The 56,798-nt window shown below is 57.1% G+C and carries 55 protein-coding genes, 1 tRNA gene and 1 pseudogene; 28 read left to right on the forward strand and 29 right to left on the reverse strand.

From position 1 onward, the window contains the following. Positions 1-159: 159 nt before the first annotated feature. A pseudogene (locus tag MUU53_RS15185) lies at positions 160-318 on the forward strand (IS3 family transposase); the annotation flags it as partial. Positions 319-472: 154 nt separating this feature from the next. On the opposite strand, the gene MUU53_RS15190 reads toward MUU53_RS15185, so the two are convergent. Further along, positions 473-1,057: a hypothetical protein gene (locus MUU53_RS15190; protein ID WP_247261651.1), complete on the reverse strand. Its 585-nt coding sequence runs from the start codon at positions 1,055-1,057 to the stop codon at positions 473-475. An 11-nt stretch (positions 1,058-1,068) separates the two neighbouring features. Further along, positions 1,069-1,290 (reverse strand): hypothetical protein, encoded by a 222-nt coding sequence (locus MUU53_RS15195; protein ID WP_247261652.1) that lies wholly within the window; start codon positions 1,288-1,290, stop codon positions 1,069-1,071. 360 nt (positions 1,291-1,650) lie between these two features. On the opposite strand from MUU53_RS15195, the gene MUU53_RS15200 reads away from it, so the two are divergent. Further along, positions 1,651-2,469 (forward strand): DUF4214 domain-containing protein, encoded by an 819-nt coding sequence (locus tag MUU53_RS15200; protein WP_247261653.1) that lies wholly within the window; start codon positions 1,651-1,653, stop codon positions 2,467-2,469. Between the two features lie 35 nt (positions 2,470-2,504). Here the strand turns inward: MUU53_RS15200 and MUU53_RS15205 are convergent, their stop codons facing one another. Continuing rightward, the gene (locus MUU53_RS15205; RefSeq protein WP_137135000.1) at positions 2,505-2,759 is read right to left on the reverse strand and encodes a hypothetical protein; all 255 of its coding nucleotides are present in this window, start codon (positions 2,757-2,759) and stop codon (positions 2,505-2,507) included. Positions 2,760-2,868: 109 nt separating this feature from the next. On the opposite strand from MUU53_RS15205, the gene MUU53_RS15210 reads away from it, so the two are divergent. The 6 genes from MUU53_RS15210 (at position 2,869) to MUU53_RS15235 (ending at position 8,041) form a co-directional block, all read left to right on the forward strand. Next, positions 2,869-3,426, forward strand: coding sequence for a DNA-3-methyladenine glycosylase (locus tag MUU53_RS15210; RefSeq protein ID WP_247261654.1), 558 nt, complete (start codon positions 2,869-2,871; stop codon positions 3,424-3,426). Between the two features lie 120 nt (positions 3,427-3,546). Further along, positions 3,547-4,746, forward strand: coding sequence for a kynureninase (gene kynU, locus MUU53_RS15215; protein ID WP_247261655.1), 1,200 nt, complete (start codon positions 3,547-3,549; stop codon positions 4,744-4,746). Beyond that, positions 4,743-5,582: a tryptophan 2,3-dioxygenase gene (gene kynA, locus MUU53_RS15220; RefSeq protein ID WP_247261656.1), complete on the forward strand. Its 840-nt coding sequence runs from the start codon at positions 4,743-4,745 to the stop codon at positions 5,580-5,582. The genes kynU and kynA overlap by 4 nt, the downstream gene beginning before the upstream one ends. 18 nt (positions 5,583-5,600) lie before the next feature. Next, a complete protein-coding gene (locus MUU53_RS15225; RefSeq protein ID WP_247261657.1) occupies positions 5,601-6,428 on the forward strand; it encodes an alpha/beta hydrolase in 828 nt (275 codons plus the stop codon). A 126-nt stretch (positions 6,429-6,554) separates the two neighbouring features. Next, positions 6,555-7,262, forward strand: coding sequence for a YoaK family protein (locus tag MUU53_RS15230; RefSeq protein ID WP_247261658.1), 708 nt, complete (start codon positions 6,555-6,557; stop codon positions 7,260-7,262). Positions 7,263-7,267: 5 nt separating this feature from the next. Further along, positions 7,268-8,041, forward strand: a complete 774-nt coding sequence (locus MUU53_RS15235; RefSeq protein ID WP_247261659.1) for a YdcF family protein — start codon at positions 7,268-7,270, stop codon at positions 8,039-8,041. Here the strand turns inward: MUU53_RS15235 and MUU53_RS15240 are convergent, their stop codons facing one another. Further along, on the reverse strand, positions 8,042-8,497 hold the full coding sequence (locus tag MUU53_RS15240) for a hypothetical protein (RefSeq protein WP_247261660.1): 456 nt from the start codon (positions 8,495-8,497) through the stop codon (positions 8,042-8,044). It abuts the gene before it with no gap. Positions 8,498-8,656: 159 nt separating this feature from the next. On the opposite strand from MUU53_RS15240, the gene MUU53_RS15245 reads away from it, so the two are divergent. Continuing rightward, a complete protein-coding gene (locus MUU53_RS15245) occupies positions 8,657-9,313 on the forward strand; it encodes a trimeric intracellular cation channel family protein (RefSeq protein WP_247261661.1) in 657 nt (218 codons plus the stop codon). Here the strand turns inward: MUU53_RS15245 and irrA are convergent, their stop codons facing one another. Next, entirely contained in the window at positions 9,314-9,730 is a 417-nt protein-coding gene (gene irrA / locus MUU53_RS15250) for an iron response transcriptional regulator IrrA (RefSeq protein ID WP_165133584.1), read from the reverse strand. It abuts the gene before it with no gap. 289 nt (positions 9,731-10,019) lie between these two features. On the opposite strand from irrA, the gene fabA reads away from it, so the two are divergent. From fabA to fabI, 3 genes are all read left to right on the forward strand, one after another. After that, positions 10,020-10,535 (forward strand): 3-hydroxyacyl-[acyl-carrier-protein] dehydratase FabA, encoded by a 516-nt coding sequence (gene fabA, locus MUU53_RS15255; protein WP_247261662.1) that lies wholly within the window; start codon positions 10,020-10,022, stop codon positions 10,533-10,535. A gap of 71 nt (positions 10,536-10,606) precedes the next feature. Next, positions 10,607-11,830, forward strand: coding sequence for a beta-ketoacyl-ACP synthase I (fabB, locus tag MUU53_RS15260; RefSeq protein ID WP_247261663.1), 1,224 nt, complete (start codon positions 10,607-10,609; stop codon positions 11,828-11,830). Positions 11,831-11,834: 4 nt separating this feature from the next. Continuing rightward, the gene (gene fabI, locus MUU53_RS15265; RefSeq protein ID WP_062554964.1) at positions 11,835-12,641 is read left to right on the forward strand and encodes an enoyl-ACP reductase FabI; all 807 of its coding nucleotides are present in this window, start codon (positions 11,835-11,837) and stop codon (positions 12,639-12,641) included. A 76-nt stretch (positions 12,642-12,717) separates the two neighbouring features. On the opposite strand, the gene MUU53_RS15270 is transcribed toward fabI, so the two are convergent. The 5 genes from MUU53_RS15270 to rbfA all read right to left on the reverse strand — a co-directional run bounded on the left by MUU53_RS15270 (position 12,718) and on the right by rbfA (position 18,138). Next, the gene (locus MUU53_RS15270; RefSeq protein ID WP_247261664.1) at positions 12,718-13,734 is read right to left on the reverse strand and encodes a class I SAM-dependent methyltransferase; all 1,017 of its coding nucleotides are present in this window, start codon (positions 13,732-13,734) and stop codon (positions 12,718-12,720) included. Positions 13,735-13,913: 179 nt separating this feature from the next. After that, entirely contained in the window at positions 13,914-16,049 is a 2,136-nt protein-coding gene (gene pnp, locus MUU53_RS15275; protein ID WP_247261665.1) for a polyribonucleotide nucleotidyltransferase, read from the reverse strand. A gap of 305 nt (positions 16,050-16,354) precedes the next feature. Next, positions 16,355-16,624, reverse strand: a complete 270-nt coding sequence (rpsO, locus tag MUU53_RS15280; protein ID WP_062554961.1) for a 30S ribosomal protein S15 — start codon at positions 16,622-16,624, stop codon at positions 16,355-16,357. A 160-nt stretch (positions 16,625-16,784) separates the two neighbouring features. Next, positions 16,785-17,714, reverse strand: coding sequence for a tRNA pseudouridine(55) synthase TruB (gene truB / locus MUU53_RS15285; protein WP_247261666.1), 930 nt, complete (start codon positions 17,712-17,714; stop codon positions 16,785-16,787). Between the two features lie 7 nt (positions 17,715-17,721). Then, entirely contained in the window at positions 17,722-18,138 is a 417-nt protein-coding gene (gene rbfA, locus MUU53_RS15290; RefSeq protein WP_165133596.1) for a 30S ribosome-binding factor RbfA, read from the reverse strand. 467 nt (positions 18,139-18,605) lie between these two features. On the opposite strand from rbfA, the gene MUU53_RS15295 reads away from it, so the two are divergent. After that, on the forward strand, positions 18,606-19,676 hold the full coding sequence (locus tag MUU53_RS15295; RefSeq protein WP_247261667.1) for a DUF475 domain-containing protein: 1,071 nt from the start codon (positions 18,606-18,608) through the stop codon (positions 19,674-19,676). Positions 19,677-20,074: 398 nt separating this feature from the next. After that, the gene (locus MUU53_RS15300) at positions 20,075-20,572 is read left to right on the forward strand and encodes a siderophore-interacting protein (RefSeq protein WP_247261668.1); all 498 of its coding nucleotides are present in this window, start codon (positions 20,075-20,077) and stop codon (positions 20,570-20,572) included. A gap of 8 nt (positions 20,573-20,580) precedes the next feature. Here the strand turns inward: MUU53_RS15300 and MUU53_RS15305 are convergent, their stop codons facing one another. Continuing rightward, positions 20,581-22,311: a chemotaxis protein gene (locus tag MUU53_RS15305; RefSeq protein ID WP_247261669.1), complete on the reverse strand. Its 1,731-nt coding sequence runs from the start codon at positions 22,309-22,311 to the stop codon at positions 20,581-20,583. Positions 22,312-22,604: 293 nt separating this feature from the next. On the opposite strand from MUU53_RS15305, the gene MUU53_RS15310 reads away from it, so the two are divergent. The 9 genes from MUU53_RS15310 to MUU53_RS15350 all read left to right on the forward strand — a co-directional run bounded on the left by MUU53_RS15310 (position 22,605) and on the right by MUU53_RS15350 (position 30,831). Further along, positions 22,605-22,928, forward strand: a complete 324-nt coding sequence (locus MUU53_RS15310; protein ID WP_247261670.1) for a hypothetical protein — start codon at positions 22,605-22,607, stop codon at positions 22,926-22,928. Next, the gene (locus MUU53_RS15315) at positions 22,928-23,296 is read left to right on the forward strand and encodes a response regulator (protein WP_247261671.1); all 369 of its coding nucleotides are present in this window, start codon (positions 22,928-22,930) and stop codon (positions 23,294-23,296) included. Before MUU53_RS15310 ends, MUU53_RS15315 begins: the two co-directional genes overlap by 1 nt. After that, positions 23,293-25,314 (forward strand): chemotaxis protein CheA, encoded by a 2,022-nt coding sequence (locus MUU53_RS15320; RefSeq protein WP_247261672.1) that lies wholly within the window; start codon positions 23,293-23,295, stop codon positions 25,312-25,314. Before MUU53_RS15315 ends, MUU53_RS15320 begins: the two co-directional genes overlap by 4 nt. After that, positions 25,311-25,820: a chemotaxis protein CheW gene (locus tag MUU53_RS15325; RefSeq protein ID WP_247261673.1), complete on the forward strand. Its 510-nt coding sequence runs from the start codon at positions 25,311-25,313 to the stop codon at positions 25,818-25,820. The genes MUU53_RS15320 and MUU53_RS15325 overlap by 4 nt, the downstream gene beginning before the upstream one ends. 26 nt (positions 25,821-25,846) lie before the next feature. Further along, on the forward strand, positions 25,847-27,529 hold the full coding sequence (locus MUU53_RS15330) for a methyl-accepting chemotaxis protein (RefSeq protein ID WP_247261674.1): 1,683 nt from the start codon (positions 25,847-25,849) through the stop codon (positions 27,527-27,529). 1 nt (position 27,530) lies between these two features. Further along, positions 27,531-28,019 carry a chemotaxis protein CheW gene (locus tag MUU53_RS15335; RefSeq protein ID WP_247261675.1) on the forward strand — a complete coding sequence of 163 codons (489 nt, stop codon included), beginning with the start codon at positions 27,531-27,533 and terminating at the stop codon, positions 28,017-28,019. A gap of 12 nt (positions 28,020-28,031) precedes the next feature. After that, entirely contained in the window at positions 28,032-28,892 is an 861-nt protein-coding gene (locus tag MUU53_RS15340) for a CheR family methyltransferase (protein ID WP_247261676.1), read from the forward strand. A 3-nt stretch (positions 28,893-28,895) separates the two neighbouring features. After that, entirely contained in the window at positions 28,896-29,978 is a 1,083-nt protein-coding gene (locus MUU53_RS15345; RefSeq protein ID WP_247261677.1) for a protein-glutamate methylesterase/protein-glutamine glutaminase, read from the forward strand. 157 nt (positions 29,979-30,135) lie between these two features. After that, positions 30,136-30,831, forward strand: coding sequence for a ParA family protein (locus MUU53_RS15350; RefSeq protein ID WP_247261678.1), 696 nt, complete (start codon positions 30,136-30,138; stop codon positions 30,829-30,831). Positions 30,832-30,843: 12 nt separating this feature from the next. Here MUU53_RS15350 and ccoS read toward each other — a convergent pair whose 3' ends face one another. The 11 genes from ccoS to MUU53_RS15405 form a co-directional block, all read right to left on the reverse strand. Continuing rightward, positions 30,844-30,996 (reverse strand): cbb3-type cytochrome oxidase assembly protein CcoS, encoded by a 153-nt coding sequence (gene ccoS / locus MUU53_RS15355; protein WP_247261679.1) that lies wholly within the window; start codon positions 30,994-30,996, stop codon positions 30,844-30,846. Beyond that, a complete protein-coding gene (locus tag MUU53_RS15360; protein ID WP_247261680.1) occupies positions 30,993-33,299 on the reverse strand; it encodes a cation-translocating P-type ATPase in 2,307 nt (768 codons plus the stop codon). Before MUU53_RS15360 ends, ccoS begins: the two co-directional genes overlap by 4 nt. Next, on the reverse strand, positions 33,296-33,790 hold the full coding sequence (locus MUU53_RS15365; RefSeq protein WP_247261681.1) for a FixH family protein: 495 nt from the start codon (positions 33,788-33,790) through the stop codon (positions 33,296-33,298). The genes MUU53_RS15360 and MUU53_RS15365 overlap by 4 nt, the downstream gene beginning before the upstream one ends. Next, positions 33,787-35,367: a cytochrome c oxidase accessory protein CcoG gene (ccoG, locus tag MUU53_RS15370; RefSeq protein ID WP_247261682.1), complete on the reverse strand. Its 1,581-nt coding sequence runs from the start codon at positions 35,365-35,367 to the stop codon at positions 33,787-33,789. The genes MUU53_RS15365 and ccoG overlap by 4 nt, the downstream gene beginning before the upstream one ends. Before the next feature lie 210 nt (positions 35,368-35,577). After that, positions 35,578-36,441, reverse strand: a complete 864-nt coding sequence (gene ccoP, locus MUU53_RS15375; protein WP_247261683.1) for a cytochrome-c oxidase, cbb3-type subunit III — start codon at positions 36,439-36,441, stop codon at positions 35,578-35,580. A gap of 2 nt (positions 36,442-36,443) precedes the next feature. Next, positions 36,444-36,596: a cbb3-type cytochrome c oxidase subunit 3 gene (locus MUU53_RS15380; RefSeq protein WP_247261684.1), complete on the reverse strand. Its 153-nt coding sequence runs from the start codon at positions 36,594-36,596 to the stop codon at positions 36,444-36,446. A gap of 12 nt (positions 36,597-36,608) precedes the next feature. Then, on the reverse strand, positions 36,609-37,340 hold the full coding sequence (gene ccoO / locus MUU53_RS15385; RefSeq protein ID WP_247261685.1) for a cytochrome-c oxidase, cbb3-type subunit II: 732 nt from the start codon (positions 37,338-37,340) through the stop codon (positions 36,609-36,611). Positions 37,341-37,352: 12 nt separating this feature from the next. Then, complete coding sequence (ccoN, locus tag MUU53_RS15390) at positions 37,353-38,978, reverse strand: cytochrome-c oxidase, cbb3-type subunit I (protein ID WP_247261686.1); 1,626 nt, start codon at positions 38,976-38,978, stop codon at positions 37,353-37,355. Positions 38,979-39,232: 254 nt separating this feature from the next. Further along, positions 39,233-40,504, reverse strand: a complete 1,272-nt coding sequence (locus tag MUU53_RS15395) for an APC family permease (RefSeq protein WP_247261687.1) — start codon at positions 40,502-40,504, stop codon at positions 39,233-39,235. A 110-nt stretch (positions 40,505-40,614) separates the two neighbouring features. Further along, positions 40,615-41,310: a class I SAM-dependent methyltransferase gene (locus tag MUU53_RS15400; RefSeq protein ID WP_247261688.1), complete on the reverse strand. Its 696-nt coding sequence runs from the start codon at positions 41,308-41,310 to the stop codon at positions 40,615-40,617. A gap of 27 nt (positions 41,311-41,337) precedes the next feature. Further along, positions 41,338-42,015 carry a YqcI/YcgG family protein gene (locus MUU53_RS15405; protein ID WP_247261689.1) on the reverse strand — a complete coding sequence of 226 codons (678 nt, stop codon included), beginning with the start codon at positions 42,013-42,015 and terminating at the stop codon, positions 41,338-41,340. A gap of 239 nt (positions 42,016-42,254) precedes the next feature. On the opposite strand from MUU53_RS15405, the gene MUU53_RS15410 reads away from it, so the two are divergent. Continuing rightward, positions 42,255-43,217, forward strand: coding sequence for a helix-turn-helix domain-containing protein (locus tag MUU53_RS15410; protein WP_247261690.1), 963 nt, complete (start codon positions 42,255-42,257; stop codon positions 43,215-43,217). 81 nt (positions 43,218-43,298) lie between these two features. On the opposite strand, the gene MUU53_RS15415 is transcribed toward MUU53_RS15410, so the two are convergent. Further along, positions 43,299-43,375: transfer RNA gene (locus MUU53_RS15415), tRNA-Pro, on the reverse strand. A 155-nt stretch (positions 43,376-43,530) separates the two neighbouring features. Here MUU53_RS15415 and MUU53_RS15420 point away from each other — a divergent pair. Both MUU53_RS15420 and MUU53_RS15425 read left to right on the forward strand, forming a co-directional pair. Further along, complete coding sequence (locus tag MUU53_RS15420) at positions 43,531-44,667, forward strand: PAS domain-containing protein (protein WP_247261691.1); 1,137 nt, start codon at positions 43,531-43,533, stop codon at positions 44,665-44,667. After that, the gene (locus MUU53_RS15425; protein WP_247261692.1) at positions 44,664-45,116 is read left to right on the forward strand and encodes a response regulator; all 453 of its coding nucleotides are present in this window, start codon (positions 44,664-44,666) and stop codon (positions 45,114-45,116) included. The genes MUU53_RS15420 and MUU53_RS15425 overlap by 4 nt, the downstream gene beginning before the upstream one ends. A gap of 10 nt (positions 45,117-45,126) precedes the next feature. Here the strand turns inward: MUU53_RS15425 and MUU53_RS15430 are convergent, their stop codons facing one another. The 3 genes from MUU53_RS15430 to MUU53_RS15440 form a co-directional block, all read right to left on the reverse strand. After that, positions 45,127-46,428: a UDP-glucose dehydrogenase family protein gene (locus MUU53_RS15430; protein WP_247261693.1), complete on the reverse strand. Its 1,302-nt coding sequence runs from the start codon at positions 46,426-46,428 to the stop codon at positions 45,127-45,129. Positions 46,429-46,519: 91 nt separating this feature from the next. Then, complete coding sequence (locus MUU53_RS15435) at positions 46,520-47,881, reverse strand: sigma-54-dependent transcriptional regulator (RefSeq protein WP_247261694.1); 1,362 nt, start codon at positions 47,879-47,881, stop codon at positions 46,520-46,522. Next, positions 47,878-49,734 (reverse strand): sensor histidine kinase, encoded by a 1,857-nt coding sequence (locus tag MUU53_RS15440; RefSeq protein ID WP_247261695.1) that lies wholly within the window; start codon positions 49,732-49,734, stop codon positions 47,878-47,880. Before MUU53_RS15440 ends, MUU53_RS15435 begins: the two co-directional genes overlap by 4 nt. Positions 49,735-49,949: 215 nt before the next feature. Here MUU53_RS15440 and MUU53_RS15445 point away from each other — a divergent pair, with 215 nt between their 5' ends. Beyond that, positions 49,950-51,278: a dicarboxylate/amino acid:cation symporter gene (locus MUU53_RS15445; protein ID WP_247261696.1), complete on the forward strand. Its 1,329-nt coding sequence runs from the start codon at positions 49,950-49,952 to the stop codon at positions 51,276-51,278. Between the two features lie 89 nt (positions 51,279-51,367). Here the strand turns inward: MUU53_RS15445 and MUU53_RS15450 are convergent, their stop codons facing one another. Continuing rightward, positions 51,368-51,973: a DUF922 domain-containing Zn-dependent protease gene (locus MUU53_RS15450; RefSeq protein ID WP_247261697.1), complete on the reverse strand. Its 606-nt coding sequence runs from the start codon at positions 51,971-51,973 to the stop codon at positions 51,368-51,370. Positions 51,974-52,043: 70 nt separating this feature from the next. Beyond that, positions 52,044-55,748: a trifunctional transcriptional regulator/proline dehydrogenase/L-glutamate gamma-semialdehyde dehydrogenase gene (gene putA, locus MUU53_RS15455; protein WP_247261698.1), complete on the reverse strand. Its 3,705-nt coding sequence runs from the start codon at positions 55,746-55,748 to the stop codon at positions 52,044-52,046. A gap of 130 nt (positions 55,749-55,878) precedes the next feature. On the opposite strand from putA, the gene MUU53_RS15460 reads away from it, so the two are divergent. After that, positions 55,879-56,340 (forward strand): Lrp/AsnC family transcriptional regulator, encoded by a 462-nt coding sequence (locus tag MUU53_RS15460; RefSeq protein ID WP_062555442.1) that lies wholly within the window; start codon positions 55,879-55,881, stop codon positions 56,338-56,340. A 228-nt stretch (positions 56,341-56,568) separates the two neighbouring features. Here the strand turns inward: MUU53_RS15460 and MUU53_RS15465 are convergent, their stop codons facing one another. Beyond that, entirely contained in the window at positions 56,569-56,742 is a 174-nt protein-coding gene (locus MUU53_RS15465; protein WP_082547198.1) for a DUF1328 domain-containing protein, read from the reverse strand. Between the last annotated feature and the right edge of the window lie 56 nt (positions 56,743-56,798).

Raw genomic sequence — 56,798 nt, forward strand, 5'->3', positions numbered from 1 at the left:
CCAACTTCATGGGATTCGTCAAACTCGCAGCCATCGCCATCTGGCTCAAATAGCTAAATCGTCACTACCGCCTAGGATTTTCATCTGATCTGCTGTACCCGCAAACTTGAGTTCTTTGTGGACGGCAGCGAGTTTCAGCAATTGGCGGTTAGGGGCAACCACACCGGCGTCGGCTCGCTGACACCAGCCGAGTTCGCTCAGACCATCAACCCGCGACGTGATGCGGTGCACAGCCGGAATGGCTCCGCACCGCAACTCGCCGCTAGCGCCCACAATACCGTAACCCAAAACCACCGGAGCGAATTCAAAACTGGATAAAACTTGGGGGCAAGGTCACCCTCGGTGCGGTTGTTTTCTGACAGCATAAGCCGCTATCAAACGGTAAGAAGCAGGATTGCGGTTATCTGCCGTTGAGAAACGGGATTGTTGGGGCGACTCTTAAAATACTCACCGCCTCTACTTGTATCTGGGATCATTCGGGCAAATGGAAAATTAGATGCCCGCCGAGGTAGATCGCTGCTCTGTTTATAGCTCTGAAGTTTGGATACTGCGGACGACATCCGCGCTTCTGGAAATATGTCTTTGTGCGGCAGTCTTCGTCCAACTCGCGCATGTTGATTTTTACGTCATAACAGCGTGAACGCACCGCATCCAATGCAGGAACGCCAGTCAGTTTGTAGGGGCGCTTTTTGCGACGATAACCGTAATAGCGCGCTACTGCACAGATGTTATCCCATTCGACGCCTGGAAAGGCCGCGCAGATTTCGGCGCGGGTCCCGGTGGGATAGAGTTTCTTCAGACGTACCTTGTCCAATGCTCCCCAGTGATGCCGCTTACGACATAAGCCAATCGCATGACAATGTGATTTGATCACTGTGAACGATCTATTGTAGAGGATTTGTCTAAGGGAGAAGTAGTCTGGATAAAAAAGACGACAAATGAAATTTTCGCCGTCAGTCCACACCCGTTGCCCGAAAAGCGTGTAACCCGACCTTAGAATATGGGCGCGCATACGGGCTGCAGATGCCGCGCCACTGGAATGGTCCCTAAGCCGCATGTGCCTCTCCGCTAGGAAGGCTTCTTGACTTTCATCGTGCGGTACGAGTTGAACGTGCCTGCCTTGTCCGTGAACGCTTCAACCAAAGACGGAGGCAATCCATTCAACTCACGAAGCTGAAGCGCCAACTCGGCAAATCGACGCTTCAGATCAACAATTTCAGTCTCTCGAACCTTCTCGATTGCGGCTTCGATTTCAGCTTTTTGTTTAAGAAGTTCGGCCAATTTTGACATTACGCCCTCCATAAATCCGATATATTGTTTGATTTTTATCAAACGTGAGTCAAGGCCCGAACCGACACCCTACGCGATGTCCGCGACAAAGCCATCCGGATAGTTGCCTTTGCCTCCAGAGGGAGCATCCAACCCATCAGTTCACAACCGATGGCTTGTCCCTCGCCACGATCCTGGAATTCTCATTCTGTATGAGAGCAATTCAGGGGTTGAACCCGTATGAACCGGATGTGCGCCATGTGTGTATGCACCACTATAGTGAGCATTGAAGCACCTAACTCGTCCTAAAGGCGAAAATGATCTTGATCATCAATACATCCGAGACTATCACTTGGTTGCATTAATGTGAAAGGTAGTCACGTGGGCATTCGTAATCCTCTCAGCATTCTGATCAACGGGCTCAAAACCGCTTGTGTGGAGGCGGAGGAGACTGCTCCGATTGAGACCGCGGCGGCGCCTGCGGAGGTCCACCAGGTAAAGCCTTCTGCCGACACTGTGGAAGGCCCTAAACTAAATCTAGGTTCGGGCCACGACAACAAGGTCGGCTGGATCAACGTGGATATGCACGAACGTCACTCACCCGATATCGTGGCGGATGTGACCAAGCTGGTCACGATCGGGGACAATTATGCTGCCTATGCACTGGCTCAAGATGTCCTTGAACATGTAAGCAGAGACACCGTCTTGACTGCCCTGCACGAATGGAACCGCGTTCTTCGCCATGATGGCCTGCTTGAAGTCCGCACAACGGACGTCATCGCCATCACCGATCTCATGCGCCAACCCGAACGGGACAACCCCGAGGAACACAATAGGCTCCTGCAGTGCATATTCGGTACCCAAGGCTATGTCGGTGACTTCCACTTGAGTGGCTTTACCGAAACCTGGATGCGGGATGCGCTTGAGAAGGCAGGCTTCGAGGTTGTTTATTTTGGTCGTCATGATCAATGGTTGCTGGATGTGGTCGCAAGGAAAGTTAGTCATTCCCCGCCAGATCGCCTCATCACCGAGGGGACGAATGAGGAATTCATCGAGGCCGCCTATAGCACAATCCTGAAGCGAGAACCAGACGATGACGGGCGCGCCTATTGGCTCTCACAGCTGGCTGACGGGATTACCAGAGAATACATTGTGCGGCATTTTCGGGACACGAACGAGCGGGCTTCGGGCAACGATTAACAGGGCTGTTGTGTCTGATGCGTATTGTCTCAGACCTAGCGCCTTGGCTCTCCGCCCGGCGCGTAAACGCTTTTGCTTTCAAAGCGAAACTTGTGGCTGCACTGGCAGCGCAGCATGTATTTGCGCGGATCGCGTGACGCGAATTCGGTCGAGAAGCCCTTCGGCATTTCGTCGATCTGGAAGCCGGGGTCTTTACGGCGCGGGTCATCATCCTCGGAAACCTCGGCAAAGCCAGAGTGTCCGCATTGAGGGCATTCAAGTTTCCGGGAGTATCGATCGCGCGCAGCCATGCCGCTTACCTAAGATGGTAGCTTGACGATGGCAAGCCTGCTGATCTTTGACTTGCCGAATGTTTTCGCCGCGTCCAGATAGTGACATGGCAATGGGAGAAAGAGGCGTTTGCAGGAATCCAAAAAGTTCTTCAACAGGAGCGCCGTCGAGGTTGCCCGCGATCTCATCGGTGCGAACCTTTGCGTTGATGGGATTGGCGGGGTCATCGTCGAGACTGAAGCCTATATGCCCGACGATCCGGCTTCGCATAGTTTTCGCGGCCAGACGAACCGCAACCGCTCCATGTTCGGGCCGCCAGCGCACGCCTATGTCTACCGTTCCTATGGCATTCACTGGTGCCTGAACTTCGTGTGCCTTCCCGCAAGCGCGGTGCTGATCCGCGCCCTCCAGCCGGTCCACGGCCTGGCAGAGATGGAAGAGCGGCGCCGGGTTTCCGATCCATTGCTGCTATGCGCTGGACCCGGAAGGGTTTCGCAGGCACTCGGCATCGACATCCGGCATGATGGCCTACCCTTGTCAGACGCGCCCTTCAAACTGAAACCATCCCGCGAGCCGGTGCTGGTCGTCACCGACCGGAGAATCGGCATCAGCAAGGCGGTTGATCATCTCTGGCGATTCGGCCTGCAGGATTCCGTCTACGTGAGCAAAAAATTCAGGTCGTCTTGATTGGTAAAATTGGCAGTCACCTCACTAGGACTATTTTAAACTTAAAATATCTGGATTATCGTCATCGTCTGTATTCTTCGGCTATGACGAGGCGGTGAGGTTTATGATGGGATTGTCGGCATGATGGATTTTGCTAGGACACGTACTTTGTTTCACATGCCGGATGGTGTCATTTATCTGGATGGGAATTCGCTCGGGCCCTTGCCGCATTCAGCCGTGGAGCGGGTTTCCTCGTTGATGACACATCAGTGGGGCGAGATGCTGATCCGCGGCTGGAACGACGCGCAGTGGATGACCATGCCACGCCGGATAGGCGACCGCGTTGGCAGACTGATCGGTGCACCTGCCGGAACCGTGGTCATGGGTGACACGCTTTCCATCAAGGTTTATCAGGCACTCGCCTCAGCCCTTGATCTCGTTGAAGACAAAAGCCGCCGGGTGATCCTGTCGGACAGCGGCAACTTTCCGTCCGATCTCTACATGGCGGAAGGGCTCTTTAAGTCTCTTGATCGCGGTTACGTGCTGAAAGTTGTCGCGCCGGACGACGTGGAGGCGGCGATCGACGAAACCGTGGCCGTAACGCTGTTGACGGAAGTGGATTATCGCACTGGCCGGCTGCATGACATGAAGGCGCTGACCGCCAAGGCCCATGCCGTGGGTGCACTTGCGATCTGGGATCTGGCGCATTCTGCAGGCGCCATCCCGGTTGACCTCGCGGGGGCTGAAGCCGATTTCGCCGTGGGCTGCACTTACAAATATCTGAACGGTGGGCCGGGTGCGCCCGCCTTCATCTATGTGGCGCCGCAATGGGCGGACAAGGCACGTCCTGCCCTCTCGGGATGGCTGGGCCACGAAAGACCGTTTGCTTTCGATCTCACCTATCGACCGGGCGACGGAATAGACCGCATGCGCGTCGGTACACCGCCGATCATTGCGCTGGCGGCGCTCGATGCGGCTCTCGATGCGTGGGACGGCATCGACATGGCCGATATCCGACAGAAGTCGATTGCACTGTGCGATCTGTTCATTCGTGAGGTTGAAGGCAAATGCCCGAGCCTGAAACTCGGTTCACCACGGGACGGCAGCAAGCGGGGCAGCCAGGTATCCTTCATTCATCCCCAAGGCTATGCGATCATGCAGGCCTTGATCAGCCGCGGCGTGATTGGCGACTTCCGGGCGCCGGATGCAATCCGCTTTGGTTTCACGCCGCTTTACATCGATGAGACCGACGTTCGCGCTGCTGTCGATATTCTGGCCGACATCATGACGAACAATCTCTGGGATCAGCCACAGTTCAAGCAGAAGGCGCTCGTGACGTGACCGACAAGCCCTATGATCCTTCCCGGGAGGGGGCGCAAATGTCCTTTCGCGAGCGCATGTCCTATACGGACTATCTGCAGCTCGACCCGATCCTTTCTGCTCAGAAACCACTTTCCAGCGCACATGACGAGTTGCTCTTCATCATCCAGCATCAGACGTCCGAGCTCTGGATGAAGCTCGCGATCCACGAGATCACCTCCGCCATGCAGGCCATTCGACGGGACGATCCGCAGCCCGCGTTCAAGATGCTGTCACGCGTGGCACGCATATTCGAGCAGTTGAACAGTGCCTGGGACGTGCTACGCACGATGACGCCAAGCGAATATACCGATTTCCGCAACGCGCTTGGTCAGTCTTCCGGCTTTCAGTCCTATCAGTATCGCGCCATTGAGTTTCTGGCGGGCAATCGCAATGCGGCCATGCTGGGGCCGCACCAGCACAGACCGGACCTGATGGCGCATCTGGAAGACATTCTTTCCCGCCCCAGTCTCTACGATGAAGCCATTCTGCTTCTCGGACGAAGCGGTTTCGACATCGGCGCTGACGGCGAACGCCAGGATTGGCGTGACAAACGTGCTGAGAGCGAGCAGGTGCTGGAAGCCTGGCGAGCCGTCTATGCGGCGCCCGGCAAACATTGGGTGCTTTACGAGTTGGCGGAAAAGCTGGTGGATTTCGAAGACTATTTCCGTCGCTGGCGTTTCAACCATGTCACCACCGTCGAGCGTGTCATCGGCTTCAAGCGTGGCACTGGTGGGACGTCTGGCACCCAGTATCTGAAGAAGATGCTGGAGGTGGAACTGTTTCCAGAATTGTGGCGCGTCAGAACCGTACTTTGACACCAGCGGGAGGGATTCATGCTGTTTTACCGTATCGATGATTGGAGTGACGCCTATACGAACGGCGGCAACATCCCGCGCGGCGAAGCCTGGCCTGAAGTCTGGGTGGAACCGGCAAGGCTCTATCGCGAACGCATGATCGAAGCAGGTCGTGCCCGGCTCGATCTTTCCTATGGAGCAAACCCGCGCAATCGCTTTGATCTCTTCCTGCCACAAGGAACTCCGAAGGGTCTGGTCGTCTACGTCCACGGCGGCTACTGGCAGGCGCTCGACAAAAGCTACTGGTCGCATCTGGCTAATGGCAGCATCGAGCATGGCTTTGCGGTGGCCATGCCTTCCTACACGCTTTGTCCGGATGCGCGCGTAGGGGACATCGTTCAGGAAGTCGCCGCTGCGATTTCGGATGCGGCAGGCGAGATCGACGGACCAATCCACCTGACAGGCCACTCCGCCGGCGGACATCTCGTCACGCGTATGGTAGCCGAAACCTCACCCCTGCCGAACGATGTTCGTTCACGGGTGCGGACGGTGGTTTCGATTTCCGGCGTTCATGATCTGCGGCCGCTGGTGAACACCAACCTCAATGCGAAGCTGCGGCTTGATGATGAGGAGGCCGCTCAGGAAAGTCCCGTCTTGATGAGGCCCGGTCGCGACACGCGCCTTTTCTGCTGGGTAGGTGCGAACGAGCGCTCTGAATTCGTTCGCCAGAATACGTTGATGGCCAGCGTGTGGCTCGGTCTCGGCGCGGAAACCGGAGCCTATGCGGAACCTGACAAGCACCATTTCACGATTGTCGATGGGCTTGCCGATCCTCATCATCCTCTGGTGAAGACCCTCCTCTCCTGACTTTTCACGCTTCGTCGTGTTCGTCTGTAAAATGTGAGCGACCGACCTCAACATATCCCCTCCCCTTCGGTCTGAAGGGGATCTACGCTTGGGTGGGACGGAATGCGAATCACCGGGTGACGACCAATGACCATGGCGAGACGAAAGCGATTGATTCGGGCGCAACATGCCTGGACAGGGATTGCGCTCGTTGCCGCGATTTCCTTCCTGGCCGGAATGACTGATGCCATCGGTCTGCGGCTTTCCGGCGACTTTGTTTCGTTCATGACGGGCAATACCACCCGCGCCGCGATTTTCTTCGTGGATGGCAACTGGGGGCATGGACTGGTGCTGCTCGGCGCCATTGCCCTTTTTGTCATGGGCAACGCGCTAGGCATTGTCATCGCCAGTATCGTTCGACGCAGGATCTTCGGGGTTCTGGCGACGGTGGCCCTGCTCCTCAGCTTCGCTTCGATATTGGACCAGCCGCAGCTTGGCGTCTTGCGCTTTTACCTCGTCGTTCTCGCCATGGGCGTCGTGAACGCCGCCGTCGAACAGATCGAAGGCCTGCCGATCGGTCTCACCTATGTAACGGGGGCATTATCGCGCCTGGGGCGCGGCATTGGCCGCTTCATCATGGGAGACCGGCGGCTGGACTGGTCCATCCAGATCGTACCCTGGTCCGGCATGGTGACGGGTGCCCTGTGCGGCGCCCTGATCGGCGGTGCATTTGCGCGCGAATCATTGTTACTTGCGGCGGTTTTTGCCATGGGCATCGCCATTTCGTCGCTTTTTATCCGCAAGACGCTGCACCACCACTATAACCAGCGCCCTGCCAGCACCTCACGTAGATAGTGTTCATGTTTTATCTCTCGAAGATCGTCTGGCTGGTCGCACAGCCGCTTTCGCTTGTGTTCCTGGCGATCCTGCTGGCGCTGCTTCTCAACCTCGCAGGATGGCGGAAATCCGGTTTCCTGTTTTCGAGCCTTGCTGCGCTTATGCTGTTCGTGACGCTTTACACGACAACCGGCAACGTTGTTCTGCAAAGGCTCGAGAACCAGGCGGTCCGCCCTCAACCGGACCCTGCCTCCGTTTCCTGCATCATCATGCTGGGCGGCGCGATCGAAAATGACGTGATGGACACACGCGGTGGCATAGAGTTCAACGCAGCGGCGGACCGCTATACGCAGACGGTGAGACTGGCTCTGAAATACCCGCAAGCCAGGTTGATCATTTCCGGTGGCGATGGCTCGTTCAGCGGGCGTTATGAAGGTGAAGCAGAGGCGACAGAACGGTTTTTTACCGATTTCGGGATCAACGCCGACCGTCTGATCAAGGAAAACACGTCGCGCAACACGTTTGAGAACTCAGCCAACACCAGGGAGCTCTTAGAGCGGCACGGCCTGACAGATTGCCTGCTGGTGACCTCCGCCTTTCACATGCCACGCGCCACGGCGCTCTTTGCCAAAATGGGGATCGGCGTCGTTCCCTACCCGGTCGACTATCGAACGACTGGCAAGACGGAGATCGACTTCGATTTCACCCAACCTTCGCTCAATGCCCAGAACATGGCAACGGCAGTCCGGGAATGGCTGGCGATCATCGCCTATCGGCTATCCGGGCGAACCGGCTGACTACTTCTTCGAGATCGTGACCATCTGTGCGCCACGAATGCGGACCGTCATTTCGCAATCGGGCTTTTCGGTGCGGTTGCAATACTTAGGGTGCATCTTGAATACGAACACCATGTTGCCGAACCGTTTGACGAAATCATAGCCATAGATCTGGGCGGTGGCGATCATGAAGTAGCCACCTTCCTTGACCTGCAAATAAAAGTTGTTGGGGCAACCTTCCTCGTTGCAGCCAATGCCCTTCTGGCCGTTACATGTCATTTCACCATGATTGACAACGGCGTCGATCAATCCATCATTATTGACGTCAAAGCGCTTGATAAAGCCATCGCCGAACAAAACGCCGGGGCATTCCTTGCGGTAGTGATCCTTTTCGTAGATCTCGGGATCACTCAACAACTGCTGCTGCGCAGAGGCAACCGAGGGCGCGACTGCCATGAGTATGAGGAGCAATGACATTAAGACAAGAGTGCTGAAGGTTTTTATCACGATCGACTTCCCCGATGCTTTTTCACGGCATACAAACCTGCCGGGACGGCGGCATCAAAATCAGATGCCGCGCATATAATCGCGCCGTACTTGTGCGACGCTTGTGAACATTAAGGGGAGCGGCCTGCCATGGCTCTGCTGGGATTGCTGGATTACGCAGGTGTCGCCCTTTTTGCTGCAACGGGCGCGCTTGCAGCATCACGCAAGCAGTTGGATCTCATCGGCTTCTTGTTTTTCTCGGCGGCCACGGGCGTGGGCGGGGGTACCTTGCGCGATCTCGTACTCGGCAAGCCCGTATTCTGGGTCGCGGATCCGACCTATCTGCTCATCTGTGTCGCAGTTGGAATCATCGTGTTTCTGACAGCGCACATGATCGAATGGCGCTACCAGTTGCTGATCTGGCTGGATGCGATCGGTCTCTCGGCCTATAGCGTCATGGGCGCGGCCAAGGGCTTGGCAACCACCGGTTCGCCAACCATCGCCATCGTTACCGGCACGATGACTGCCACTTTCGGCGGCATTCTGCGCGATCTGATTGCCAACGAGCCGTCAATTCTGCTGCGTCCCGAAATCTATGTGACGGCTGCACTCGCTGGCGCCAGCGCCTTCACAGCCGCACAACTACTGGATCTGCCGCTGGCCGCCAGTTCCGCAGCGGGCATCTTCATCGCTTTTGCGCTTCGCGGAGGTGCACTGCATTTCGGATGGAGGCTGCCACGCTATCGCCCGCGTCCAGGCAGGCCCGCAGACGAGGCACTGAAGACGAAAACCAAAAAGCGGAATTGATCAGGATTTCTTTTCGCGCAGGCGGATGATCACATCCACATGGGCGATTTCCATTCCCTCGGGTGCTTCGGGAAGATTGCCGATTTCGATGTTGCTGACCGGAATATCCAGCACCTCGTTGCGTCCCTCGACGAAGAAGTGGTGGTGATCGGAGATATTCGTATCGAAATAGGTCTTGGCGCTCTCGACGGCCAGAACGCGAATCAGTCCGGCTTCCGTAAACTGGTGGAGCGTATTGTAGACGGTCGCCAGCGATACAGGCACGCCCGCCTGGGAGGCTTCTTCATGCAGTTCTTCAACCGTCAGATGACGATCACCTTTGGCGAACAGGAGATCGGCCAGCGCCACGCGCTGACGTGTCGGGCGCAAGCCGCACGCGCGAAGTCTTGTTTCCACTTGAACTGTGGCGTCCGCCATTCGTTGCCTTGCTCCATCAAGACCAATGTACTCAAGTTTTCGATATAACTTTTGCAGCCCTTACTTTCAATAGCGAGAAATGGCGCTTCTAAGGTTCCTGTTCGGTCGAAATGCGAAAAATGCGCTCAAAGCCTCTGGTTTGCCGGTGCCGCTTCCTATATGCCGACCACCAAGATGGCGCGAGCGGTTTCTGCTTATCCGCGAGAGACCGAAGCCTTGCGCTTCATTTTCCAGCGGTCTTGCTTTAAACACGCTGTGGACCGAAGACGAGGGGGAACGGAAAGACCTCATGAGCAGCAGACAATCCAGCTACACATATGAAGAACTGATCGAGTGCGCCCACGGCAGACTATTTGGGCCGGGCAATGCGCAATTGCCGCTGCCGCCCATGCTGATGGTTCACCGGATCACGGAAATTTCCGAAACAGGCGGCGCGTTCGACAAGGGCTTTCTGCGCGCCGAGTTCGATGTGCGTCCGGATGACTGGTATTTTCCGTGCCATTTTGAAGGAAATCCGATCATGCCAGGATGCCTCGGCCTTGACGGAATGTGGCAGCTAACGGGCTTCTTCCTCGGCTGGCTAGGTGAGGAAGGCCGTGGGATGGCGCTCTCAACTGGCGAAGTCAAGTTCAAGGGCATGGTTCGCCCGCACACCAAACTTGTGGAATACGGCATCGATTTCAAGCGTATCATGCGTGGACGTTTGGTCCTTGGCACCGCCGATGGCTGGCTAAAGGCTGACGGCGAGACGATATACCAGGCGACCGACCTGCGCGTCGGGCTTTCTAAAGACAAGGCGGCCTGATTAGAGGCCAGTGCCAGAAAGCCGACGATGTTGGCTTTCTCTCTTCAACAGTTTTAAAAAGGTTCATTGTCATGCGACGGGTAGTTGTCACGGGTTTGGGTGTCGTTTCTTCGATCGGCAATAATGCCGGTGAGGTAACTGCCTCGCTTCGCGATGCCACATCCGGCATCACATTCTCCAGCGATTTTGCCGAGCACGGCTTCAAGTGCCAGGTATGGGGAAAGCCAACCCTTGATCCGACCGAGTTGGTGGATCGGCGCGCGATGCGCTTTCTCTCCCAAGGCGGTGCCTGGAACCATGTCGCGATGAAGCAGGCGATTGCAGACGCAGGTCTGGAAGAAGCCGATTACGCGCAGAATGAGCGCGTCGGCATTATCATGGGCTCCGGCGGTCCTTCGACACGCCAAATCGTCGAAGCTGCCGATATCGTGCGCCAGAACAACAGCCCCAAGCGCATTGGGCCGTTTGCTGTGCCGAAGGCCATGTCCTCCACCGCTTCTGCAACGCTTGCAACATGGTTCAAGCTGCATGGCGTGAACTACTCGATCTCCTCGGCATGCTCCACATCGGCGCACTGCATCGGCAATGCGGTTGAAATGATCCAGTGGGGCAAGCAGGATATGGTGTTTGCCGGTGGCCACGAGGATCTGGACTGGACGATGTCCGACCTCTTCGATGCCATGGGCGCCATGTCGACGAAGTATAACGACCGCGCAGAGGTTGCTTCGCGCGCCTATGACGCCAACCGAGACGGCTTTGTCATCGCCGGTGGCGCAGGCGTCCTGGTTCTCGAAGAGCTGGAGCGCGCCAAGGCGCGTGGCGCGAAGATCTACGCCGAAGTGGTCGGCTATGGCGCGACATCCGACGGCTACGATATGGTTGCCCCCTCCGGCGAAGGCGCAATCCGTTGCATGCGGCAGGCGCTCTCTACAGTTAAGGGCGAGGTTGACTACATCAACACCCATGGCACATCCACGCCCGTGGGTGACGCCAAGGAAATGGGAGCGATCCGCAAAGTCTTTGGCTCCAAGATCCCGCACATCCAGTCCACCAAGTCGTTGACAGGCCATTCTCTCGGCGCGGCGGGCGTGCAGGAATCGATTTATTCGTTGCTGATGATGCAGGCTGGCTTTATTGGCGAAAGCGCACATATCGAAGAGATCGACCCCGATTTCGCCGATATGCCCGTCGTTCGTCAGCGCATCGACAATGCGAAATTCGACATTGCCCTTTCCAATTCCTTCGGGTTCGGCGGCACCAACGCCACGCTCGTCTTCCAGCGCTATAACGGATAAGACCATGAGCGGTATCATGCAGGGAAAACGCGGGCTCATCATGGGCGTCGCGAACAATCACTCCATTGCCTGGGGCATCTCCAAGGCTGTTTCGGCACAGGGCGCAGAGCTGGCCTTTACCTATCAGGGTGAAGCGCTGGGCCGTCGCGTCAAGCCGCTGGCAGCGGAGGTCAATTCCGATTTCGTCCTGCCATGCGATGTCGAGGATCTGGCATCTGTCGATGCCACGTTCGATGCCATCAAGGAGCGCTGGGGCAAGCTGGACTTCATCGTCCATGCGATCGGCTTCTCCGACAAGAACGAGCTGAAGGGCCTCTACGCAGATACGACCCGTGACAACTTCAGCCGGACGATGGTCATCTCCTGTTTCTCCTTCACGGAGATCGCAAAGCGCGCCGCAGAACTGATGACGGACGAAGGCGCGATGCTGACGCTGACCTATGGCGGCTCGGTGCGCGTTATCCCGAACTACAATGTCATGGGCGTCGCAAAGGCGGCTCTGGAAGCGTCCGTACGCTATCTGGCAGCAGACTATGGCCCGAAGGGTATTCGCGTCAACGCGATCTCGGCTGGCCCCGTCCGGACCCTGGCTGGCGCCGGCATTTCCGATGCACGCGCTATCTACTCTTGGAACCAGAAGAATTCGCCGCTCCGCCGCACTGCGACAATCGAGGATATCGGCGGTTCCGCCCTCTACCTTCTGTCAGACCTCTCGCGCGGCGTCACGGGTGAAATCCACTACGTGGATGCCGGCTACAACATTACCTCGCTGCCCAATCTCGATCGTTTGCGCAACGCTGACTCCGAGTAAGGAACCGAACGTCGAACAAGAAAGGCCCCCGAATCATCCGATCCGGGGGCCTTTTCTAATGGATGGCGACTTTGGCCTACTTTCGTGCCTGAAGCACCTTGAAGCGGGCGTTGCGGCAGACTTCGCTGCTTTCCTTGAATTCTGCCTTCAGAACTGGCTCATAGGGCAGACCGCGATTGGCCACCATCAGCAACTGACCGCCGATGCGCAGCGCGCTGGATGCTGCCTTGATGAAAGCCTGGCCGATGGCTGGATCGGCTGCGTGGCCTTCATGAAATGGCGGGTTCATGATCACGAGATCGTACTTCTCCTTGATCGGCTCAGCCACCAGATCCTGCCAGAAAAAGCGGGTCGCGAGATCCGGGCAGTTGCGCGCGAGGTTCTGCTTTGCGAACTCCAATGCACGGTGATCGGCCTCGAAGAGATCGATGCGGTTGGTACGCGGTGATGCTTCCTTGAGCATGACCGAGAGATAGCCCCAACCCGCGCCCAGATCGGCTGCGTTTCCATCGAAATCGCGCGGCAGGCGGCTTGCGAGCAGCTCCGAGCCCGGATCGACATGGTCGTGCGAGAAGGTTCCAGCGACGGTCTCGAACCGGTCGTCGATCAGTTGCGGCTGCTTTGCGAGCTTGACCACAGCAGCCGTAACGTCTGCCGGTCTTGTGCACCAGGCGACAACCCCGTGATACTTCGGCATGTGCTCCACATCGAAGCCAAGATTGGCGAGTTGCTTGCGAAGCGGCTGGATGCCGTCTTCCTTGGCACCGGCCAGAACAATGACCCCACCTTCCCGCACACGCGTCAGGGCTTCGGCAACATTCTGCTCGTTTTCGCCTTTGTGCTTGCTGCACAGGATAAGCGCACCATCAAAGTTCTCGCCTTCAACTTCCGGCACCACATGGGCACCGGTCGCGCTCAAGGGACGAAAGAGAGGGCGAAGCGGCTGGATGTTCAGGATCTCAGCCTTGAAGTCCTCGGGTAAGCGAGGCGCCACTTCCGCAGCAAGAAAGAGGAAGCGGCTGCCCTCACCCGGCGCGTCCAGCGTGCCAATGGCGAAGGGATGAAACAGTGTTTTAGCGGCGTCGCGGATCATGATGGGTTCCGGGTCTTAGAGCTTTTCCGGTCAACCGGATCATTGAATATGCTCTGTGTCTTTGTTTCTACGCAGTCCGGACGCAAAACCGCTAAGGCACTTTTGCTCGGACGTGCTCCGGGATAGCAAAAGGGCGCGGAAACGATCCCGCGCCCCAAGAATGGTCTCAAGAAGAAACCTTATTCAGCGGCAGCGTCGCCTTCAGCCTTCTTGATTTCCTGGCCGGTTGCCTGATCGACAACCTTCATGGACAGGCGAACCTTGCCACGCTCATCGAAGCCCATCAGCTTGACCCAGACCTTGTCGCCTTCCTTGACGACGTCGGAGGTCTTGGCAACGCGCTCGGAAGCCAGCTGCGAGATGTGAACGAGGCCGTCACGTGCGCCAAAGAAGTTGACGAATGCGCCGAAGTCGGCTGTCTTCACGACGGTACCTTCGTAGATCTGGCCAACTTCCGGCTCTGCCACGATGGAATGAATCCACTTGCGGGCTGCTTCGATTTCCTTGCCGGAAGCCGATGCGATCTTGACCGTACCGTCGTCTTCGATGTTGATCTTGGCGCCGGTCTTCTCAACGATTTCGCGGATGACCTTACCGCCCGAACCGATGACTTCACGGATCTTGTCGACCGGGATGTTCATGACTTCGATGCGCGGTGCAAATTCGCCCAGCTGACCACGGCTTTCGGTGATGGCCTTGGCCATTTCGCCGAGAATGTGGTTACGGCCACCCTTGGCCTGGTTGAGAGCGACCTTCATGATCTCTTCGGTGATACCGGCGATCTTGATGTCCATCTGCAGCGAGGTGATGCCCGCTTCGGTGCCGGCCACCTTGAAGTCCATGTCGCCGAGGTGGTCTTCATCACCCAGGATGTCGGAGAGAACCGCAAAGCGCTCACCTTCAAGGATGAGGCCCATGGCGATACCGGCAACCGGCTTGGCCAAAGGAACGCCTGCGTCCATCAGTGCCAGCGAGGTGCCGCAAACGGTTGCCATGGAGGACGAACCGTTGGACTCGGTGATTTCAGACACGACGCGCAGCGTGTAGGGGAACTGTTCCGGCGTGGGCAGCATCGGGTGGATGGCGCGCCATGCGAGCTTACCGTGGCCGATTTCGCGGCGGCCCGGGGAGCCCATGCGGCCAGTTTCACCGACAGAATAGGGCGGGAAGTTGTAGTGGAGCATGAACTGCTCCTTGTACATGCCCGTCAGGCTGTCGACATACTGCTCGTCTTCGCCCGTGCCGAGCGTTGCAACGACCAGAGCCTGCGTTTCACCGCGGGTAAACAGAGCAGAACCGTGTGTGCGCGGCAGGATGCCAACTTCCGAAATGATCGGACGAACGGTTTCGAGGTCGCGACCGTCGATACGGCTCTTGGTGTCGAGGATGTTCCAGCGAACGATCTTGGCCTGCAGGTGCTTGAAGACGGCTGCAACCACTTCAGGCGCATACTTGGCTTCGCCTTCGGCAGGCAGGAAGTGGGCCTTGACCTTTGCCTTGACGGCATCAACGGCAGCGTAACGGTCTGCCTTCTGCGTGATCTTGTAGGCGTCGCGCAGTTCGGCTTCGGCAAGCTTCAGCATTTCGGCTTCGAGTTCGGAATGATCTTCCGGTTCGAATTCGCGCGGCTCCTTGGCAGCCACTTCAGCCAGCTTGATGATGGCGTCGATGACCGGCTGGAAACCCTTGTGGCCGAACATGACGGCGCCGAGCATGACTTCTTCGTTGAGTTCCTTGGCCTCGGACTCAACCATCAGAACGGCGTCGGACGTACCGGCGACAACGAGATCGAGTGTCGACTCGTCCATCTCGTCCAGGTGCGGGTTCAGAACGTATTCGCCATTGATGTAGCCGACGCGTGCGCCGCCAACCGGGCCCATGAACGGAACACCGGACAGCGTCAGAGCAGCAGAGGTTGCAACCATGGACAGGATGTCCGGGTTGTTTTCCAGGTCATGCTGAATGACGGTGACGACAACCTGCGTGTCGTTCTTGTAGCCTTCCGGGAAGAGCGGACGGATCGGACGGTCGATCAGGCGCGAAACCAGTGTTTCGTTCTCCGAAGGACGACCTTCACGCTTGAAATAGCCGCCCGGGATCTTGCCGGCAGCATAGGTCTTTTCCTGATAGTTGACGGTGAGCGGGAAGAAGTCCTGGCCCGGCTTCGCCTCCTTGGCAGAGACCACAGTCGCCAGGACAACGGTTTCGCCATAGGTGGCGATGACGGCGCCATCCGCCTGACGAGCAACCTTGCCGGTTTCCAGTCTGAGTGTGCGGCCTGCCCACTCGATTTCGACAGCATGTGTGTTGAACATGATTTTCAGTCCTTCATGCGCGGCGGCCTTGCACCTCACCCGCCAAGGGGAGCATGCCGAAAGCCGCATCCAGCGCTTCGTGTGACGAGATCACGGGCAAGACAACAAGAGGCTTTCAATGAGCCAGACCATGTCTCTGGCGAAAGCATCCGGCAATCCTGCCCCATGACAGGTCATCGGTTAAGTTAGCAGGAACGGCGGATCCGGGCCTGCCAAGTCTGCCGCAATCCATGCGGCCGTTTCCGGGTCTTGCGCCCGGATGAAATGCGGCGAACGACCCTTTGGATCGTCCACCGAATCTGGTCTTAGCGACGGATACCGAGGCTCGAGATGAGCTTCGTGTAACGGCCTTCGTCCTTCTTCTTCAAGTAGTCGAGCAGCGAACGGCGGCTCGAGACCATCTTGAGAAGGCCACGACGGGAGTGGTTGTCCTTCTTGTGGCCCTTGAAGTGCTCGGTGAGGTTGTTGATTCGCTCGGTCAGGATAGCAACCTGGATTTCCGGAGAACCGGTATCACCTTCAACGGTTGCGTATTCCTTGATGAGGGCAGCCTTACGCTCTGCAGTGATCGACATCGGACAATCCTTTCTGAAATTTAGGAATAAAGACACCAAAGGCCGGGATGTCGTCCAGCCTTGGCCATGAACGCAAAGGGCACGCGCAAGCGCACCCTAGCTGGCCGTGGCTATAAACCATTCGGCCATTGATGGGAAGAGCTATGTTATTGCCGTTAAATCAGGCAAAAACGCGCTTCGGCCGGAACTCGCCCTGTCCGATTTCGCCGATTGCTACCAGCTTGCCACCGGCAAGCGCCACGGCCTCCGGCTCATCGACGGGCGCATCGCGTCCACGCAGAATGATCGGATTGCCCATGCGAATACGATGGGCCTGATCGTCGCTGATGCGGATCTGCGGCAGCGCAGACAAGGCCTCGCTCGTCTCCATGAGGAATGCGTCGAGTGCCGCAAGACGCTCGTCACGGTCCTCGATCTCTTCCAGAGCCACCAGTTCCGCCAGTGGCACCATCGCCTCTTCAGCGAAAGGCGCGACGAATGTGCGGCGGAGGCCGGAAATATGGCCGTAGCATCCAAGGTCGCGGCCAAAATCGCGCGCCAGCGACCGAACATAGGTGCCCTTGCCGCATTCGACTTCGAAGAAGGCACGATCCTGTTCCGCCTTCAACAGCGTCAACCGGTGAATTTCAACCTCTCGAGACGGAATTTCGACCGTCTCGCCGTCACGCGCCAGATCGTAGGCGCGCTCGCCAGCAATCTTGATGGCCGAAAACTGCGGAGGAACCTGGCTGATGACGCCCGTATAATTCGGCAGCAGCGCCAAGATCTCTTCCTCTGTGGGACGCTTGTCAGAGGTTTGTGTCACCTCGCCTTCCAGATCGTCGCTCGTGCGTTCTTCGCCCCAGGAAACCGTGAATTCGTAGATCTTGCGCCCATCCATAACGTAAGGCACGGTCTTGGTCGCATCGCCCAGAGCGATCGGCAACATGCCGGATGCAAGCGGATCGAGCGTACCGGCATGGCCGGCCTTCTGGGCGTTGAACAGCCATTTGATCTTGCCCACGGCTTCGGTGGAGCCAAAATCAACGGGCTTGTCGAGAACGAGCCAGCCGGAAATGGCCCGGCCCTTGGGTTTACGCGGTTTGGACATCTTGCTCTTATTCGTTTTCGTCATCTTTTTCAGCATCAGCGGCGAGATCGCGGCTGACTTCCGGTGAGCGCAGAAGCTCATCGATTTTCTTGTAGTTGTCGAAGCTCGTGTCGTCGCGGAAGCGAACTTCGGGCATGTATTTCATCTGGCGAAGTGCGCCGCCCATACGCCCGCGAATGAATTTCGCGTTGCGGTTCAAGGCTTCGATAACCTTGGCATGATCGGATACGCCCAGCGGCGTGACATAGGCGGTTGCGATCTTGAGATCCGGCGACATGCGCACTTCCGAAACAGAAATGACCGTACGCTCGATGATATCGTCGCGCACTTCACCCCGCTGCAGGACTTGCGTGATAGCGGCACGAACCTGTTCGCCAACGCGCAGCATGCGCTGGGAAGGCGCTGAAGAAGTTGCTTTGCTCATTGTTGTTTTTCTTTCCTTCGGCCAATCTCAAGATGCCAGAATAGCAGAATCCGGACCGGTTGGCGCGGGCAGGCGTGCTCAATGCCTCGCTTGATGCCAAACGTCAAGGTTTCCGGGCAGATCTGCCAAACATGCGTTCACGAAGAGCTGAGTTTTTTGATAACCGAACCCCACGAATTTTTGACCTCATGCGTTATCGTGTCGCACATCAAACTTGACGTTTCATGAGAATCCTCCATTTTAACCGCTGTCTCCCCCATGGCTAAACCGAAGCCGGGGATTGAACATTGGTGCCGGGCCCCTCTGGCGAGAGTTTTTACGGCGCTCTCGCGATGTCGGTACCGCCTGCAGCATAGCCGGCGGATAACAAACATGACCTACTATCCAATCCGTTCGACGGGTGACGCCCTGCGCGTGCCCGCAAATTCTTGCATGCCCTCCATCTCCAATAGCCGGGAGGTGCAGCCATGAGCAGTTCATCATCCTCCACCCTCGGTTATTTCCGATGGGCATTCATCGTCACCTTTGTCGGACTTGTGCTAGGTGGCGTTCTCGGCTGGCAGTCGACGGGAACCGTAAGCGGAACCCTCACGGTCTTCTTTATCTGTGCGGTCCTGGCCGTGCTGGAGATTTCCCTGTCCTTCGATAACGCCATCGTCAATGCGAACAAGCTCAAAGACATGACGCCCGTGTGGCAGCAGCGCTTCCTGACATGGGGCATCCTGATTGCCGTCTTTGGGATGCGCATCGTCTTCCCGCTGCTGATCGTTGTGATCGCAGCAGGCATTGGACCCATCGATGCCATCGTTCTGGCGGCGTCGCGTCCGGAAGAATATTCACGTATCATGCACGAGGCGCATCTGCCGATCGCCGCGTTCGGCGGTACCTTCCTGATGATGGTCGGCCTCACCTTCTTCTTCAACCATGAGAAGGATGTGCATTGGGTGGAATTCCTCGAAAGCCGTATTGCACGTTTCGCGACGATCAAGGGCGTCGAGATCGCCTTTGTCCTGCTGCTCATCATGCTGTTCTCGCAATTGCTGCCAGAAGCCAATGCGTCGACCTTCGTTCATGCGGCAGTCTACGGCTTGCTGACCTTCCTTCTGGTGGAAGTACTGGGCGGCGTCCTTGACGCGTCCCAGAAGACGATGAGCGAAGCGGCAAAAGGCGGCCTCGGTGCGTTCATCTACCTCGAAGTGCTCGATGCCAGCTTCTCCTTCGACGGCGTGATCGGGGCCTTCGCCCTGACGCAGAACCTGTTCATCATCGCCATCGGCCTCGGTATCGGCGCCATGTATGTGCGCTCGATGACCATCATGCTGGTGGAGAAAGGCACGCTTGCAGAGTATCGCTACCTGGAGCACGGCGCTTTCTATGCCATCCTGATCCTCTCGGTCATCATGTATGTACAGACGCTGTATCATATCCCGGAGGTTATTACCGGCCTTGGCGGCGCCGGTCTGATCGGTCTCTCGCTGTGGTCGTCCATTCGCTACAATCGACGCGAACAGGCGCATGGTGCCGAGGCACTTACTTGAGTTCAGACACGATATCGGGCCCTTGATGGGCCCGATATCATTTTACAGGTATCATGACATAACCGTAATAAAACATGACTTTTAAATACAGGAATTGGCATTTATTCAGGGAGGCAGTTGCTTCTCAATTTTCAGGAATTTGCCATGGATCAAGTTTCACCCCCTGTGACAGAGACGCCTCGTCGAGGCCCCAATTTGCCCTCCTGGACACTCACAGTCGTAAAAAGCTTCGACGTGACGCCAAAGATGCGGCGTATTGTGTTCAGCGTGGAAAACATAGACCGTTTCGAGTACAAACCTGGACAGGACATCGTCTTTTTCTTGAATGATCCAGCAGGCGGCCATGGACGACGGCACTATACCGTGCGCGCAGTTGACGGGATGCCAGCACCCTCTCTGTGGACTTCGTTCTGCACGGCAATTCCGTCGGTCCCAACTTTGCCCGAAGCGTAAAGCCGGGCGATCAGGTCGAGGTAAAGGGACCGCGCGGACGGGTGGTTTGCAGGCCGGACGCCGACTGGCACCTGCTGACTGGCGACGAAACCTGTATTCCTAGCATCCTGCACATTCTCGAGACATTGCCGACCGGCGCACGAGCGGTTGCTTTCATCGAGATCGAGGATGATAGCTGGAAACAGGACTTCAATACGCAAGGCGAGGTCACGATCGAGTGGGTCGCACGCGGCAAGGCAGGTCCGAGTTCGGTGATGATTGATCGGCTGAGGACGCTTGCGCTGCCTGACGGACATGGGCAGGCTCTCATCATCGGCGAGACCAGCAATGTGCGGGCTCAGCGCCATTATCTCATCGAACGTGGCTTCCGCCAGGATCGGATCGCATCAGAAGGTTACTGGCGCCCCGGCCGCAACGGGGGTCATGATCACGTCGACGATTGACCTTCGGTTCAAAATAGAGCCGCATCCAGATCGTCGTCCGAAAGGACAGTGAGAGGCGCTTGCTCCGGTGCTGCAGTACCAAGGATGGCGGCATGGAGTTCACGCTCCGAAGCCATTGTGTAGATCCGGTTGATTCTAGAACCGATAACATCAAGGGCAGCCTGTAGGCCTGAGACATCAACGGACTGAGGGGAGCCGGTGTGTAGCTCCTCTTCACACCGATGGAGGATTTCGCCTAAATCCGCGCGGAAATCCAGCCGCTGCAGGGCGGCATTCATTTCAGCAACCCCGGAAGTGCCTTCCTTCGCTAGTTTGGCGAGATCGTCCTCCATGGCCTGGCCGACGGCGTGGATACTCTCGAGCGCGCGCCGCAAACGCTCATCAAGGCAATCCTCTCCAGCATCTTCCGGTGTATCCGTCAAAAGCCTTTTTGCTGCTCCTTCAAGCACCTTCAATTGCTCGAGGATCTGCTCAGCCGCTTCATCCAGATGACCCGCAAATATGCGCAATTCTGCGGTGACAACGTTAATGGCCTTACCTTCCTCACCGATCTTGCCGCAACGCAAGTTCGTATTGAGGGCCATGTAGTGAATATCGCCGCGCACGACACGAACAATCCCGATATCCTTCAGGAGAACTTCCACTGTGGCCAGCGTGCGCCTTGTCATCCGGGAAGCATCGTCAGCCACCGCCTCGATTTCGGTAACGGCTGACCGCGCCTGCCCAATGCCGGTTTCCAGATCGCGCAACGATCCATTTGAGCGCTCGTCACCATCTCCGACCATTTCGCGCTGAATTGCCGTGATCTGGCCGAGTTCCTCGCGGAAGCTTGACATTGTCTCGACGATCCTGGCCGTATCGCGCTCAAAGTCCTGACGCGTCTGATGCAATTGTGCGGCGACGAGTTGGCGGATGATTGCCCTCAGTGCTTCATGATCATTGCTGTTCAGTGACGCCGCTTCCGCGGATTGAAGATAATCCTCCAGTATCGAGAAGGAGGACTGGCAGTGTTCGACACGCTGACGGGTGATATCACCCACTTGCATGGCGGAGAGGGTGGAAGCCAGCTTGTTCTGGATACCCCTTGCAATAGCCTTTACCTGCTCCGCACGCTGGTTGAGTTCGTGGCGGTGCGCGCTGATTTGATCGATGCCTCGCCCGAGGCCGGATACGATCGCCGGAATGGTCTGGCTGTACCGGTCCAGCGTCGCAGAACCCTTGCTCATCATCGGACCAAGTCCCGATCCGAGTTCGCCGAGCTTTTGCGACAAGCCGTTGACCTGCTCGCTACCTTCCTGGATACGTTCCAGTATCTCTTCCGCAAATCCTGCAAAGTCTGGAATACCGGCTCCTGTGATCTTGGCTGTCACCGCAAAGGTTCGAAGATAACGCAGCGTCTCCTGCATCCGACTGATGTGTGGACGCAAAGACCGTTCTGCCTCAGCAATTTCTTGAAATCCGATTTGCCGCTTCGTCTCGCCTTCCGTGAGGCTGGAGAGCCTGGAAACCGTCGCTTTCAGTTCGCCCATTGTGGCGTTGGCTGTTCCTTCGTCCAGCGAGCCAGTCAGGACATCCAGGGACGAGATCATCTTGTTCAGTACATCGAGAATTGACAGTAGTACCGCGCCACCGTCCAGAAAGCGTTGCTCGATGCGTTTACGCGCTTCCTCCAGCCGAGCCGCATAAGATGATGCCTCCTGCGGAAAGCTCATCTCTATTCTGGTTGCCGCCATTGCCACGCCGTCAATCTCCGATTTCGGACAGAATTGCCCTGTTCCAGCACTCTACGTCGAGCTTCGAATCATTCAACTCGACCTGTGCGTGAGTTAGTAGAGCTACCGGGCGTTAAAGACTTGCCAATACGAATCACGATTTCTGCAGCTTGGTTAATTTTCCTAACGCTGAACTGCACGTTTCTAGAGGCACAGGAAATTACTAGGCAAGAAGTGATGCTCAACCATTAGTAACTTGTTAAGCATCCAGCACCACATTACCACAAGTTGAATAACCGTTTAGCGATAGGTAATTCGTAATGAGCAGCAATGAGACTGTGGCGGTCCTTTCCTGGGACGAAAGCCTTACGCTTCGTACCATATCTAATCATTGCGATGAACTTCTATTAGCACTAAACGAAAAATCAGCGGTTGCTATCGATATAAGTGATGACCAGCCTGTAGATCTCACCCTCATCCAACTTATAGAGTCGGCGCGCATCTTTGCCTCGACCTCAGGTAAGAAGCTCACGCTGCTGAAACCGGCGGCAGGTCATCTGCGTGACGTACTCGAGCGAGGCGGTTTCCTGCAAAACATATCTCCGGAAGATTCCAACTTCTGGCTGCATGATGGAGTTAAGTAATGACAGCCAAGATTCTGACTGTTGACGATTCTGCCAGTATCCGTCTCACCACACGCGTCGCGCTCACCAATGCCGGCTATGCCATAACGGAAGCTGTGGATGGTATGGACGGATTGAGCAAAATGCGAAGCGGTCAATTCGATCTGATCGTGACAGACCTGAACATGCCGCAAATGGATGGCCTGACCATGATCCGCGAGCTTCGCAAGCTTCCGGCCTATATGGGGGTCCCGGTCATATTTCTCACGACTGAATCCGACAACGAACTGAAGGGCCAAGCGAAGGCCGCCGGTGCGACGGGCTGGCTGACCAAGCCGTTTGACCCGGAAAGCCTGGTCAAGATTGTCAAGAAGGTCCTCGGCAGATGAGTTTTCCCGACCCAATAGCAGTTTTCCGTACGGAAGCTGCTGAATTACTTGAGCAAATCGAAACTGGCTTGCTGGATCTGAATCATGATCTGGCCAACAAGGATCAAGTTGACGCGGTTTTCCGCGGGCTGCACACCCTCAAGGGGTCAGGCGCAATGTTCGGTTTCGAGGCGCTCGCCGCCTTTACCCATCATTGCGAAAGTGCCTTCGATCAGGTCCGCAAAGGTATGGTACCTGCGACTCATGATCTGGTAAGTGCGGTCCTGAACGCAACCGATCATATGCGCGCCCTTATAGAGGTTCCGGCAGGGGATCACGATGCGTCGAGCGAAAATCTTCTATCCGCTTTGAGGCTGGCCGTAGAACATGCTGGCAATCCTGACGCAAAGGCCGCCGCCAAGTCCGAGACCAAGCCTGACCTGACCCATTACAGGCTTCACTTCAGTCTGCCTCGCAATGCGATGGTGAATGGCACGAACCCGCTGCCGCTGCTTGATGAGCTTCGCGATCTCGGAGAATGTATCGTCGAAGTCGATAAACACGAATTACCGGCGCTCGACGATCTTAACCCACGCGATCTCTATCTCTCCTGGACCGTGGATCTAAAAACCACGCAGCCGCGCTCGGCTATCGACGATGTCTTCATTTTCGTCATGGATGAAATGGAACTTCGCCTGGAGGTCATGGGAGATGAGAAAGTAGCCGTCAAGACTGCGGAGCCGATCCCCGAGGCTCAATCCTCACAGGCCAAGACGGCAGAAGTGGCGAGCGCACCTCTTCGCCAGGATCACGCAGCGCCTGCAAAGGCGGTATCGCAGCCGATTGAGGCAAAGCAGACTAAATCCAACGAGAATGTGCGCGTACCTGCCGAGCGTCTTGACGAATTGATGGATCGGGTCGGCGAACTCGTCATTGCGCAGTCTCGCCTCAGCCAGTTGGCGGGGTCCAGCGGAGACCTTCAGTTACGTGCCGTTTCCGAGGATGTCGAACGTCTGTCCGGCGAGTTACGTGACACGATGATGGTGCTTCGAATGGTTCCGGTCGCGCAATTGTTCGGGCGCTTCCGTCGTCTCGTCCACGACCTTGCGATCGAAACCGGCAAGACGATAGAATTGATCACCGAGGGGGAAACGACGGAGGTAGACAAGAGCGTCGTCGAACGCCTTGCCGACCCTCTCGTTCATCTGGTTCGCAATTCGTGCGACCATGGTCTTGAGACCCCGGAGGAAAGACGCGCGGTTGGCAAGGATCCCGTGGGACGCATCTATCTGTCGGCGCGACAGGCCGCAGGAGAAGTCATCATCACGATCAAAGATGACGGTCGCGGAATCAATCGTGAGCGTGTTCGCGCCAAGGCCGAAGCGTCCGGCATCATCGCTGCCAATACGGTTCTCGCCGATCAGGATCTTCTACAGCTCATCTTCCAACCAGGCTTCTCAACGGCACAGCAGGTCACCAATCTTTCCGGTCGCGGCGTCGGAATGGATGTCGTCAAACGTACCATAGATGCTCTTCGCGGATCCATCGACGTCACAAGCCATAACGGCAGCGGATCGGAGATCTCTCTCGCCATCCCGCTGACGCTTGCGATCATCGATGGCCTTTTGGTTAGGATCGGTGTCGGGCGCTATGTCATCCCCCTCTCCGCCGTGGAGGAATGCCTGGAACTTTCGCCGGAAGAGGATATGCGTTCTCGCGGACGCAGCTTCATATCATTGCGCGACAGCCTGGTTCCCTTCATTCGTCTGCGGGATCTCTTCAACACGAATACGACTCCAGATCCTTTCCAAAAGGTCGTGGTGATCTCGACAGGCGCGGAAAGAGTGGGGCTGGTCGTCGATCAGATCATTGGCGACCACCAGACCGTCATCAAAGGCATGTCAAAGCTGCACCATGATGTCGCGACCTTCTCCGGTGCAACCATCCTTGGGGATGGCGGGGTCGCCCTTATCCTCGACGTCGGCCATCTGGTCGCGGCGGGCCAGCATCAGGAGGCGCAGTTGCGCGCGGCAGGATGAGCGAAGCCATACGAAAATTACCGGACGATCTTTGGGGAAATGCCGAGGAACTGGAAGTTCTCACATTTGACATTGCTGGCGAAATGTTTGCGCTTGAAGCGATCCAGGTGCAGGAAATCCTCGATCTCGTTCCAGAGACCAGCGTTCCCGGCGCGAAAGCGTTCGTGGGAAGCGTGATCAATTTTCGCGGAAAGGTCATTCCGCTTGCAGACATTCGTCTGGCCTTCGGCATGGAGGCCACACGCACCACTATCGACAGCCGGATCATCGTGATCCAGCTGGATATAGAAGGGGAGCCGACGCTTGTCGGTCTCCGTACGGACAAGGTGAATGAAGTCACCACCCTGATGAAATCCGCGGGTGAACCGCCTCCGAGCGTCGGCATGCGCTGGCGTCCTGATTTCATCGACTGCCTCGTCAGACGAGACGGGGAATTCATCATCATACCGAACCTTCACACCATATTCTCGGCACAGCGTGGACGCCCCGGCGGAACACCGACCTAGGCCTGAGGCGATAGGGAAACAGTACAATGCGCGCCACAATCAAACTCAAACTGGGCATTGCGTTCGGCTTTGTCATCACCATGCTCGTTTCGGTTGCCGTTCTCGGAGTTACTAGTCTCGGTGAACTGAATACAACGCTCCAAACCGTGGTTGAAGGTCCAGCGGCCCGCCTCAACCTCGCGCAAAATATGAATAATGCTCAGCTGCAACAACTTCGTCAGCAAAAGAACATGCTGCTCGTGACGGATGCCAAGGCTATCGAAACAGCCACGACGATTCGTGACAGCTACCGCAAGGAATTCGACCAGAACTTCCAGGCCGTTTTGCTTCTCGCGACAGAACAGGGAAAAGTTCTCTGGAATAAATTGAGCGTTCTCGAATCCGAATATCGCAAGCAGGACGACCAGATCCGCGCGCTGGTTCTGGCGGGTGACACTCAGACAGCCCTGAAGATCTCTCTTACTGAAAACCGCGCAACGGTCAACGAAATCGACAAACTCCTCACCGAGGTCGTCGAACTCGAAACCAGCCGTCTCAAGGACGCGAAGGTGCAGGCTAACACAGACTATGACCAGACCCGTCTGATCATGCTCGCCGTCGCAGGTTCTGCAATTCTGATTGCCCTTATTGCCGCGGCCTGGATCGCGCTGTCCATCAATCGTGGTCTTCGTAATGCCGTCAATGCGGTTCAGAGCGTATCAGAAGGCGATCTGACAAAGCTTGCCAATGTGACGACGCGCGACGAGATCGGCGATCTCCTTGGTTTCGTGAACACGATGATAGAACGCCTTCGCAGTGTCGTTGGTGATGCACTTTCCGCTTCCGACAACGTTTCCACGGGAAGTCAGGAACTTTCCGCCAGTTCCGAGCAGCTGAGCCAGGGCGCGACCGAGCAGGCATCCGCTGCCGAGCAGGCATCCGCTTCGATGGAAGAGATGGCCGCCAACATCAAGCAGAATGCCGACAATGCCGCCCAGACCGAGAAGATCGCCCGTCAGTCCTCGCGCGATGCAGAAGCGTCCGGCCAGGCCGTGAACAAGGCGGTCGGTGCGATGCGTACGATTGCGGAGAAGATCTCCATCGTCCAGGAAATCGCCCGACAGACGGACCTCCTTGCCCTCAACGCTGCTGTCGAGGCTGCTCGAGCCGGGGAACATGGCAAGGGTTTTGCCGTCGTCGCCTCCGAAGTGCGTAAGCTCGCAGAACGCTCGCAGGCTGCGGCGGCCGAAATTTCCGCCCTCTCCGGCGACACTGTGCAGGTTGCGACAGAAGCAGGGGAGATGCTGAACCGGCTGGTGCCAGACATTCAGAAGACTGCGGAACTGGTTTCCGAAATCTCTGCCGCCTGCCGTGAACAGGATATCGGTGCAAGCCAGATCAACGAAGCAATCCAGCAGCTCGACAAGGTGACCCAGCAGAACGCCGGGGCATCGGAAGAGATGTCGGCAACCTCGGAAGAACTTGCGGCACAGGCCGAGGAGCTTCAGGCATCCATCGCCTTCTTCCGGGTGGAAGCCTCCGGTTCACAACGGGCATCGTCTGCTGCACGTCCAGCGCCGAAAGCACAGCGCCCTGCGTCTGCACACAAGGCCACACCAGCCCGCCGCCTGGATAACTCCGTCAGCGGCCAGCAGTCCCGCGTCAAAGGCTTCGCCCTCGACATGGGCGGTCCCGACGAGGAAGATCAAGATTTTCAAAGGATCGCTTGACATGGCGCATAGAACAGAAGCGCAATTCGTCACCTTTAGTCTCGGCGAGGAAATCTTCGCCGTGCCTGTGGAGGTGGTTCGAGAAATCCTCGATCATGAGGATGCGTTCAAGATTCCCCATGGCCCGGACTATCTTCTGGGCCTCAGGGACGTTCGCGGACAGGGCGTACCGGTTATTGACCTTCGTGTTCGGCTCGGGATGACACCAACGATCAAGACGTCACATACACGTATCCTTGTTCTGGATGTTCCCGTCGAGACTCGCGTTCTGGCCCTTGGCCTGGTTGCAGACCGGGTCTATGAAGTCGTTCCATTCCTGCAAGAGCAGATTGAGGACGCTCCCGACATTGGCATCCAGTGGCGATCCGATTACATTTCCGGGGTCGTTCGACGCAATGGCGGCTTCGTGGTGATCATCGATCTTGCGCGCCTGTTTTCCGATAGCGGCAGCGCGCTGGCAAATGCTACACGCATGCAGCATGTAGCGTGATGGAGATTGTGAGTGAGCGTAGCAGCCAGACAGGCTTCCCATTCTCCGGATGACCGCATTAGCAGGCGCAATTTTGATCGTCTGGCAAAGTTCATCTACGAGTATAGCGGCATCAAGATGCCGGTCACAAAGGCAACCATGTTGGAGGGCCGACTTCGAAAGCGCCTGCGCGTATGCAACATCGCGAGTTTTGACGCATATTGCGACTACCTTTTCGAGCACAATGGACTGGAAAAGGAAGTGATCTTTCTAATTGATGCAGTAACAACCAACAAGACCGATTTTTTCCGCGAGCCGAAGCACTTCGAATATCTCGTCGAAACCGCCCTGCCGGATCTGTTGCCCGATGTAACTGGAAAATTGCGAGTGTGGAGTGCGGCCTGCTCCACCGGCGCGGAACCCTACACACTGGCGATGGTTCTTTCCGAAACGCTTGCATTTCGCGAGTCAAGCATGGATTTCCAGATTACCGCGACGGATCTTTCGACAGAAGTGCTGGAGACTGCGCGCAGGGCAATCTATCCGGTCGGGATGATAGAGCCGATTCCGTATCAACTCCGGCGGAAATATGTCCTGGATCATATCGACCGGGACAGGGGAGAGGTCCGGATCGATGTATCGTTGCGTCGAAAGGTCGGGTTCGGTCGGCTGAACCTGATGGCTGAGGCCTATCCGGTTCGCGACATGCAACACGTCATCTTTTGCCGGAACGTTCTGATCTATTTCGACAAGCCGACGCAGAAGCACGTCCTCTCCAACCTTTGCGATTGCTTAATTCCAGGAGGCTATCTTTTCATCGGCCACTCCGAATCTGCCACCGGGCTCGATTTGCCGATCAAGCAGGTCGCAAACACCATCTTCAAACGAATCTGATTGATGAAGAAAAAGATCCGAGTTCTCATCGTTGACGACTCCGCCAGCATCCGGCAGACGCTGACAAAGATCCTGTCCGAGGATGACGAGATAGAGGTAATCGGGGCAGCGACCGATCCTTTCATGGCCGCCCGAAAGATCCGCGACGAGATCCCTGATGTCATAACGCTCGATGTCGAGATGCCGCAGATGGATGGCATCACCTTCCTACGAAAGCTGATGTCCCAACATCCGATCCCTGTCGTTATGTGTTCTTCTCTGACCGAGCAGGGATCGGAGACCCTGATGCAGGCCCTGGAGGCGGGTGCTGTCGATATCATCCTGAAGCCGAAGATCGGGGCTGCAGATCAGTTGGCGGAAAGTGCCGAACGCGTTCGAACAGCCGTAAAAGGTGCTGCGCGCGCCAGGATCAGCAAGCTGAAGCGATTTCGAGCGGAGAATGCCACGGTGCAGGAAAAACTGACCGCCGACGCAATCCTTCCCCCACCAACCGGTGGTGCGATGGCGAAAACGACCGAGATGGTCGTCTGCGTTGGAGCTTCCACCGGCGGCACGGAGGCCCTGCGCGAGATGCTCGAGACCCTACCGGCAAACGCGCCCGGCATCGTGATTGTCCAGCATATGCCGGAAAAATTCACGGCAGCCTTTGCAAAGCGCCTCAATGGTTTGTGCGAAGTAGAGGTGAAGGAGGCAGAGGACGGCGATCCTGTCCTGCGGGGCCATGTGCTGATTGCACCTGGAGACAAGCATATGCTGCTGGAGCGCCGCGGCGCGCGGTACCATGTTTCGATTCGCAGCGGTCCACTCGTCAGCCGCCATCGTCCGTCCGTTGATGTTCTATTTCGCTCCGCCGCGCGGGCCGCAGGGGCCAATGCAATGGGTGTCATCATGACCGGTATGGGAGACGACGGTGCCCGCGGTATGGAAGAAATGCATCAGGCTGGTGCCTTTACCGTAGCCCAGGATGAAGCTTCTTCCATCGTTTTCGGCATGCCAAAAGAAGCGATTGCGCGCGGAGGAGTCGATCGAATCGTATCGCTTGAGCAGATTGCGCAGGAGATTATGGCGGCAGATCGCAGGCGGTGATATCGGTCGGCTGAAGCCCGATCAAATAACTGAAAATACATTGATTTCAGTAGATTATAAACCCTTGGTTAACCATCAAGTCCGACAATGCAATCACACGATGAGCGTGCACTAACAGAGCGATGCCGCCTCACGACCTCATTGATCAGGATCGACGATGCCCGTTATTACCTTTGCCAACACCAAAGGCGGCGCCGGCAAGACAACCGCCGTACTTTTGCTCGCAACAGAATTGGCCCAGATGGGCCACCGTGTGACGGTCCTGGATGCCGATCCGCAGTACTGGATGTCACGCTGGTACGATCTATCGCAGCCCGTCGCACGCCTCAATGTCATTCCCTATGTCACGCAATCCTCGATCGACCGCCATCTGCAGGAAGCCCGGAAGAAATCGGACTATGTTCTGATCGATCTTCCAGGAGCACGCAGCCCGCTTCTTGCCAAGGCAATCGGACTTTCTGATCATGTGCTGATACCAATTCAAGGGTGTGCGATGGATGCGCAGGGCGGCGCACATGTCCTTGAGTTGCTGCAATACCTGGATGACAAGCTCGGACTGAAGGTTCCCCATTCCGTGATCCTCACCCGTGTCAATTCGATGGTGACAACACGCGCACTTCTGGCCGTTAAAGGGCTGTTGGCCCAGAAGAACGTGGATGTTCTCAACGTTCCGATCATCGAGCGGTCGGCTTTCCGCGACGTCTTCGATTGCGGCGGCACACTTCACACCATGGATCTTGGTCGGGTCAGCAATCTGGACAAGGCACGTGAAAACGCCCGCCTCTATGCCGAGGATGTCATGCGCCGCGTCGCCCGCACCCAACAGGCGGCAAAGTCACGCACCGCCGCCTGAGCTGTCTAAAAATCAGGATTTTGGCCGGTCGTCGTCTTCCAGCACCCGCCAGGCCGCGCCATCCAGATCATCATACTGGCCGCTCTTCAGCGACCAGAGGAAGGCTGCAAGACCCAATCCACCCAAAGCCAGAGCGACCGGGATAAGATAAATCAGCATGTTCATGCTGCGTGCACCTCTCTGCTTTGGCTCGTCGTCGTCACCGCCTGCCGAGGAGCCGAATTCGCCCATGATCTGACGATTCCATTGAGACGCAGAGCATTGGCCACAACAATCAGCGATGATGTGGACATTGCTATCGAGGCAATGAGCGGTGTTGCATAACCGGCAATGGCGATCGGAACGGCGATGACGTTATAGCCAATTGCCAAGGCGAAGTTTTCTCGAATGAGGCGACCGGCTTGCTTCGAGACGCTGATCGCCGTCGGCACCGCATCCAGCCCCTCGTGCATGAAAACGAAGTCGGCGGCTTGCCTTCCAACGTCAGCTGCCGTGGCAGGCGCCATTGACACATAGGCTGCCCTGAGAGCTGGCGCATCGTTGATGCCGTCACCGACCATCAGCGTTTTTGTGCCGGTTTGTGTGCGTTCAGCAAGCGCTTCGCACTTGTCACGCGGCGTAAGCTCAGCCCGCCAGGCGTCAATGTCCAGATGATCGGCCACCCGAGCGACAGCGCTTTCTCGGTCACCGGACAAAAGCATCATTCGGTGATCGTGCTGCTTCAGAGCCTCGATTGCCTCGCGGGCATTGGCACGAAGCATATCCTCAAACAGGAATGTCGCGAGTTCCTGTCCATCCAGGGACAGGACAACCTCTGAGAATCCTCCTGTGTCAATCTCGTGAGAGGCAGGCGAGGCAAATGTGCGACGGCCCAGGCGGTAGGTCCCGTCTGGCGTTTTTGCTTGGATCCCCTGCCCCGCCAGTTCCTCGACACCGTCAAAAGCCAGAACAGGACCAACATGGCTTGCGTGGATTGCCTGCGAGAGCGGATGTCGCGAGTGAACGGCCAGAGATGCTGCCATTGCCACGTGTGCGGGTTTTCCTCGGCTGGAAACGAGGCGAGGCTTGCCCAGGGTCAGTGTTCCTGTCTTGTCGAACACAATAGTCTCGACCTCGGCGAGGCGCTCCATTGCCGAGCCGTCCTTCACCATGATGCCGTGTTTGAAAAGGCGTCCGGCCGCGACTACCTGCACGACGGGAACGGCAAGCCCCAAGGCGCACGGGCAGGTGATGATCAGAACGGCAATGGCGATCAGCAGCGCCTGTTTCCAGTCACCACCGAAAATGCCCCATCCCAGAAAGGTTGCGAGCGCCAGAACATGGACGCAAGGGGCATAGATCTGGGCAGCGCGATCGGCAATGCGCCGGTAATGTGCCTTGCCACCCTCAGCTGCTTCCATGAGCCCGATGATTTCAGACAGGAACGATTGGCGCGCTGACGCCGTTGCCTCGATCACGAGAGCGCCGGTCAAGTTCATCGTCCCTGCCTGGACGCTAGCACCGGGGCCAACCGGACATGGATCAGACTCGCCGTTAACGATGGAGCGGTCGACATCGCTTCTACCCTGTTTGATGATCCCGTCGACTGGCAATCGATCACCGGCAGAGATTGCGATACGGTCGCCCGGCTTCACTTCATCAAGCGGACGATATTCACGCGAGCCATCCTGCTGAATGACCATGGCGCCCCGCGGAGACAGACGTGCAAGACCAACGATGGCGGAGCGGGCACGATCACGCATGATATGATCGAGAGTGCGGCCGATCAGCAGAAAAAACAGGAGCGAGGCGGTCGCGTCGAACCATGCATGTTCGCCATGATTGATCGTTTCCCACAGGGAGATAGCATAGGACAAGGATATTGCCAGCGCGATCGGCACGTCCATGTTCGTGCGTCCGTGCCTGAGCGCAGCCCAGGCCGACTGATAGAAGAAGCGTCCCCCATAGATCAGCGCGGGCGCTGCGATGAAGGCCGAGATCCAATGAAACAGGTCACGCGTCGCAGCCTCCGCCCCTGACCAGACAGAGACGGACAGCAACATGATATTGGCGGCGGCGAAGCCCGTGACTGCCACACCGCGGAGAAGCTGGGACTTGATCTCATCGTCTTCCTCCAGTTCCGCGGAGAAGAGGTGAGATTCGTAACCGGTTCGCTTCCAGATGGCCGCCGGGAAGGATCGCGGATCGGTTTCTTGCCCGGTTCCTTCGGCGGTCGCAGTCCAGACAATTGAAACGCGCCGTGTTGAAAGATTGACACGCGCCCTGCGAACGCCCGGAACCTCGCGCAAGGCCTGTTCTACCGCTGTGATGCAGGCACCGCAGTGGACGCCCGGGACGCTGAGATCCAGTTGACGGCATCCATCGCCCACATCCCGGCTTGCCAGCATCAGTTCTTCGGAAGAGGGAAATGTGTGTGAGGCGCCGGCCAGTTCAAGCGCGGCCTCGGTACCGGGCGCGCAGCAGCTCATTTGGACTCTCCCATGACGGCAATCCGCTGCGAATGGTGGAGGATGCGGCTTCCATCTTTCAGGGCACTGATATCAACGATCCAGTGGCCCGCCTGCACGGTTCGTTCCACAGCGTATACGCCTCTACCCAATGGCTGAAGTGTCTCTCTGAAATCCTGATGGTCGCCCACGGGCCTCTTGAAGATCGCAAAGACCTCATCTGCAAAGACCGGCTGGCCTTTGGCATCGGTGATCAGGATTTCGATCTTCGAGGGTGTGACGGTCAGTACATCCGTTATGCCTGATGCATTCAGCTGTTTTGCTTCATTGACCTTCGCGTTGAACTGCTGGCTCGCGACATAGGTGTTTTCGACGACGAGCCCGCTCCATGAATGGACGGCCTGATAGGCCATGTAGAAGTTCACCGATATGATCGTACCGAAAAAGAGGCCGATCACTCCCAGCATATGCCAGCCCGTGAAGGTGAAGCTGCTTGCATCGCGTGTTGTCATTTGCTGGCTCCCGGGGTGTTGAAGTTTGCGTGGTAAACATCCGTCTCGCCGCTGGCGCGGTCTTCCAGGATGAAGTTGAAGCCTTCTCTCGGGTCACCCACGGCGGCTTTCGGCAAAGTCACGAAAACCTTGAGCGGCGTTGCCTGGTCCGGATCCAGCGGAATGGCGAAGACGCGGTCCGCATAATCGGTCGAGATTTCGGGGATCTTCATTTCCGCGCCCGGCAATCCCTGCAGCGACAGAAATACCGTGCGGCGCTCAGGGATCATGTTCAAGAGGCGCACCGTGTAGCCGTTGCGGATCGAACCGTCCGACTCCAAAACAAATTGCGGGTTTCGATCATGGAGCACGTTGATCTCCAGCCGATCGCGGCTGAGAAGGGCGACCAGCAGCGCTAGTCCCACCGCGCTCCACACTCCCATATAGAGAAGCGTGCGAAGACGAAGCAGGATCTTCCAGTCGAAGTGCCGGATCTGATCGACGAAGCTGCCGTCAACCTTGCGAACACGGTTCGGATTGATGCTCGAGCGCCCGCCATCGGTCGCCAGCGCCATGTTGGACTGGTATTCGTTCAAGGTGGCATAGGCGATGAGGCCGCGTTCACGTCCAAGCTTGTCCATCACATTGTCGCAGGCATCGATGCACAGCGAACAGGTAATGCATTCGAATTGCTGGCCATCGCGGATGTCGATCCCCATGGGACAGACAGCGACGCAGGCGTTGCAATCGACGCAATCGCCAACGGCTCGCTCTTCCGCGACCGCCTTTTTCGAACTCTTGCCGCGCGGCTCGCCCCGCCAGTCGTTATAGGTCACGACCAGCGAATTATCATCCAGCATGGCCCCCTGGATGCGGGGCCAGGGACACATGTAGATGCAGACCTGTTCGCGCATCAGCCCGCCCAGCACATAGGTCGTTGCAGTGAGGATGGCGACCGTGGAATAGGCGACGAAAGCTGCATGGCCGGTGACGAAATCAAAGGCCAGCGAAGGCGCATCGGCGAAATAGAAGATCCAGGCGCCGCCTGTTGCAACGGCAATGAAAAGCCATGCCGCATGCTTGACGGTGCGCTTGGCCAGCTTTTGCGCGCTCCAGGGCGCCGCATCCAGCTTCATGCGCGCATTCCGGTCGCCTTCGATAAAGCGTTCGACAGACAGAAAGAGATCGACCCACACCGTTTGCGGACAGGCATAGCCGCACCAGGCGCGACCGACCGCAGACGTCACGAGAAAAAGGCCAAAGCCTGCCATGACGAGCAGACCGGCAACGAAGAAGAACTCCTGCGGCCAGATCTCGATCATGAAGAAATAGAAGCGACGGTTGGCCAGATCCACCAGAACCGCCTGATCAGGCGCGAACGGCCCCCGGTCCCACCGGATCCAGGGCGTCAGATAATAGATCCCCAACGTGATCAGCATGACCAGCCATTTGAAGCGCCGGAAGCGACCTTTGATTTCCTTGGGAAAAATCTTTTTCTGGGCTTCGTAGAGCGGCTCGTGAGGCGGCGGCGCAGCGGGGCGCTTCTCGTCCTCTGTCTTCTTCCGGTCTTTGGTGGATGGGGCTGTGTAAAGGTTCATGGCAAGGATCCAGTATGATCTCCCAGCCTTTTCGCACCGCATACGACAGCATACCTTGATATAGGTCAAGAATGGGTCCGCCGCGCCGGGATGTCGCACCGCTCTGGACACCAAAGCCCGTTCGGCAAAACGGAAAAAAGCCGCCTCTTGTCGAAGAGACGGCTTTTAATTCAGAACAGGTGTTGAACTCCGATTCCGCCCGCGAGATCGTTACTCGCCACCACCAAGCGAATGGATGTAGACTGCCAGCTGCTTGACTGTCGCATCCCCAAGACGCGCATTCCAACCCGGCATGACGCCGTGTTTGGGCTGGCGAATCTGGGCGACGATCTGTTCCTCGCCCTTGACCTTCAGCCAGATGGCGTCGGCAAGATTTGGTGCACCGAATTCGCGGTTACCCTTGGCATCTTGGCCGTGGCAAGAAGCGCAATTGTCTGCAAACAGCTGCTTGCCGGGTTCGACAAGTGCGGCATTGTGCGGCTTGTCGGTCAGGCTCACAACATAGGCGGCAACCTGCTTGATCTCATCCGGCTTCAGAATATCGCCAAAGGCCGGCATTTCCGATGTACGGGTTTCAGGATCATCCTGGAAGCGGATACCGTGCGAGATCGTCTGATGGATCTGCTCGATGTTTCCACCCCACAGCCAATCGTCATCGTTCAGGTTCGGATAACCAGCGCCACCAGCAGCACCCGAGCCATGGCACTGGACGCAGTTGACCTTGAAGGCTGCGGCACCGGCGGCGGTCGCAAACTTCGTCAATTGCGGATCGGCGAGAATGTCCTTCACCGGCGTCGCGGCGATCTTCTGGAGCATGTCGCCCTTCGCCGTCTTGGCTGCAGACAGTTCTGCACTGAGTTCCGCGCGGCTCGAATATCCCCAGAGACCCTTGGTGGCGCTCGTAAGCATAGGCCAGGCCGGATAGACGACCGTATAGGCCAGTGCCCAGACGATCGTGGCGTAGAAGGTCCAGAGCCACCAGCGTGGCAATGGATTGTTCAATTCGCGGATGCCGTCCCACTCATGGCCGGTGGTTTCGACCCCACTGATGTCATCGATATGTTTGTCTGCCATGATCAATCCTCCTTCAGAGGGATGCTTGCAGCTTCTTGAGCCGAGCGCTTTGCGCCAGGGCGCAAGACGAAAAGGACCGAGCCGACGAAGAACAGAGCCATAGCCAGGAGACCCCAGCTATCGGCGAAGTGGCGCATTGCGGTGTAGACTTCCATGGATCAGCCCCCTCAACGATAACCAGTGGCGTCGTCATAGGTCGTGAAATCGACCAGCGTGCCGAGCATCTGGAGATAGGCAACCAGCGCATCCATTTCGGTCAGCTTTGCCGGATTGCCGTCGAAATCACCGACCTTGGCCTTTGGATAGCGAGCGAGGAGACCTGCCGTATCGGCGTTCGGATCTGCCTGGGCCGCCAGATCCGCCTTGGCGCTCTGCAACATTTCTTCCGAATACGGGACGCCGACCAAGGCGTTTGCCTTCAGATCCATGGTGACATCAGTCACCTTGAGCTGCGTTTCCTTCAGATAGGCATAGCCAGGCATGATCGATTCCGGCACCACGTCACGCGGGCGGCTGAGATGCTGGACATGCCATTCGTTCGAATAACGATCGCCAACGCGGGCAAGATCCGGACCCGTACGCTTGGAACCCCACTGGAAGGGGTGGTCGTACATGCTTTCCGCGGCGAGCGAATAGTGGCCGTAGCGCTCGACCTCGTCGCGGAAGGGACGGATCATCTGGCTGTGACAGACGTAGCAACCTTCGCGGATATAGATATTGCGACCCGCCAGCTCGAGCGGCGAGTAGGGGCGCATGCCCTCCACCTTCTCGATCGTATTTTGCAGGTAGAAAAGCGGTGCAATTTCCACGATACCGCCAATCGAGACGACGAGAAGCGAGCCGACCAGAAGCAGGGTCGCATTGCGCTCGATAAACTGGTGTTTCTCCAAAATGGACATGGGATCCACTCCTTATTCGGCAGGCTGGAGGGCGGCCGGGATAGCACCCGGTACGTTTTCACGCCGCTCGTAACCCAGGATGGTCATGGTGATATTGAAGGCCATGATCAGCGAACCAGCCAGATACATGAGGCCACCAACGGCACGCAGCACATAGTAGGGGAACATGGCGGCCACGGTTTCCGCGAAGGAATAGACCAGGAAGCCCTGATTATCGTATTCGCGCCACATCAGGCCCTGCTGCACACCGGCAACCCACATCACGGCGGCGTAGACAACGATGCCGAGGGTGGCCAGCCAGAAGTGCCAGTTGACCATGGCCAGACTGTAGAGGCGGTTACGGTTCCACAGCTTCGGCACGAGGAAGTAGACGGCGCCGAAGGAAATCATCCCGACCCAGCCAAGGGCGCCCGAGTGAACGTGACCGATGGTCCATTCCGTATAGTGACTGAGCGAGTTGACAGCCTTGATCGACATCATCGGACCTTCGAAGGTCGACATGCCATAGAAGGCAATCGCGATAACCATCATACGGATGATCGGGTCCGTGCGGATCTTGTCCCAGGCGCCCGACAGCGTCATAAGGCCGTTGATCATGCCACCCCAGGATGGCATCCACAGCATGATCGAGAAGACCATTCCGAGCGTTTGCGCCCAATCCGGCAGTGCGGTGTAGTGCAGATGGTGCGGGCCGGCCCAGATGTACATGAAGATCAGAGCCCAGAAGTGGATGATCGACAGGCGGTAGGAATAGACCGGACGACCGGCCTGCTTCGGCACGAAGTAGTACATCATGCCCAGGAAGCCTGCAGTCAGGAAGAAGCCGACCGCATTATGGCCGTACCACCACTGGGTCAGCGCATCCTGAACACCTGAGAAAACGGAGTAGCTCTTTACACCCAGAAACGAGACGGGGATCGCCAGATTGTTGACGACATGCAGGAGCGCGATCGTGACGATGAAGGCAAGGTAGAACCAGTTTGCCACATAGATATGCGGCTCCTTGCGCATCAGGATCGTGCCGAGGAAAGCGATCAGATAGGCAACCCAGACAACTGTCAGCCAAAGATCGACATACCATTCAGGTTCTGCATATTCGCGGCCCTGTGTGATGCCGAGCAGATAGCCGGTGGCGGCCATGACGATGAAGAGTTGATACCCCCAGAAGACGAACCAACCGAGACCGTCACCTCCGAACAGGCGTGCACGCGATGTCCGCTGGACCACGTAGAAAGAGGTGCACAGCAGCGCATTGCCACCAAAGGCAAAGATTACGGCGGATGTATGCAGGGGACGCATGCGCCCGAAGTTGAACCATGGTCCAAAATTCAGATCAGGGAATGCGAGCTGTAGTGCGACGACCACGCCGACCAGAAAGCCGACTACACCCCAGAAGGTCGTGGCGATTGCCCCGTACTTCACCACTTCATCGAAGTAGCCGGAGCGATCAACAGGCTTGGTAACCTTGCCTGCCGGCGCAAAGTTAACACGCCGGAGCAGAATGATTGTGAATGCCGTCAGGGTAAAGAAGAGCACCCACATATGTGCGGCAAAGAGGCTGTCGTTGGCAAAGCCAGCACCCAAGAGGGCCACGAAGGCCCCCAGGGTCAGCGCCACGACTGGTATGGTATTGTTCATCGGAACATCCCCCAGAGACGTCAATTGCAGGATCCGCGGCGGTTGGACCGACGAACCCCTTCGCTTGGGAGAAATCACATTATCGGGAGAAGAGAGCCTTGATCTGAATCAACAGAGAATTTTGAAGTACACGTCCAAGCTCAAATAATCTTAACGAGACCCGCACGATCACGTCTTGCTCCTCACTCAACAGCCTGCCGCTCCGGCTCATGGAGCAGCAGGCTGTCGGTCCGGGAGGAAAGACGTCTGTTGGATCAGCTTGGGAGCACGGCAGGTCGCAGCCGCCGACGCTGTTCCAACTGGTGGCCCGCCAGGATCAGCGCGAGCGGGACCAGCAATGTCCAGCCGAAGCCAGCCACCAGGAAAAGGCTCGAAGCGACGGCAAGCAGAGCGATCAACCTTGCGCACAGGCTGCGATTGAGCCGAACATAGCAGAGGATGACAGCCAGATAGATGACGATGAAGTTCTGGTTTGCCAGCATCAATCCATCCGTGATGGTGAACAGACCGAGGTGAAGCGCCGTACAGATACCCATATAGGCCACCAGCATGAACGCGAGCGACCGTCTCGGCATGCCATTTCCGGCAAGATGGCCCAGAAATGACGGCAAGATTTGGGCGCGCCCCGCGGAATAGATCAGACGACTGGCGGCAAATACCCAGGCGTTCACATTGGCCAGCACCACAAGAACGATGAGTGGATAAGCGACAATTGCAAGCGGGCTTCCATCCAGCAACCCCAGGAGCCCGGCAACGCCGTGGATGTTCAACCCCGATGCTTCGGCCCCTGTAGCAACGATAGCAAGAGCCGCATAGATTGCCGTTACCAGAACAAACCCTACCGCAAAGATCGTCTTGATCGCTTTCGTGCCGCCGGACACCTCTTCCGTCCCGAAACTCAAGTTCTCCCATCCCAGAAATGCCCAGAAAAGCACAGCGGCGGCAGTCCAGAGCGAGGAGATTGGGACATCCGGGAGTGACAGTGCGTAGTGCCGGTAGGCTGTCGTTCCTTTTGCGAGCAAATCAGGCTGGCTGATGACAATGAGCAGGACGAGCAATACGAGCGAAAGCGCCGATGCGATGTTGATCCAGGATGCGGGTCGCAAACCAAAGAAGTTCACCACGGTCGAGACGGAGAGAACGCCGATCGCCAACCATATGACCGAGCTTTCTGGCAGCTCGAAAATCTTTTGCAGATAGATGCAGCCCATGTATGTCCCGATCGGAATACACAGCATGAACGTTATCGCAAAGACAAGGGAAACGGCCGTTTCCGCCCAGTCGCCCAGGGCAATCGCTGCATAGCGGGCAACGCCGCCGGAACTCTGGACGCGCAATGAGAGGCTCAGGAAAATAACGACGAGCGGAAGAGAGATCAGCATGGTCAGCGGCCAAGCCAATGCGGCTGCCGCACCTCCGCCTGCCTCTATTGCCAGGCCGGGAAGGCCAAGCAATCCGGAGCCGATGATGGTGCATATGGCGAGGACGACGCCCTGTGGGACCGACATTGACTTTTTGAGTGACATGGCAATTCTCCACCCGGTCTTTTCCAGTTCTTCGGGACCGGGCAACGACTGGCGTAGAAGCACAATCGAACCGCTCGGACCCGCTCACCTGTTTTCAACATGCTGTTGTTTCAGATCTCCGGCGTAACGGTACGGCGCAGCCGACCGCTTACCGTCAGATAACGGTCCTCAAGGGCCTCGACCTGCAGGCCTTCCAGACCTGCGGCATCCAGTTGCGTCCGAACTTCCTGGCAAGTGTAGGAACTTTTCAGAGAGCTGAGGTAGTGATCCTGAACCACCCTCGATTCCTGTCCCACGTGCAATTCTACAAGTCGGCGCGCCTCTTCCTCGTTCGCGGGCCGCCGCAGGTCGCGGACGAAGATATGACAGCCGTCGACCGCAAGACGACCGATCTCACGCCAGAACTGATCTGCATCGGCAACATGATGCAGCACGCTATTGCTCAGAATGACGTCGAAGAAGCCGTCTTCAAAACCAAGACTGCGGCCGTTGGTCAAAATCCAGTTGATGCCCTGATGATGCGGTGCAAGCCTCGTTTGCGCCGCGTCGCGGGCAATCGTCAACATCCGCGCCGAGATATCGGCACCGAAGAGCGTCCAGTTCGGCGCATGATTACGCAACCGAAGCAGTACATCTCCCGGACCACAGCCGATATCGAGCGCCCGAACCGACGGTCTGTCGACCGTAAAGACGATCTCTCTCGCCAGCGCCTCGTGCGGAACACTGTAGTCCGCCAGCGCGTAGCAAAATTCTTCCTCTTCCGTCATGTATTCCGGCTCTGGAATACGAAATGCCAAACCTGCCATTGACTGCCCCCCTTTCACCCCCATCAATCAACGAAATTTCAACGGGCACCTCATGGGAGGCGCATCATTGTTGTCTGGAAGCATGTATTGCGGCCATTCGAGATCGCCGGCCTGATAGTGACCGAGAAGCGGGCTATGCGAGATCCGATCATACAGATCGATGTTTTTCCTGATCTTTTCGCGTACCGCGTAGCCGCGCTTGTGGGCACCGGCGACCACGTCAAAGCGTTCTCGTGGGTTGATGACCAGCACCATGGCGTCGCAGAGGTTGCGGCTCAGTCGGTTTATGTTGTTGGGGTGGCTGACATTGATAAAGAGCTGCTGGCCGTCAAAGCACATGGACCAGTACTCCTGCTCAGGCTTTGTCGGGGTTCCGTTCACCCAGGGAACGCCATCGTTGTCGATAAGATATTGAAGGGCTTCAACGAAGATCCGCTCGTAGTCTTCCGTGGTCGAAAGGTGTTCCATCGGCTGAAAGAGGACCAACAGCGGACGAGCGGTATTGACTGAGCCATCCCACTGGGACTCTGCCTTGAGATAGGCCTTCAGTCCATCGTAAAGCACTTCAAACCGGTAAGTTCCTGAATCGCCACGAAATGGGATCGGAAGGCAAAGGATATTGCCTCTCTGATGCGCGTTTTGCGCGAAGACACAAGGGAACTCTGGTCCATCCTTGGGCTCGAAGCGCGAGGAAATCTGCTGCATCAAATGACCCGACCAGTCTAGATCGGCAGCACTGGGCGCGCCCAATGACTGAATGTGAGAAGATAATAAAATCATATAATTACCCTTTAATGTCGGTCACAACTGATGCTACCACCAGCTATCGCTCATGCTTGCCCGTCAGGGTGCGAACTTCACATTTGTGGTAAGATGTTCACAACGGTCGGATGTGACAGTATTGCTGAATATCGTGCCAAATTGCCCCACAAGGATAATGAGCGATGGACGCTAAATCTCTCCCGCGTGTTTCAATCCTTGCCTATGACGGCGTTAACCTCTTTGAGCTGGGCGCGGCGCTCGAAATATTCACCCTCAGCAACGCCTTGCAGCCTTGTTATGAGGTCCTTGTCTGCGCCGCACGGGAGGGGGGTAGGATCATGGCTGGACCGGTGAGGCTTGAGGTCGAAGCAGGTCCTTCGGCGCTTCTCGACGCTCATACAGTCATCGTGCCTGGCTGGCTCGACATTGACGGTCCACTTCCCCGTGCCGCCATTCATGTCATCCAAGGTGCCAGCGCAAGAGGAGCAAGGATCGCATCTATCTGCTCCGGCGTCTTTCTTCTGGCGGAAGCAGGTATCATGGACGGGCGCCGTGCAGCAGTTCATTGGTCGCAGGCAAGACTTCTTGCCGAAAGGTTTCCGCGAATCCAGGTGGACTCAAGGGTGCTCTATGTCGATGACGGGGATGTCCTGAGCTCCGCCGGGCGAGCTGCCGGTCTTGACCTATGCCTTCATATTATCCGCAAAGATCAGGGCGGCAAAGTCGCCCGGGCCGTGGCACAGCGGATGGTCATTCCGGCGCATCGCGATGGCGATCAGAGTCAATACATCCCTGCGTCGGCCCAGACGCAAGTGGACGGCCTTGCCGACCTGTGCGCGTGGATGGGGCGAAATCTACAGAGGAAGATTTCGGTCGATGACATGGCAGCACGGGCTCTAATGAGCCGCCGCACATTCATTCGTCGCTTCGAGGCGACAACTGGCACCGCACCCGCGGAATGGCTTATACAACAGAGGCTGGCGCGTGCCCGCGAACTGCTTGAAGAAACTATCATGCCGCTGGACCACATCGCGTTTATTGTCGGATTCGGGACGATCGATTCCTTCCGCCATCACTTCCAGCGACAGTTTCATACATCCCCGGCGGCCTATCGTCGACGCTTTCGCTCCGGCACGGATGCCTGATCCCTTCGGAGCCAAATTGGAAGATAAGACGAATGGAGGAAGATAAGTATTAAAACCGCCCAAAATTCGGGGCTTAACAGCTGGTCGGAGTGGAGTGATTCGAACACTCGACCCCCACGTCCCGAACGTGGTGCGCTACCAGACTGCGCTACACTCCGTGACCAGTGGCGCTCCTATAACCGAGGCCTGCGGCTTTAACAAGCCTTGGCACGATTTTTTTCAGTCGCTCGCACTGGGGCGAAGTACTTTTCAGGAACCAATCCTGCCTTATTTCATTCTCTGATTTCGCACCCTTTCACGCGGCTGGGATTGAATGAACAGCGAAGAAGATTCAAAGCAGAACGCAAGAGATGCCGGTGATCGTCTTCTGGCGGAACATGTATCGGAAGATCCGTTTGCTGCCGCGTTCAAGGCAACGCGCATGCCGATGCTGATTACCGATCCGCGTCAACCCGATAACCCGATCATTTTTTCGAACAAGGCTTTTTCACAGCTAACCGGATACTCCCAAGACGAGCTGGTCGGTCGCAACTGTCGGCTTCTGCAGGGTCCTGAAAGCGACCAAACAGCAATTACACAGCTTCGCGAAGCCATTGCCGCCGAGCGAAGCCTTGAGGTTGATATACTGAATTATCGAAAAGATGGCTCGACCTTCTGGAATGCGCTTTTCATGAGCCCAGTTCGTAACAGCGAAGGCGAAGTCATCTATTTTTTCGCGTCCCAGCTAGATTTCACGCATGTGAAACACAAGCAGGAGGAACTCGCTGCAGCTCGAAGTTTCGCGGAACAGGAGGTAGCGCGCCGTACAAAGGAATTGCGTGATGCCCTGGATGCAAAAACATTGCTGGTTCACGAAGTCGATCATCGCGTCAAGAACAACCTGCTGACCATTGCCTCGATCCTTAAACTACAGGCAAGAACCAGTGCGGATATGACCGTTCAGAAAACACTAAGATCGGTTCTCGATCGTGTCGAAGCCCTCAGCACGGTCCAGAGGAAACTCTTCACGACCTCAGATGTAGAAAGCTTCGATGTATCCGATTTTGCTCGAGACCTCATTACCGATATGATCGGCGCGCTTCGACGTGACGACATTCAGGTCCATTTCGATCTATCGCCAGTCCTCGTGCCTGCCATAAAGGCTTCGCCCCTTGCATTGATCATCAACGAGCTTGTCGGGGACGCCGTGCGGCGAGGTCTGAAAGATGGAGGCGGTGCCATTAACATCTGCATCCGCCGCCTGAACGGGCACTTCCAGATCAGAGTTAAGGACACGATGCTACCGGTCAATGTGGCAGTCGATAGCGAAGCTGAAGCATTCAGCCATACGATTCTGGAAACCTGTGTGCGGCAGGTAAACGCAACGATAGAACGACACCAATACCATCACGACACAATCGTCGATATTCGTCTGCCGGTCGGAAATGTCGAAGAGAGCAGGAAAGCGTGAATATTCTGATCGTGGAAGACGAGGCCCTGCTGGCGCTGGAACTGGAAAGCGAACTAGAAAACGCTGGACACACGATTGTGGGCGTCGCGATGTCCAGCCAGGAGGCAAAGGCCATCATCGACCGGGAGCATCCCGAATTCGCCTTCGTCGACATCCACCTGCTGGATGGCCCGACTGGCATCGATGTGGGCCGCTATCTCGAAAGCAAAGATGTTGCCTATGTCTTCGTAAGTGGCAACCTAAAGCGCATCCCGGAAGATTTTGCCGGAGCGATGGGAGCGATCGAGAAACCCTATACGATGAACGGGCTCGAGAATGCGCTCTCCTTCATCGAAACCTTCGTGCGTGGGGAAAATCGCGGCACCATCCCGCCGAGCCTTGTGCCATCGCCCTGGCTGCGCCAGCGACAGATGACGGAAAGCAGACAGCAGCGCCAATCGCAGGCATAGTTGGCGCTCGTTATCGCCCGACGCCGTGATATTCGAAGCCGTAACGGTGAACTTCATCGGCCGGATAGACATTGCGCAGGTCGACCAGCACCGGTGCGTTCATGATCGGCTTCAGCCGCTGCAGGTCCAGAGCCCGGAATTCATCCCACTCGGTAACAAGGACCAGGGCGTCCGCGCCATTCGCAATGTCGTAAGGGCTGTCGCCTAGGTCGACCTCTGGCAGCATACCTCGTGCGGCCTCCATGCCTTCGGGATCATAGGCATGTACGAGTGCCCCGTTGTCCTGAAGTGCCTGGATGATCGAAAGCGAAGGCGCGTCCCGCATGTCGTCCGTATTCGGCTTGAAGGTCAGTCCCAATACAGCAATCTTCTTGTCGCGCACGGAGCCCCCGCATGCTGCGATAACCTTTCGAGCCATGGCACGCTTGCGGGTATCGTTGACCGCGACTGTCGTTTCGATCAGGCGGACCGGACTGTCATTGTCCTGCGCCGTCTTCACCAAAGCCATCGTGTCCTTCGGAAAACAGGAGCCCCCGTAGCCAGGCCCTGCATGCAGGAACTTGTCGCCGATGCGCTTGTCCATACCAATGCCTTTGGCCACCTTCTGGACATCGGCGCCCACTTTTTCGCAGAGATCCGCCATCTCGTTTATGAAGGTGATCTTCATGGCAAGAAATGCATTGCCGGCATATTTTATCAGCTCGGAGGTCCGGCGATCGCAGAAGAACAAGGGCGCGGAGTTGAGGTAGAGCGGACGATAGACTTCTCGCATCACTTCGCTTGCGCGCTCATCCTCCGAGCCGATGACGATGCGATCGGGCCGCTTGAAATCGGCAATCGCGGCACCTTCGCGCAAGAATTCCGGATTGGAAACTACCGCGAACTCAGCATCCGGGCGCTCCGAGCGGATGATCCGCTCCACCTCGTCGCCGGTTCCAACCGGTACCGTCGATTTCGTCACGACGACCGTGAAACTGGTCATGGCGTGCGCGATATCCTTCGCTGCGGCGTACACATAAGAAAGATCGGCATGGCCATCGCCACGACGTGAGGGCGTCCCGACAGCGATGAACACCACGTCTGCCTCTGCCACCGCCGCCTTCAGATCCGTGGTGAACATCAGGCGACCCGCCTTGACATTCGACTTTACCAGTTCGTCCAGGCCCGGTTCATAGATGGGAATGGTACCTGCCTTCAGGGCGGCAACCTTTTCCTCGACATTGTCCACGCAGGTCACATGGTGACCGAAATCGGCAAAGCACACACCCGATACCAGACCCACATAGCCGGCACCGATCATCGTAATACGCATGAATAGCTCTCGCTTGACGTTCTCCCGGGCGGGAGCATGAAGGGTTCATAGCCATGGCATATAGGCCATGCTCTCAACTTTCAAATGTCATTCAGCTACCATTGACGAAAGTCGCGCGCGAAATCCCATGTCGCTGAAGCTTGTCGTAGAATGTCTTGCGCGGAATTCCCAAGGCCTCAATCGTGCGCTTCACGTCCCCCTCATTCGCCTGAAGGGCCTCCCGTATCAGTTCCGCCTCGATTTTCGCCATGCGGTCCGGCAGCGTTCCGGAGCGATCCATTACGTTAGCTTCCGGCATCACGGTGTCATGGGTAAGCGTCTCGAGACCCAGAACGAACCGCTCGGCGAAATGGTTCAGCTCGCGAACATTGCCGGGCCACGTGTGATCCTGCAGATGGCGGTTGAGGGAGATCGTCAGCGGTGGAACCTCGCGATTGAAACGCTTGGCCGCGCGCTGGCAGAAAAAGCGGAAAAGCAGTGGCACGTCGTCCCGCCTCTCACGCAAGGGAGGGATAAACAGGCTAACAACGTTCAATCGATAATAGAGATCTTCGCGGAAATCGCGGCGTTCCTGCGGGTTGCCGAGATCGACCTTGGCGGCGGCGATGACCCGTAGATCGACTGGCCGCACCTCATTCGTACCGAGCGGCGTAACCTCGCGCATCTCCAGGACCCGCAGCATCTGAATCTGGGAGGCTGGCGGCATGCTCTCGATCTCATCCAGAAAAAGAGTGCCGCCGCTGGAATGCTCAATGCGCCCGACACGTCGCTTCTGTGCGCCGGTGAAAGCGCCCGTCTCGTGCCCGAACAATTCGCTTTCCAAAATCTGCTCCGGCAAGGCGCCGCAGTTCAGGGCTACGAAATTCCCCTTCGAGCGGCTGCTCCATCGGTGCAGAAGGCTCGCCACGACCTCCTTCCCGGTGCCGGTTTCGCCCGTCAGGAGAACGTCCACATCTGTGTCGGCGATCTGGCGAATGGTGTTTCGAAGCCGCTGCATGACGGGGGTTTGACCGAGAAGGGTTACATCACCCTGATCTTCATCCTGCACCGCCTCGCGCAAACGGCGGTTCTCGAGCACAAGCTTGCGCTTTTCAGCAGCACGCCTCACGCATTGGACCAGACGATCAGCGGCAAAAGGCTTGGTCATGAAATCATAAACGCCTGCCTGAATAGCCGCCACGGCCATGGGAATATCGCCATGCCCGGTCATGAGGATGACAGGTATATCGGGGTCGATGGATCGAATACGCTCGAAAAACTCCAGACCATCCATAGCAGGCATTCGAATGTCTGAGACGACGACGCCGGCATAGTCGCGATCGAGACTGCTCAATGCTTCCAACGCAGAGGTGCGGCTTGTGACGGAGAAACCGGCAAGATCAAGAGTCTGAGCGGTGGCTTTCAACAGATCCCGGTCGTCATCGACCAGAAGGAGAGAGGTCGTAGCGTTCATCTGTCAGCCCGCTTCAGATCAATGAGGAAGATTGTGCCCTGCGACGAGGTCTCCACCGAAAGCTTGCCGCCATAATCCGTCACGATGTCCTTGGCGATGACGAGACCGAGACCAAGCCCTTTTTCCTTCGAGCTGTTAAAAGGCGAGAACAGCTGTTCCTGGATTTCTGGAGCTATGCCGCCGCCATTGTCTTCAATTCTGATGTGAATCCTGTCGGCATCGCGGCCAGCGGAGACGACCACCGTCCCGTCAGCGACAGGTTCGACCGCTTCCAGCGCATTCTGGATCAGGTTGATCAGCACCTGCTCCAACCTAAGACGGTTGCCGATCGCGTACAGATCCTGTTCTTCCGCCCGGATCTCGACCCGGTCCAGACGTCCGGAGAAGCGGCTTTTCAACAGGACCAGCGCACCCGCGATCGCTTCCCGCATATCCACCGGCTCGGCTGCAGATCGACCGCGCCGTGCAAGGGCCTTCAGATCTTCGGTAATAGACCCGATCCGTTCAGTCAGTCCGGCGATCTCCGTAAGGTTGTCACGCGCTGCATCCTCTCGCTGACGGTCAAGATAGGTCAGGGCATTATCGGCATAGGCACGGATTGTCGCGACAGGCTGGTTGATCTCATGAGCGACACCGGCCGCCACCTGTCCAAGAATGGCCAAGCGGTTTGCTTGGAAGAGTTCCTCCTGAACGCCCTGCAAGCGGTTCTCGGTGGCTCGGTGATCGGCAATTTCCGCCTCCAGACGGTCTCTCGCCCGGCTCAGATCCGTCGTGCGCTCCAGAACCCGACGTTCCAGCTCGATCCGAGCCGCCTGCTCGGCTGCGATATGACGCAGAGATGCCTGTCTGCGCCAGATCACAAGAGCGGCGAGGCCAAGCAGGGGCAACAGGATGGCCATGGATAAAACCTGCGCCTGCCCCACACCATTGTCGAGTTGCGGCTGGACGGGTAGCAGATACCTGAGTGACCAGGGGGTGGATGGCACTGGGAGGCTCATTTCGACAAACCCGGCGAGTGAGGCTCCTGGAAGCAATGCATCAATTGTAGCGGCATCCCCGGAAAGCTGTCGTTCCCGCGTGATCGGCAAGGGCAGAAGCGGTGCATCGCCAAATTGCAGGCTACTCCTGATCTCGGCTTGCACCGGCGGAGACAAGGGCGCCTCGACCATGAACCGCCAGGACTCGATGCTCGTGATCAGCACGACGCCATGGGCGTCCGTGACATAGGTCGGTCGTTGAGCATCGCGCCAGTCTCGCTCCAATTGGTCGAACTCGGCCTTTGCGACCACCACCCCTATAGGGTTGTCCGGCGGACCCACTCTTTGCGAGATGTAGAGACCCGGGCGCAGGCTGATGCTGCCGAGCGCAAAATGCTCCGCCTTTCCTTCAGCCATCGCGCGGGAAAAATACTGACGAAAACTGTAATCGACACCGACGAAGCTCGACGGTTCACGCCAATTGCTGGACGCAATGGCAACGCCGCGGCGGTCGATCACATAAATCACCGAGGCATTTGTCCCCTCCACGAGATCCTGCAGCTTACGGTTCAAGGCATCGAGATGCTCTTGCGTTGGAGCGGTGAGCGTATCTGTAACATCCCGATCACGGGCCAGAATCAGCGGCAGAGCCCGCGGTCGCTCCAGCACTGCTTTCAGAAACGCGACCTTGAGACCTGCATCGATCCGGCTTTGCTGTTCGAGGTCCTGCATCGTGGCATCGACCGCGATGGTGCGAACCGTCATGAGCGTAACTGTACTCAACAGGATGGCCACCACGGCGAAAATGAACCATGGACGGTGCGTCTGACGCACCGAAACCTTTGCCCGAGGAGAATAAAGTTCACCGGAATCCATGTGCGAAAAATCGCACAATTACTTTTGCTAGGCAATGCAATCCATGCGGAAAATCGCACGACCTTGGACCGATCTTTTCCAATCACGATAATTAATCATTACAAATCAGTTACATAAAGAAATCACGTGATCTGGCACGTCCGTTGCAGAGCTGGTGGCATCATCAAATGTCGCCTCGGGAGAACCATTGGGTAGGGGCGCGAAGGAGGATCAACATGGAATTGAATCTCGATGCTGCCGCCCCCCGCGGCAAGGTGCCACTTTATCGGCAGCTTTATGTTCAGGTGCTCGTTGCCATTACGGCCGGTATCATTCTCGGTCATTACTATCCGGATATCGGCGCTTCCCTGAAGCCATTGGGCGATGCCTTCATCCGTCTGGTGAAGATGATCATCGCACCGGTTATTTTCCTCACGGTTGCCACCGGCATTGCCGGAATGACCGACCTGAAGAAGGTAGGCCGCGTTGCCGGAAAGGCAATGATCTACTTCCTGACCTTCTCAACGCTCGCGCTTGCTGTTGGCATGCTGGTTGCAAATGTCGTGCAGCCGGGCTCAGGAATGCATATCGATCCGGCCTCGCTGGATGCCAAGGCTGTTGCCACTTATGCAACAAAAGCCCATGAGACCACGATCACCGGCTTCCTGATGAACATCATCCCGGAAACCATCGTCGGCGCATTCGCGCAGGGCGATATCCTGCAGGTGCTGTTCTTCTCGGTGCTGTTCGGTATTTCGCTGGCGATGGTTGGTGACAAAGCAAAGCCTGTGACTGACTTCCTGCATGCGGTCACGGCTCCGATCTTTAAGCTGGTTGCCATTCTCATGAAGGCTGCCCCCATTGGTGCCTTCGGCGCCATGGCTTTCACGATTGGCAAATACGGCATTGGCTCCGTTGCCAACCTCGCCTTCCTGATCGGCACATTCTACCTGACCTCGCTCCTGTTCGTGGTCGTGGTGCTCGGCGCCGTCGCCCGTTACAACGGCTTCTCGATCTTCGCGCTCATTCGCTACATCAAGGAAGAGCTGCTGCTGGTTCTGGGAACATCTTCCTCGGAAGCGGCACTGCCGGGCCTCATGCAGAAGATGGAACGCGCAGGCTGCAAGCGTTCTGTCGTCGGCCTCGTCATTCCCACAGGTTACTCGTTCAACCTCGACGGCACCAATATCTACATGACGCTGGCGGCACTCTTCATCGCCCAGGCGACCGATATCCAGCTGTCATTCGCGGATCAGATCCTGCTGCTGCTGGTCGCTATGCTGAGTTCGAAGGGTGCGGCCGGTATCACGGGCGCAGGCTTCATCACGCTGGCGGCCACGCTTTCGGTGGTTCCTTCGGTTCCCGTGGCCGGTATGGCGCTGATACTCGGCATCGACCGCTTCATGTCCGAGTGCCGTGCCCTGACGAACTTTGTCGGCAATGCGGTGGCAACCATCGTGGTGGCACGCTGGGAAAATGAACTTGACCAGACGAAGCTTCAGGAAGCACTGGCCGGACATGTCTCGGAGCCGGTCGCCAGTGGCACCTTGCAGGCTGCGGAATAATTCCTCCCAAGGAATAGGGCACGTCTGAACGAGCCCTGATGACGAGCCCGCTGTTTCATCCCGGCGGGCTTTTTCATGCCCCTATCGCATCACGGACCGTTCACAAAAGCCAGTATCAACTGATGGACAGCGCCACCGTCACTCAACTCGATCCGATCAAACTCGGCATTCTTGGCACGCTCAGCCTTGGAAAGTTCGCCGAGGCGTTTGGTCAGAACGTCGCGAATACGCTTGCAATCAGGATCATTCTCGACTCGCAAACCAAGGCTGAAATCCTGTATCTGCTGCACGAGTTCCTTGGTAAAGCCGCCATGGACACGCTCGTGCTTCTCAACGCCTGCGATGAAACGGGCCCAGTTCTGCGCCACATCGGGCGGCAGCGGATTGGCGGGTTTCGGCATTGTGTAGGTGATGATCAGCTTCGGCTTCGCGACCGTGATGGCGCAAGCGGTCCCCTGCACCTCGTATTTGCGCGTCCAGGTCAGCTTGAAACTGGTATGAGCGATGGCCTGCACACCGGCCTGCGGGCCTTTTTCGCCTATTGATCGATACAGATCGATGCCCGTCTTGCCTGTGATGGCATAGGTCTTGATCTGCTCGACCGCCTGCCAGTCGGTGGCGTTGGCGTGGCCGGCAAGTGCCGTCGAAACACTGATGGAAAAGCCGATGAAAATCGATGCTGTCTGAAGTCGCACTGTCTGTCTCGCGCCGAGATGAACCCGGCGCGACTATTGCTGTCTCAGAAGCAGCAAGGCAAGCCTTGCCTCACCCAATTGTCATCAGGCTGGCATTGCCGCCAGCGGCTGCCGTGTTGATCGAGGTAGATACTTCCTCCAGCAGCCAGTTCAGACAATAGGCATCGGGCTTGGCCATAGCATGTGATGCCGCAGCCTGTGCGAGGACCAGGGGGCCAGGAAGTGCTGCCAGGCGCCGAAGCGATTCTGTCAGAAACTCACCCTCTCCCTCGATCAGCGCACCGGCGAAGGGTGCATCAGCTTTCCAGTCTTTCGTACGCTGCAAGCGTGCTGCCACGCTTGCCGGAAGCGCATGCAGAAGGTCCGCAAGAACCGAATTGCTGATGTCAACGACGGCTATATTTCCTGTGGCCAGAGCAGCGGCCAATTGCTGATAAAGACCAGCTTCTGTTTGCGGAACCAGCAGGATACGACCTCGCGGGTGAAGCGCGTAGAGGTTCTGCTCGCCAACCGGTCCTGGCAGTTGCAGTTCAAGCCCCAACGCCGAAGCGCCGCCAATCGTGCGCCCCAATTCGGCCGCTTGCGCCTGCTGACGATCTTCCAGCCAACGGGCAAAATCGCCCAGGGCCGCATCGCGATGCACCGAGCTCAACTGCGGCGGCACCGGAGGTGTCTGGACAAGACGACCGAGATAAAGAGGACCGCCCGCCTTCGGACCGGTTCCGGACAGGCCACGACCACCAAATGGCTGCACACCCACAACGGCACCGATGATGTTGCGGTTCACATAGCGATTGCCGGTCTTCACGCGGCTGAGCACGTGGGCGATGGTTTCATCCAGGCGCGTGTGCAAGCCGAAGGTCAGGCCATAGCCCGTGGCATTGATATCGTCGATCAGGCGGTCGAGGTCGTTCCGCTTGAAACGGATGACGTGAAGAACCGGCCCAAAAATCTCACGCTGCAGATCCTTGATCGAAGTAAGTTCCACAATCGTGGGGGCAACGTAGGTACCGAGTTCAGTTTCCCTCGGCATTGCCGCCTGATGGATGGTACGCCCCAGAATGCGCATCCGCTCTATGTGACCTTCGATCGTCTGGCGCGCCTCTTCTGTAATGACCGGGCCGATATCAACGGATAGCCGGTCGGTCCTGCCAATGGATAGCTCGGCGAGCGCACCCTTCAGCATCGTCAGAACACGATCGGCAACGTCGTCCTGCAGGCACAAGACGCGAAGTGCTGAGCAGCGTTGGCCAGCGCTATCGAAAGCAGACGCAATGACATCGCCGACAACCTGTTCGGCCAGAGCAGACGAATCGACGATCATGGCATTCTGACCGCCCGTTTCAGCAATCAGCGGAATGGGCTTGCCTGCGGAAGAAAGACGACCCGCCAATTGCTTCTGGATCAGCCTCGCCACCTCCGTCGAGCCAGTGAACATGACGCCCGCGGTTTCGGGAGCCGCCACGAGAGCCGCGCCGATGCGGCCATCACCGGGAAGAAGCTGGATGACGCTCCTTGGAATACCTGCTTCGTGCAGGACGCGAATCGCCTCGTAGGCAATCAGCGGCGTTTCTTCCGCCGGTTTGGCGAGAACCGTGTTCCCTGCAACCAGGGCGGCAGAGATTTGGCCGAGGAAGATGGCGAGCGGGAAGTTCCACGGGCTGATGCAGACAATGGGACCAAGCGGGAGATGTGAAACACCAAGCGTCCGGCGGGCCTGTTCGGCATAGTAACGCAGGAAATCGACCGCTTCACGCACTTCGGCAATGGCGTTGGGGAGAGATTTTCCGGCCTCTCGCATGATCAGCGGCAGCAGGTGATCCATGCGCTCTTCCAGGAGAGCGGCGGATCGATCCAGCAAATCGGCTCGCTCGGCGGCTGTCACGGCCTGCCAAGGGGCAAGAGCCTCAGCTGCCGCTGCTGCGGCTTTCACAACGTCCTGCGTCGTGACGGGGATGACGCTTCCAACCCGGTCGCGATGGTCGGCAGGGTTCGAAACAGGCTGCTCCTCACCGAGATCTGGCTCAAAACCAAGGAGCGGCTTTGCCTGTACGGGCGAGGCTGAAGCGGCCTTGAACGTAGTGGAAAGGCTTTGAAGCGTCTGTTCGTTGGAAAGATCAAGGCCAGCGGAATTCAACCGGCTCTTACCGAAAAGTTCGCGCGGCAAGGCGATCTTGTCATGCTTCGAGCCCGGTCTGGCCTGAGCGCGCGTGACCTCGACCGGATCGGCAATCAGGTCATCAATGCTGACCGTTTCGTCACCGATACGATTGACAAAGGATGAGTTGGCACCGTTTTCCAGAAGACGGCGCACGAGATAGGCCAACAGGGTTTCATGCGTGCCAACAGGCGCATAGATGCGGCATGGCCGTGCCAGCTTTGCCGGATCAACAACCTCTTCATAAAGAGGCTCGCCCATGCCGTGCAGGCACTGGAATTCATAGCTGCCGATGGAAAATTCCGGCCCTGCCAGTTGATAGATGGTGGCCAGCGTCTGCGCATTATGAGTGGCAAACTGCGGGAAGACGAGATCGCGCGCTGCCAGCAGCTTGCGAGCGCAGGCGATGTAGGAAACATCGGTATGGGCCTTGCGTGTAAAGACGGGGAAGTCCACTAGACCATCCAGTTGCGCACGCTTGATTTCTGCGTCCCAGTAGGCGCCCTTGACCAGTCGCACCATGATGCGATGGCCGGACCGGCTGGCAAGATCGATGATGAAATCGAGCACGAAGGGGCAGCGCTTGCCATAGGCCTGCACGACGAAACCGATACCGTTCCATCCTGCGAGTTCAGGATCGAAGCAGATCTCTTCCAGAAGATCGAGCGAAAGCTCAAGTCGGTCGGCCTCTTCCGCATCGATATTGAGGCCGATGTCATAGCCTTTCGCCAAGTGGCAAAGGGCCTTCACCCGAGGCAGCAATTCCGCCATAACGCGCGCCGCCTGGGAGCGGGAATAGCGTGGATGCAGGGCCGACAGTTTGATGGAGATGCCCGGACCGGCATACACTCCGCGCCCATTTGCTTGCCTTCCAATGGCGTGAATGGCGTTCTCATAATCACGGAAGTATCGCTCGGCATCGGCCTTCGTTGTAGCTGCTTCTCCCAGCATGTCGTAGGAATAGCCAAAGCCTTTCTGCTCCATCTCGCGAGCACGGCTCAGAGCTTCATCGATCGTCTCGCCGGTGACGAACTGTTCGCCCATCATGCGCATGGCCATATCGACGCCGCGACGGATGACCGGCTCGCCGCATCGGGCGATCAAACGGGTTAACGCTGCCGTCAGGCTTCGATCATTCACGGTCGCGGTCAGCTTGCCGGTCACGACAAGTCCCCAGCTTGCCGCATTGACGAAGAGCGACCTCCCGCCGCCGACATGGGATTTCCAGTCACCATGGGAGATCTTGTCGCGGATCAGCGCATCGCGTGTCGCCATGTCGGGGATGCGCAGCAGCGCCTCTGCGAGGCACATGAGCGCCACTCCTTCCTGGCTGGACAGCGAATATTCGTGAACGAGCCCCTCAACGCCAGAGCCACGATGCTTTCCTCGAAGAGCAGTCACCAGCGTTCTTGCAGTTTCGCGCACTGCCTGCTTCTGCTGCGGTTCCAGACTGGCCTCATCGAGAAGTGGCAGGACGCAATCAATTTCCGCACGACGATAGGCATTGGTGATCGCCTGCCGCAGTTGCGATGGCGGCCGGATCGACGGAGCAAAATCACTGAAAGCAGGTTTGAGAGCATAAGGGTCTGCGACCGACAGCGGAGTTTGCACAGTCATGGCTCAAGCCTCGTATCAAGGGAAACAGTGGGAAAATGATACTACGGCAAACCGCAACGCGAGAGACTATTCTGCGCATTGTTTTCAGGTATTATCACCTGATATGGACGTAAAAGCAGGCAAATTCACCATGGAAATCCGCAAAACAAGCGAACTCGACGCATTCGATCTGAAGATACTGGATGTTGTGGCCGCAGATGGCCGGATCTCGGTGACGGAACTCGCAGAGAAGATCGGTCTATCGAAGACTCCATGCAACGCTCGCCTGAAGCGGCTTGTCGATGAAGGCTATATTCTGGGATTTCGTGCGGTGATCAATCTGCCGAAACTGGGACTGGATCACGTCGCCTTCGCGGAAGTAAAGCTTTCCGACACGCGAGAGAAAGCACTCACCGAATTCAATCAGGCCATTTCAAGAATCAAGGAAGTGGAAGAGTGCCATATGATCGCCGGCCGTTTCGATTATCTCATCAAGATCAGAACGCAGAGCATCCGCCGGTATCGCGAAGTGCTGGGAGAAAAGATCTCAAGCCTGCCTTATGTCGCCAGCACATCAACATCTGTCGCAATGCAATCAGTCAAAGAACGATAAAATACAAAAATTGGGCAACAATGCTGCCATTTTAGTCAATGATCGTACCAAATTCCAGCAAAGTGCCCTCGTCAATTGGGCGGATTTCTGGCTTCATGATCATGCTCACGTCAGATGACGCAAGTTTTCCCCCATATTGCCCTGCTTCGGTGGGGCTTTTTTTTGCCCAAGAGCAAGGCTTCATGGTGGCCGATCGTCCGGCCACCGACTTTAAGGGATCCAAAGGTCCTACAGGACCGCACTGCCTGCCATGAAGGCGAGAACCAGAAAGATCAGGAAGATCACGATCGCGATGAAGAAGAGGACGCGGGCAATCGTGGCCGTCGCGGCCGATACGCCTGAAAAGCCCAGAAATCCGGAAATCAGCGAGATGACGAGAAAGATAAGTGCCCACTTCAGCATGGAATAGGTTCCTTCGATGGATTGTGTCCATCAACGGAATGTGAAGCATCTGGTTC

Source organism: Affinirhizobium lemnae (assembly GCF_022968395.1).
Taxonomy (GTDB): Bacteria; Pseudomonadota; Alphaproteobacteria; order Rhizobiales; family Rhizobiaceae; genus Neorhizobium; species Neorhizobium lemnae.

Excerpts from the sequence above, each read along its gene's own strand:
- MUU53_RS15190 (WP_247261651.1), bottom strand. The coding sequence starts at position 1,057 with ATGCGGCTTAGGGACCATTCCAGTGGCGCGGCATCTGCAGCCCGTATG.
- MUU53_RS15195 (WP_247261652.1), bottom strand. The coding sequence starts at position 1,290 with ATGTCAAAATTGGCCGAACTTCTTAAACAAAAAGCTGAAATCGAAGCC.
- MUU53_RS15205 (WP_137135000.1), bottom strand. The coding sequence starts at position 2,759 with ATGGCTGCGCGCGATCGATACTCCCGGAAACTTGAATGCCCTCAATGC.
- kynU (WP_247261655.1), top strand. The coding sequence starts at position 3,547 with ATGATGGATTTTGCTAGGACACGTACTTTGTTTCACATGCCGGATGGT.
- MUU53_RS15225 (WP_247261657.1), top strand. The coding sequence starts at position 5,601 with ATGCTGTTTTACCGTATCGATGATTGGAGTGACGCCTATACGAACGGC.
- MUU53_RS15230 (WP_247261658.1), top strand. The coding sequence starts at position 6,555 with ATGACCATGGCGAGACGAAAGCGATTGATTCGGGCGCAACATGCCTGG.
- MUU53_RS15235 (WP_247261659.1), top strand. The coding sequence starts at position 7,268 with ATGTTTTATCTCTCGAAGATCGTCTGGCTGGTCGCACAGCCGCTTTCG.
- MUU53_RS15240 (WP_247261660.1), bottom strand. The coding sequence starts at position 8,497 with ATGTCATTGCTCCTCATACTCATGGCAGTCGCGCCCTCGGTTGCCTCT.
- MUU53_RS15245 (WP_247261661.1), top strand. The coding sequence starts at position 8,657 with ATGGCTCTGCTGGGATTGCTGGATTACGCAGGTGTCGCCCTTTTTGCT.
- irrA (WP_165133584.1), bottom strand. The coding sequence starts at position 9,730 with ATGGCGGACGCCACAGTTCAAGTGGAAACAAGACTTCGCGCGTGCGGC.
- fabA (WP_247261662.1), top strand. The coding sequence starts at position 10,020 with ATGAGCAGCAGACAATCCAGCTACACATATGAAGAACTGATCGAGTGC.
- fabB (WP_247261663.1), top strand. The coding sequence starts at position 10,607 with ATGCGACGGGTAGTTGTCACGGGTTTGGGTGTCGTTTCTTCGATCGGC.
- fabI (WP_062554964.1), top strand. The coding sequence starts at position 11,835 with ATGAGCGGTATCATGCAGGGAAAACGCGGGCTCATCATGGGCGTCGCG.
- MUU53_RS15270 (WP_247261664.1), bottom strand. The coding sequence starts at position 13,734 with ATGATCCGCGACGCCGCTAAAACACTGTTTCATCCCTTCGCCATTGGC.
- pnp (WP_247261665.1), bottom strand. The coding sequence starts at position 16,049 with ATGTTCAACACACATGCTGTCGAAATCGAGTGGGCAGGCCGCACACTC.
- rpsO (WP_062554961.1), bottom strand. The coding sequence starts at position 16,624 with ATGTCGATCACTGCAGAGCGTAAGGCTGCCCTCATCAAGGAATACGCA.
- truB (WP_247261666.1), bottom strand. The coding sequence starts at position 17,714 with ATGTCCAAACCGCGTAAACCCAAGGGCCGGGCCATTTCCGGCTGGCTC.
- rbfA (WP_165133596.1), bottom strand. The coding sequence starts at position 18,138 with ATGAGCAAAGCAACTTCTTCAGCGCCTTCCCAGCGCATGCTGCGCGTT.
- MUU53_RS15295 (WP_247261667.1), top strand. The coding sequence starts at position 18,606 with ATGAGCAGTTCATCATCCTCCACCCTCGGTTATTTCCGATGGGCATTC.
- MUU53_RS15310 (WP_247261670.1), top strand. The coding sequence starts at position 22,605 with ATGAGCAGCAATGAGACTGTGGCGGTCCTTTCCTGGGACGAAAGCCTT.
- MUU53_RS15315 (WP_247261671.1), top strand. The coding sequence starts at position 22,928 with ATGACAGCCAAGATTCTGACTGTTGACGATTCTGCCAGTATCCGTCTC.
- MUU53_RS15320 (WP_247261672.1), top strand. The coding sequence starts at position 23,293 with ATGAGTTTTCCCGACCCAATAGCAGTTTTCCGTACGGAAGCTGCTGAA.
- MUU53_RS15325 (WP_247261673.1), top strand. The coding sequence starts at position 25,311 with ATGAGCGAAGCCATACGAAAATTACCGGACGATCTTTGGGGAAATGCC.
- MUU53_RS15330 (WP_247261674.1), top strand. The coding sequence starts at position 25,847 with ATGCGCGCCACAATCAAACTCAAACTGGGCATTGCGTTCGGCTTTGTC.
- MUU53_RS15335 (WP_247261675.1), top strand. The coding sequence starts at position 27,531 with ATGGCGCATAGAACAGAAGCGCAATTCGTCACCTTTAGTCTCGGCGAG.
- MUU53_RS15345 (WP_247261677.1), top strand. The coding sequence starts at position 28,896 with ATGAAGAAAAAGATCCGAGTTCTCATCGTTGACGACTCCGCCAGCATC.
- MUU53_RS15350 (WP_247261678.1), top strand. The coding sequence starts at position 30,136 with ATGCCCGTTATTACCTTTGCCAACACCAAAGGCGGCGCCGGCAAGACA.
- ccoS (WP_247261679.1), bottom strand. The coding sequence starts at position 30,996 with ATGAACATGCTGATTTATCTTATCCCGGTCGCTCTGGCTTTGGGTGGA.
- MUU53_RS15360 (WP_247261680.1), bottom strand. The coding sequence starts at position 33,299 with ATGAGCTGCTGCGCGCCCGGTACCGAGGCCGCGCTTGAACTGGCCGGC.
- MUU53_RS15365 (WP_247261681.1), bottom strand. The coding sequence starts at position 33,790 with ATGACAACACGCGATGCAAGCAGCTTCACCTTCACGGGCTGGCATATG.
- ccoG (WP_247261682.1), bottom strand. The coding sequence starts at position 35,367 with ATGAACCTTTACACAGCCCCATCCACCAAAGACCGGAAGAAGACAGAG.
- ccoP (WP_247261683.1), bottom strand. The coding sequence starts at position 36,441 with ATGGCAGACAAACATATCGATGACATCAGTGGGGTCGAAACCACCGGC.
- MUU53_RS15380 (WP_247261684.1), bottom strand. The coding sequence starts at position 36,596 with ATGGAAGTCTACACCGCAATGCGCCACTTCGCCGATAGCTGGGGTCTC.
- ccoO (WP_247261685.1), bottom strand. The coding sequence starts at position 37,340 with ATGTCCATTTTGGAGAAACACCAGTTTATCGAGCGCAATGCGACCCTG.
- ccoN (WP_247261686.1), bottom strand. The coding sequence starts at position 38,978 with ATGAACAATACCATACCAGTCGTGGCGCTGACCCTGGGGGCCTTCGTG.
- MUU53_RS15395 (WP_247261687.1), bottom strand. The coding sequence starts at position 40,504 with ATGTCACTCAAAAAGTCAATGTCGGTCCCACAGGGCGTCGTCCTCGCC.
- MUU53_RS15400 (WP_247261688.1), bottom strand. The coding sequence starts at position 41,310 with ATGGCAGGTTTGGCATTTCGTATTCCAGAGCCGGAATACATGACGGAA.
- MUU53_RS15405 (WP_247261689.1), bottom strand. The coding sequence starts at position 42,015 with ATGCAGCAGATTTCCTCGCGCTTCGAGCCCAAGGATGGACCAGAGTTC.
- MUU53_RS15410 (WP_247261690.1), top strand. The coding sequence starts at position 42,255 with ATGGACGCTAAATCTCTCCCGCGTGTTTCAATCCTTGCCTATGACGGC.
- MUU53_RS15420 (WP_247261691.1), top strand. The coding sequence starts at position 43,531 with ATGAACAGCGAAGAAGATTCAAAGCAGAACGCAAGAGATGCCGGTGAT.
- MUU53_RS15430 (WP_247261693.1), bottom strand. The coding sequence starts at position 46,428 with ATGCGTATTACGATGATCGGTGCCGGCTATGTGGGTCTGGTATCGGGT.
- MUU53_RS15435 (WP_247261694.1), bottom strand. The coding sequence starts at position 47,881 with ATGAACGCTACGACCTCTCTCCTTCTGGTCGATGACGACCGGGATCTG.
- MUU53_RS15440 (WP_247261695.1), bottom strand. The coding sequence starts at position 49,734 with ATGGATTCCGGTGAACTTTATTCTCCTCGGGCAAAGGTTTCGGTGCGT.
- MUU53_RS15445 (WP_247261696.1), top strand. The coding sequence starts at position 49,950 with ATGGAATTGAATCTCGATGCTGCCGCCCCCCGCGGCAAGGTGCCACTT.
- putA (WP_247261698.1), bottom strand. The coding sequence starts at position 55,748 with ATGACTGTGCAAACTCCGCTGTCGGTCGCAGACCCTTATGCTCTCAAA.
- MUU53_RS15460 (WP_062555442.1), top strand. The coding sequence starts at position 55,879 with ATGGAAATCCGCAAAACAAGCGAACTCGACGCATTCGATCTGAAGATA.
- MUU53_RS15465 (WP_082547198.1), bottom strand. The coding sequence starts at position 56,742 with ATGCTGAAGTGGGCACTTATCTTTCTCGTCATCTCGCTGATTTCCGGA.